This window comes from Propionispira raffinosivorans DSM 20765 (assembly GCF_000381065.1).
In the GTDB taxonomy this organism is placed as follows: domain Bacteria; phylum Bacillota; class Negativicutes; order Selenomonadales; family Selenomonadaceae; genus Propionispira; species Propionispira raffinosivorans.
On sequence record NZ_KB905843.1, the window covers coordinates 57,672 to 115,342 of the forward strand.

A 57,671-nucleotide genomic window follows, 5' to 3' on the forward strand; every position below is an offset into this window, starting at 1 on the left:
TATCACAGTGGGCAAATTTTCCGAACCAAACAACCATGCATCAACAGCCATATTATTTTCTATATCATAATTTTTTTGATGGAACAGCCCCTGTCCAAACGCAACCTCATGTCCACATGGAGCCCATTTTCTTTTTTCTGGCAAACGAAGCATTGCCGTAATGGCATACTCACCAATACCGTACTTAGGCAAATTCAAAGCAATTTCCACACAATCTCCCGGTTCTACTGCTGGAGCTGGCATAACGTTCGACCAAACCAGCTGCCCATCACGATACATTTCCAAGAACAGTTCATATTCGTTTACATTCGTAAATAAACTTTTATTTTGAATTTTTAGCTGCGTTTCCGAAGGGTTTAATAGAATATCTTGATAATTGTATTTTACAGCTTGTAACTTACTCGTTATTTTGCGATCCGCAAAGACAATCCCATTGCCGCAAAAATTATAATCACTTGGACGATCACCATAATCGCCGCCATAGCACAAAGTTTCCTGACCATAACGATCACGATCCCATATCGCCTGATCAACAAAATCCCAAATAAATCCGCCTTGATAAAGTTCTTCCTCATCAGTCAGTTCCGTATACTTATGCATACCACCGTTACTATTTCCCATAGAATGTGTATATTCACAACAAATAAAAGGTTTATCACGATGCTCTTGTAAAAAGCTGCGAATTTCCATTGCTTTAGGATACATTTGGCTTTCCATGTCACTGGTAGCATTATAGCGGCGGTCCCAGCGAATTCCTTCATAATGAACCAATCGCGAAGCATCCCGCTGATGAAAGTACTCTGTCATTTGAAAAATATTTTTACCACCATAAGATTCATTACCACATGACCATATAAGAATCGACACATGGTTTTTATCTCGTTCCAGCATAGCAGCCGCGCGCGCCAATACAGCAGCGGACCATTCTTTATGATCATTTGGCACCGTATTTTCATCCTCTATAGGTTGTCCATTTTTTTGCCAAGACCCATGTGTTTCCAAATTAGTTTCATCAATGACATAAAGTCCATACTTATCGCAAAGTTCATAAAAATGGCTGTTATTCGGATAATGAGATGTACGGACTGCATTGATATTATACTGCTTCATAAGAATGATATCTTTTTCAATCTCTGCCGGATTAATGGCACGACCACGATAACAATCAAATTCATGGCGATTCGTTCCCTTGAATACAATCCGCTTTCCATTGATTTTCATGATATTTCCATCCATTTTAAATTCGCGAAAACCAATATTTTGCGGTATAACTTCCAGCAAATTTCCCGCAGAATCAAAAACACGAAATAATGCCCGGTAAAGGTATGGCTTCTCTGCACTCCAAAGTTGCAGCCCCCTTAATTCTGCAGAAAATTCCCCCTTGTCTTCCAAGATTTTTTCTTGCATTGCCTCTAAGATACATTTTCCCTGTTCATCAAAAAGCTGTAGCTGCAATTTTTTTTCATTCGAGGTATTCCATTGATATTCGACTATCAGCCGACCATCCTGATAGTTATGAAATAATTCAGTATGCACGAACAAATCATCTAAATGTATCGCTGGTTTCGTATAGAGAGCAACCTCACGAAAGATTCCACTGAACCGCCAAAAATCTTGATCTTCCAGCCAGCTGCCACTTGAAAAACGATACACCTGCACCGCTAATTTATTTTCTCCATCCTTTACATAAGGAGTTAAGTCAAAATCTGCTGGCGTAAAGCTATCTTCACTATAGCCTACAAACTCACCATTGAGCCAAACAGCAACTGCTGACTCTACTCCCTGAAAGGATATATAAAGCGTATTCCAATTTTCCGGTTTCGAAAAATATTTTACATAAGAAGCCGTTGGGTTATCAGACTGATGAATTTCTCCGGGTTGTACCAGTTCTTTGCCATCCCAGGGATATGTTGTATTCGTATAATGTGGTTTACCATGGTTCTCCATTTGTATATGCGCTGGCACTCTGATCGTATCCCAAGCACGACAATCAAAATCAGGCAGTTCAAACCCTTGTAGGCGTTGCGAGAGATTTTTCGCATAAGAAAAATACCATAAACCATCCAGTGACTGTTTAAACGATGACTGCCCCAGCGTCAGTTCCATCATATCGGCAAAATAAGAATGATCGCTATGTGCTGGCAGCCTCCTGTCAGCAAAATATTCTGGATCCGTCAGGTTTAATATGTCAAAAGATTTTTTTTTCATTAAAATACACCTCTTATCATTTATATTCCCATTCACTTCATATTGATTATTTATTGATCGTGTCCCAGTTCTGTTCAAGGTCTTTAACAATTTTCGCATGTTCTGTTTCTGTCAGAGTAACTTTCCTTTTATAAATAAAGGTAGCTATAAGCATGAGAACAAAAGGAACAGCGAACATTACAATTTGAAAATTCATTAAGTTGCTAAGCGTAATGCTTGCTGCTGTAGCCTTACCTGTCATTCCTACCCAAATAGCTGTTATCCCGATAACACCACTAGTGATTGCACCAGATAATTTATCAATCAATGGTCTAACGCATAAAACAAGGGCTTCATCGCGATGACCTAGTTTTAATTGACCATATTCAACTGTATCCGTAATGGTCATGAGTACTACTAAAAAGATCAATGGTTGTGGTAAAGAAAATAAACCAGCGGCAATTAATGTTAAGATTACACTTTGTCCAGCAAAAGCATAAAGTATTAATGCAATTAACATAATTATAATAGAATAAATAAATAATTTACGTCTGGTAAATTTCTGAGTTAACGTCGGGAATAAAGCAACTGCCAATAAGCCAATAATGACATTGATTACACCTAAAAAAGAAAACTGCGTAGAATCACCTAACACATAAATAAAATAATATAAATTAAAATTATTTACAATATTTTGACCTAAGCCAAAAATAAGATAGGCACAAGCAATCCATAAGAGCTGATCATTTTTTAATAAGATAGAAAACACGTCTTTGAAAGATGTTTCCGTCTTATTTTCACGAAGTGTAGAGGTTCCCTCTTTTGTGCCAAGTCCAAGGATAATAGCACCTAATGTCGCAATACCACCACCAATGACAGCGAAAGCAAACCACCCATTGGCATCGCCGGCTCCACCATTTGGATTTAAAGAAAAGTGTAAAACAATTGGAATAACGAGAATAGTTACAAGCTGTCCACCAAATACAGAGCCAATTCTGGCAAATGTTGCTGTAATTTCTCGTTCTCTGGAGTCAAAAGAAAGCGCTGGAATCATAGACCAGATAGCTACATCTTTTGCCGAATAAAAAATGTCCATAATTAAATACAAGACTGCAAACAACACTAAATAAAGTATTGGGTTAGATGCTGTTAGTCCCCCTATATCCGTAAACAAAATAGCCAAAGTAATCGCTGCAATAAATGCACCAATTATAACCCAAGGCTTAAATTTTCCCCATCTGGTTTTCGTTTTATCAATCGTATTCCCAATAAACGGATCAATAAAAAGTTCGCCAATACGTAATACAAGAATGATCGTAGTTACAATACCAATCATATATTCGTTATAATTTTGGTTATTTGTATTGAATAAGTTACTAGTCACAAATATCATAAAATATGTACCTATCATGGCATAAAAAAAATCATGTCCAAACGTACCACTGGCATATGCTATACGAGTCCAAAATTTGCTCTTACTGTTTGAATTTGACACTGTAACGCCTCCCGCTATAATCTTACTTTTTCTTAACCTAATTCCTCTTGTTTCTCTTATCTTTGTATCGCATTTATATATTCAATAATCCCATCGACGATTTTATCTAATGAAATTTTACTAGTATTTACAACCAAATCATAATTAGAGCCTACGCCCCATTTTCTACCTGTATAATACTGATAATACCCCGCTCTTTTTTCATTTTCAGCATCTAATTCTTTCAAAGATTTACCATTATAAGTTTCAGTCCCTCTTTTTTCTCTATATGCATCATCCGCACAAACAAAAACAGAAAAATGATTGGGATCCTTCTCTAAAACATAATCAGCACAACGACCTAAGATAACACATGATCCATCTTGAGCCAGTTTTCTAACTACACTCGTTTCAGCTAAGAACAGGCCTCGGCTAGAGTTTCCCATATGACTACCAAAAGAATGAAATGGTATAAAACTTAAAGATAATGGTTGCACTTGATTCTCCAACTCTAACAAATCACTTTCACTCAAATCATTAATCCCTAACTTGGCTGCTGCGATATGAATGATTTGTCTATCATATAGTTTAATATTTAATTTTTCTGCTAATTTGGTTGCTAGCTCACGTCCACCACAACCATACTGCCTACTAACGGTTATCACAACTTTTTCATTCATAAAAAATCACCTCATCTTATTTTTTAGTCAATACCAACAAATTATTTATTGTATCTTTTTTCATTTGCCATAGTAAACGTTTTCTTTTTATTAAGCAAGTTTACCTTATCAAATTAAGCCACCTGGTACAAAACTTCACACTACTTCGACACCAAGCCGAGAATTGATCTACTTTTAAAAAGCAAACGTTTTCTTTGACAGCTTTCATTTTACACTCACCATAATCTAAAATCAACATTATTTTTGTAAAAATGTTTTTTTTCTGAAAATATCGTTATTTAATGCACTCACAACTGCATCATAATCAAACAACCTTTTCACACAAATTAGCCCGCTAAGGCTGCTTTCAGGCTAGGGAATCATTTTCTAAGTGGATATATTCCCGACCTAGTCTCAGAATATATTTTGTATTTAATAATTCTGAAAAACCCTCTGTACATTCTTTCAGTCTATCCATCAAATAACCTTTCTAACAAAAAACAAGAAAAGACCGTCTGCTTCCAAACGACCTTTTCTTATATTATTTAGTTAGCGGAATATGAAGGCCACTTGCGATAAGACACATGGCCATTTGATTTAAACTTACACCTTCATCTTTTGCGCACGCAGCTAAATTTCTATGCAAACTCTTAGGCAATCTTAGATTAAATTTACCACTAAAATCATCGTCATGAACTGGTTCTAGAATATCTATCCCGGCCTCCAAAGCAGTTTCAATCCACCCCTTCTTTGCATCCTCCAGCATATCTAATAATTCGGCTTTTGTTTCGGCCTGCGCAATACATCCTTTTAGATCCGGAATATATCCAACATAGCCGCCCTTAGAAGATGATTCTATAATTTCTTTATAAGGTAATTTCATATAATACTCTATATTTTTTTTCATGCTTTTCACTTCTTTCTATCGTGATATTTATAATAAACTTAATAAGCCAAAGTTTAACAAAGGCTCGCACAGTTTTAGGGTTGTTCCTGATTCGCTGCAAAAATTTTTTATCTGACTCAATAGGACGCCTCCTCGTCATCTAAACAGTACCATATATGATACCATCCTACAAATATTTATTCCATATATAAAAGAACTTCAACGAAAAGAATCTGCGCTATGCCAATTTGGAATTACGCTATCCCAGAGTCGTCCAAGAGTCAGTAACAACACCCCATATTCAGGGGCAATGTTCCAAAACGTGCAACTACTATTCAGACAAAAAAACTTCAAATTTGACTTGGCCATTCATCTACAGTGATCATGCCACACAATCGTTAATCTTTCTATTACAACATAGGAAAATACCTCAAAAAGTGCAGGCTGTCAAATAGGCTGTCAATAATGTAATTGATTCCAGAAAAAAGCACATAAAAAAGGCTCCACGCAAGCCACGCGAAGCCTTGAAATTACTACTGGCAGAGAGGGTGGGATTCGAACCCACGGTACCTTGCGGTACAATTGATTTCGAGTCTCTTAAAATTAGCACTTCGTTATATTTTTATTGATTTTACTGGGTTTATAAAGCAATATTTTCCTAAAAAATTCACACTTCGTTATATTTTCATATAGAAATACCCACTTACTGCACCCTTATTGCACCCTAAAAATCAGCAAAAGCGAAAAGGTAATCTATGCATAATTATATAGATTACCTTTTCGCTTTTTTAGGAGTCAGCCGATCAAATTGCATGTCACTTTTTCCAGTTCCGATATGTACTTTCTCTTTATATAATAACGTCATTGATGTTTGTCGTGTCGTATAGTCATTATTCGTTTTCGGAAAAAATGATTTACAATATCGTAACCCCGCATCCGGAAATTCATCAAGAAACAGAGAAAGAATGTCCGGCAAAAACTCTGCACATTCTTTCAGTCTATCCATGAAAATATCCTTTCTAACATAAAATAAAAAGGTCCCGCTCACGCAGGACCCTTTTAGAACATTTTCTTTCAGCATTACTACCTATTCAAGTTGTGGTAAACGTTCAACCCTTATAGAGCTCCATAAAGCACTGCACCTTGAAACAACACTTTATATCAACACTACGATAAACACTCGACGTTGTTTACCCTTAATTTAATTATAACGGTCTCCACGAAAAATATCAATTAACTTTCACAGGAACTGGAGCTTCTGGTTTTTTATATTGTGACCGAATCGATTAAGACGTTATTACATAAAAACGTAACAAAAACAGCAACTAAGCAATAATTTTCTATAATTGCTGTTTCGTCTTTTTCAAAATTATTGTATCGTATATATTGGCTGTTTTGACCAATTATCATTTTCAATATTAAATTCATAAAAATTAAAACAACGTTGTCCATTTTTTTTAAGTTTATCGCGAATTATGTCAATAACAGAATATCGATCTGAAAATGATGTATTCCTCCCAAAAATAATTGAATTCAGTGCTGAAAAATCATAGCAAATTTTTGCATAGTCTTTCCCCATATTAGGTATTAATAAACGGTATTCTTCTTCATATTGCCAATCTACTGTTTTTTGTAAATAAGGACTTTTCATTAACTCTGGATCTATAGGACTCCCACACAATCTATTCTCAAAAATACTTAAAATATTAAATGCATTATCACCTTGATACAGCTTCTCGCGGTAATCAACTTTCTCAAAATATAAATTTTCGAATGAATTCCCCTTAAAGTGTATGCTTTTTTTCTTCCCATCGGAAATCAAATTATAACATAAACATATCCCTTTTTGTGCATTTGCATAATGTCCCCATAAAGAAGTATTATCATTTCTTTTAGAAAAAGATGCAATCCGAAACTGTGGTCGTGCAGATTCGTCAAATTTTCTAAAAATCATCCAGGAAGCATTATAAATGGCACCTGTAAAGCTTTCGGCTATAGTTTTTTCAAAACAAAACAATTTCCAGTTCTCTTGAATGTATTTTTGTATTATATATACTGCTTCAACGTTTTGCAAAGCATCTTGTGGACGTATAAAGTTATGAATACCCGTTATTTTATTGTCAATAATATCTTCAACCAACTTTTTTGCGCTATGATAAATAGCATTCATGCTTTCAATTTGATCGGTTGCTGCCCCTAAATATTTGTCTACATTGAATGCTATAAACCAATAAATATACGGGTGTAAAAGATATTGAAAGCAAAAAACGATTCCAGCATTCGTATAATAAACCTCTGATTTCCCCATTTCTTCGACTATTTTCTGAATGAGTTCTGATTGAATAAAAAGATTTTCTATATCTAAAAGATCTTTTGGATCACTAAACCTACCAGGATAATTCTTTGTTAGATAATCATTGCAAACTTCTCTAAAATAAAATCGAAATACACCTATCCAATGTTCTTTTACCCCTTTATAAAAAGGGGTAATACTTCCTTCCATTGGATCGTTTAATTCTTCCATAGATGCAAAAAATATTTCCTGTTTTTCAAGTTCCTTATAATCTCCTAAAATACTTTTCATTGGTCGATAACGATATATTAATGATTGATCCACAAAACCCTCTCCATTCTAAAAGTATTGTCTATGCTTATCCACAGATTTTATTATCCAATGATTTTTTTAGTGGACATTTTAAGTGGCTACTGAATAGTTAAAAAGTGACATAAGAAAAGACCGTCTGCTTCCAAACGACCTTTTCTTATATTATTTAGCTAGCGGAATATGGAGGCCACTTGCGATAAGACACATAGCCATTTGATTTAAACTTACACCTTCATCTTTTGCGCACGCAGCTAAATTTCTATGCAAGCTCTTAGGCAATCTTAGATTAAATTTACCACTAAAATCATCATCATGAACTGGTTCTAGAATATCTATCCCGGCCTCCAAAGCAGTTTCAATCCACCCCTTCTTTGCATCCTCCAACATATCTAGTAATTCGGTTTTTGTTTCCGCCTGCGTAATACATCCTTTTAGATCCGGAATATATCCAACATAGCCCCCCTCAGAAGATGCTTCTATAATTTCTTTATAAGGTAATTTCATATAATACTCTATATTTTTTTTCATACTTTTCACTTCTTTCTATCGTGATATTTATAATAAATTTAATAAGCCAAAGTTGAACAAAGGCTCGCACACTTTATCAATCTTTTTCTTCCAATGCTTTTATAACCAACTTCACATAAAATTCTTTTACATACGGCTCTTTATACGGAATCGTCAATATCATCGGGATACCTGGTTTCGTATATGAATGATGGCTAGAACCCCCATTCGGCTGCCTACACTTAAACCCTGCTTTTTTTAAAATCTTTTCCAGTTCTTCAAATCGAACAGCTTTAGGGTTGTTCCTGATTCGCTGCAAAAGTTTTTCTATCTGACTCAATAGCACGCCTCCTCCTTGTCTAAATAGTACCATATATGATACCATTTTGTAAATATTTATTAGGAATTTTTTGGTTTCGGGTCTACTATCGATAAGCGTAAGGCAGTTATCGACCGTTAAGAGTGTGCTCGGCTTTCTAACTGGTTAAAATTCTTGGTACACTCTTAACTATCGATAACTGTGCTTATCGGTCGTAGACCAGTGTCCGAAGGACTGCCGGATTAAGGCTAGGGAATACGGGCGGCGGAAAAGGCAGGAGCCGCCCATCTTCCCCTATGCCGACTCCGGTCTTACAACACATAGTCAGTATCAGCCTCGCCCCAAAAGGCTGACCGATTCAACGCTGCGATGTTGTATCGGCACAATCACAGAAACGAAAGAAAGCCGAGTGCTGTCAGCATTCGGCTACATGAGCGGAAGACGAAGACGGCGGCACGGAATGTGCTTTCGCAGAGTCCGTGCCGCCGCCTTGGTCTGGAGCGCCTATTGTCAATTAGCTCCATTCTAAATAAAAAATACTGCAACACTTTGATTTTTCCCATAAAAAAGCATTCTCAGCCAAAGTTCTTTTAGTCTATCAATTCATGTTCTTTAAGATATTGTTCCCCTTTATCTGTAATATTTGTATTCGCAGGTGTATATCCTGCGCTCATAAGCGGATGAGCAGCAGTTCCACTTGAATATTTCGGATTGAGACCATCAATAAATCCATTGTCTTTTAATTCCATCAATACTTCACTATACTCATTGTTCAGAGCTTTTTTGTTATACACGGATAATAAAACTTGATCTTTTGATAATTCCATAATATCATCTCCTAATTTATGTTTACCATTTAGGTTGTAAACTAAATACAAAGTATTTTGCTATGGTCTCATTTTCGCTTCATTATACATTTTACAAACTTCTGATAAAGATATTTAATACGCACCTGATTTTTCTCATACGCTATAAGCTGCTAATTATTGCGCCCCATACTAACACTTGCACTATATATTCCAGTTTCATAGCCAATATTAATTAGAGTCTATGCTGAAAGTCATTTTGGAACTTTGCAATACACCCTGCCATGTGTTAATAAATGAACCTAATCCCAGTCTAAATTAGCATTTGATGCGTCACCATATTTATTATGCAATTTATCTAATATTTCCTTATCCTCACTTCGCCATTCCAGTGTACTATGCCTTATATGCCAATTCCCAGGATTAAAACTCTGAGATACAGATACGGCTAATTTCTCATATACTGTATCTCCTTTTGGGGGTTCAACAGTCCAACCACTTTCAGTAAGATATGCATAAGTATTTTTAGAATCTGCTGACATTTTTATTCCTCTCCCCTTTTTTATTTATCCTATACTCTTCGGTAATTAAAAAGAGATACCTGTAAAAACATCATAACAAATAATTATTTGAAAAAAAATCTTCAACCTTATATAAACCGCACATCTCATTTCTTGAAGTCAGTAAAGCGACGTGCATCGCCCCGGTACAGCAAGGTAATGTAGACACAAACATAAATTATTTATTTATATCTCCATAAATAATTTATGTTTAAGATTAAGTAAATCTATCATTAGTGTATACCATTTATATTTATTTAACACAATTTTTTCAAACTCAACATATGGAAGAAAACTTATCCTGTCATCTGTTTTTGTAGCCCAATTACTCGTTGCTTTGGAGCATAATACACTGCCTATTCGCTCTTGAAGTATAGTTTTAGGTATCCGAAGTGGTTTCCCATTAAGATCTATATTTTTTAGCTTCTGAGCATCAACCGCAAACTTGTTACATTGGTTAATAAGTTTAGTAAATTCTTCAATGGTTATTGTCCCTACATCTTTTTTGATAATTGTGAACTTTTTATATAATGTTCTACATTCACATTTATCTTTATCAAATGCAACATGTGCCGTCAATAACCAAAAGCAACGATCTATATAGTTTTTAAATAACATATAATCAGTTGACAATACAAAAATACGTTGTTCGATTGGTAATAATTCTATATATTCCTCCAACTTTTCAATTTCGCTATAAATATATTTCCATAGATTCCGATTTTCTTCAGTTTCTTGATTGAAGGAACTAATAAATTTATCGAGTGTTGTTTCATTTATAACTTGTTGAATTTCTTTAGTAATATTTTCCATGATACCCTGCGTTTTTATCTGAAAAGCAATTTTTTCAACTCGAAATTGAGCTTTAGTTTCCACTATCAAATCATAAATAGCAACTGCATCCCATGCAAGCAATGAGCATGCTATTCCCATGGCTACCGTTACCAAAATAGGATTCCATATTAAACCATCTACATAGACAAAAATCATTATTATTGCGACACCTAAAATTAACATTCTGAACAAAAACTGATTAATTAATGCCTGTCTGCGCTGTTCTGCATCCAAAAAAATCACCCATTTCAACTTTCAGTACTATGTATTATAGCATAATGCTTATTAATGATATAGATTTTTAGAAATTTCCGTATAACTTAAATTAAAGTTTTTGACAAAGAAAGTTGTCCGCAAAGCTGTTAGATAACGATGCTTACTTGAATGTTAATATAATCCACAAAAATTTTATATCAACTTAAAAACATTTTTCATTCCGATCAATGTTTCGTAGACCAGTGTCGCAAGGACTGCTGTCTCCGGTCTGAGTATCAGCCTCGCCCCAAAAGGCTGACCGATTAAACGCTGCGATGTTGTATTGGCACTATCACAGATTGAAAGAAAGCCGAGTGCTGTCAGCATTCGGCTACATGAGCTCCAGACGAAGACGGCGGCACGGAATGTGCTTTCGCAGAGTCCGTGCCGCCGCCTTGGTCTGGAGCGCCTATTTATAGAAAGATATCACGCGTCAGCCATGTCTACACCAGTGTACAAAGTTTTCACAATTATTATATATAACGTTATATTCCATTTCACTCGTTCGACTCCAAGCACGACGTATAATCTCATTTTCCGAAAATGCAGCCTTGCTTTTGCGTAAATGTATATCATCCGTCCCCGCAAAATCTTCAAGTGAAATACACCTAACCATGCCTTCATTATATTCAAAGACAAAACCCGCGCCATCATATAGTCCATGATGCGTATAGGCTATTCTTGTTACAAATATATGATCGCCTTTATTTAGCTTTTTCTTGATTTCCACTACACTTTTACCTGTAAAAATTCGTTCCATTTTAGAGACTGGATCCACAGCATCTCTTACGTTTTGAATCGAATCTTCTGCATTGTTTATTTTTTCAAGGACTGCCCCCACATCTTCTGAAACATACCTTTTTACTATTTTTTCAATTATTCGTGGATTTTCCCTACCCCTTGATGGTATGTTTGGCTGACGCGAAACAACACCGTGAGGAGTCGTTACATTTACTAAAGCTCGAAATACATCTAATCCATTCATGATTATTCATATCTCCCTTATGATCTCATTTATCAAAATTGCTATATGGCAATATAATTTTATCATATGTTTACTAAAATACTAGCACTAAAAAAAGTTTACTGCACTGCAATAAACTTTTTTAGAAATTCATCTATTAATTTTTCCGGATCATTGCCTAGATTTCTTTTATCTCACCCGTCATGATGCTTATGGCTCTTTTTAGATTCCTGCAACCTTAATACTTATCTTAATTTTCTTCCTTTTTCAATCTATCAAACAGCCCTGCCCAATATATAATTGGAATACTTGCTTTTGATATTATTTTTTCTCGTTCTGCTTCCGTTCCTGCCTGTTGTAATTCCCTATAGATTTTTTCAAGCTCCTCCGGTTCTATTGAAGATGTTTCTAGGGGTTGTGACACTGGAGGTTTACTAGCTAAAACATTTTTAATAAATATACCTATTTCATCAATAAGACTAAGATGGTCTTTAAAATATTTTATTGTTTCCGGCAAGTTTCTTTTCTGATTCGCTAAAATTTTTTCAATATTCTCGAAACTATCTTCCATCTCTTCATATGTATTAAAAGTTATTGGAGACCGTAAATAGCCTAAGTTTCTAACTAAATCTATTAACAATTGCAAAAAATGTATATACTGATAATCATAATTTGCTACTACGTCAAATTTATTCATGCGCTGTAGTAACATAAGAAATGTAACCAAAGAATCCTCACGAATTCGAGCTAAAAAGGGCTTCATATTGGCAATAAAACTGTCATTAATTTGGGTTGGCTTTTCAATTAAAAAATAGAGTTCTAATAATCCTCTATAATCCACTGGTTGATTTGGTGATTCTGTCACAATAAAGGATATAAAATATATTTTCCAACGATATTCTTTCTTTTTACTAAATAGCTCATTCGACATATCATCTGAAAAAGGTTCTGTTAATAATTTACTTTCAAAATTTTTATAGCCTGCTTCCCATTCCGTTTTTTTCTTGCATAAAATTAACGTTTGCATACTATTTACAATCCATTGATAGGCATCTATCAGCATAGGCTCCCCTGCTTCTAACAAGCGCCAAATAAGAGATTCCGTCTGATCCCGCTGGATCCTCTTGATGGCTATTTGGCTCTCAGTCAAATCTGTTCGAGATTTTTCAGTATATCGAGTGTCTAACTCATAATTGTCTGCCCACAAAAATTTATACGCAATATAAACTTTTATATCCTCATCATCCTGAAAGAGTTTCTCCGTTTTTATAATTTCTTTTGGTTTGGAGTTGTCTTTACCTGCTAAAATGCGTAATATTTCTCCCGTGGGCATCATGGTATCATCATTTTTAATATCAAAACAATATCTTAGATTCTTCCCACAGGCAAAACGACTATAAACTTCTGGCAAAAAATGTTTAATGAAAAAGAACGCTATTATTGTATAGTTATCATCATGAACTCTATTATTGGGTCGACTCAATATGTGATAAATATCTGTCAAAAAACACCCAACTGTCCTAATACTATACAAATCTCTAAATATCACATTTATTTTTTCTGTTAAGTCTATACCTGGAATTTTATCCTTTAGAAAAACCATTGAAGCTGCTTTAAAATATTTCAAATCATTTAATGTTAAAATACCTTTGACAAATTTTTCTTTTTCTTCTTTTTCTTTTATTTCATATTGTACTATTTCATAAAAACCAATTTTTGACAACTTCATTGTATATGGAATATATTTTTCCAAATATTTAGGCTCGCCTGCATCTCCCAAACATTTTTTGAGTCTGACCGGATCATATTGATACAAAATTTTAACGCATTCATTATCACTTGCCAGTTTTTCTGAAATATAAAAAATTTTTATTATTAAATTTTCATCTACGATCCTATCCAGATCTTCATAAACAATAATGATAGTTTTTTCAATTTTTTTTAATTCCTCTTTTAAGCTATCAAATGCTTTGGCATAAGATTCATTTGACTCTGAAAGTAATTCGCCAAAAAATTTTATTTTTGGTTCTTTATCAAAGAAATTTTTTAATCGTTTAGAATACCTTGATATAATTCCATTCTCATATAAAACCCGTTCCATTTCATCGACTATAATCTGCGGTAAAACATCCAAATTGCAAGCTAATACATCAATCGTGATAACTTCATACTTCGCATTGTCTTCAAAAGAATCTTTTAATTTCTCAACAAAAAAAGTCTTTCCATCGCCCCATGCAGCTTCTATCCCAATAATCGGAAAATCTTTGTTTTCGATTTTTTCTTTTATTGTATGTAAATCGCTTTTCCGTTTACCGTATAATTGCGGATTTAAATCTGATTTATTCACAACAAATTGGCAGAAAGTTGTGCAATGCAAGGCAAACTGTATCATTTGCAATATAAGCAACAAGCATGCATCGCTAGGATTTACAAAAAAAAATGCTACATTTCCACCATACAAAACCGCAAAAATTTTATTATAAAATACGCGATTCTTACAAGGACAAAATTGTATTAGCACTAAAATGCAACAAACCATACTTAATATTGCATAAATAGATAAAGGAACCTTCAATCCCCAAAATAGTACTACAAAAACCATCATACTTTGTAAAAAAAGCATTATAACGTTTTTCAATTCTTTTTTCAATTCTTTCTTCAATTCTTTTGTCATAGTATCGCTCCAAATATTGTTATTTTATTCCTCGTTATTATAACATTCTTGATGTCAAATTAGTTGGTAAATTAAGAAATTTCCAGCTAGTAAAGTTCTGTCGACGATCGAATGAATTGCTTCCAAGAACGTTAGCACCTATACATCGGATTAAAATACAATTACCCAGAAAAGTGTACCTATTTATTTTACGACAATATAGTTTATAAAAGAGCAAAAAAAAATACAAAGCATAAACCATACTTTGTATTTTCTGCCTATTAATTTTTCCGGATCATTGCCGAGAGTTCTTTGATCTCGCCCGCCAGGTCGCCTATTTTATCTGCGAAAACGTCCAGCGACTTTTGAAATTTAATCAGCAGGTAGAGCGTAATCACAATTGGAAACCCGACCTGTGCGATTGCAGTCAATATATTGCCGTCCATAGCCATACACCCCCTTTTTGCCCAATCGATCTATATACAGGAAAAGCCCCGCAGTTGCAGGGCTTTTTTGACGTTGACTACACTTAGACAAGTGCCGTAACGGTGACTTCTTTAATTTGCGCTTTGACCGCCGTCTTTAAATCGCCACTTTTATTTGAAAATACATTTTTAGCGATACACGCTGCCATATATTCGTCTGTATTGGCTTTGGTTAGACCGTCTTTCGGATCGGAAAGCGAATACTGCACTTCTTTATCTGACACCGTTTTAAATACCAGTTCCAGAGACTTTGCCATGATGTTTCCTCCTTTCTAGCGAAATAAATGCCGCTTATTTACTAAGGAGTTCATACGATTCGGAAACTTGAATCGCATCTACCGTATGCGACTGCAACGCTGCAGCCATGCTGCCGATTGCATACAAATCTTCATTGACTGCACTGGCTTTAACAGTTCCCAGTGTACGCGTTGACAAAACGGCTTCGCCAGTGGAATTGACACCAGTCTGCACTTTGACTTTTAGCGTTTTGGAATTTCCTGTTGCTGTAATTGCCATAACAAGCCCTCCTTTCTATAACAGAAAAGCCCCGCCTACACAGGAAACGTCTTGTGTAAACGAGGCTTTCTGCGGAATAGATTCTATAACAGGGAGCGCGCCCACTGCATCGTATTGAAAACAAACATGTCTACGCTTTGAACCTATTCCGTAAGTTCTTTTCTTGCAAAATCAACGAGGAAGTTTAAACAGTTACGTGGTTTAGTACAATTTAATACTACAAAATCTACCGACTTTATTCAAGTAGTCAATTTAAATTACTTGTTTTATTTGCAATATTTAACGTTCTGCTGTCAATTACTGCCCGTCAACAATGCATAATCCGTGATACCACGGGCAATTGCTTTGCTAAATTCGGGTCCTGCATCAACCAATAGTTCCTGATCGGCTTCGTTGCTTAAAAAAGCGGTTTCGACAAGGACCGCCGGGCAGGTTGTTTTACGCAGGACAAAAAAGGTCTTATTTTCTTTGACGCCCCGATCCACCGTATGCAATGCATTTAAAATTTGTGTCTGAATGCAGTTTGCCAAGGTGCCGCCGGCTGCCGACAAACTATAACAAAATGTCTCCGTACCTTTCGCCTCCGGATTCGAAAAACCGTTACAATGAATCGCTACAAAAACATCGGCGGCAAAATCCGCAGCACTCTGGACGATTTTCCCCAAATCATCATCCTGCATAAAACGAACTTCACAACCAGCCGCCAATAAAGAATCGGATACCTCATGCATAAACGTGCAGCAAAGCTCTGCTTCCGTTGTCTGGGTGCCGACCACGCCCGGATCAATTCCCGGCGCATGTCCGCCATTTATAAATACTTTCATTTTGGTCACCTCACAACAAAATAGAAAAACAGGTTCGAGAGCGTACTACCCACAAAACTGCATACTGTAAAAATCAGCATCCACTTTATTTCTGTAGTCATTGTAACGGACATCTCCTTTCATTGTGGTTCGTTTGTTCGTTTCACATCGAGCCCTGCGCTGCCCGAACTGGCGGCACAGCCGATGCAACTCGCACGGGGCGGCATCGATTGTGCCACCATTCCGCCAGCGCCCGAGGCTATCCGCCTAGGAGTGGCAAAAAACGCCCCTCCCACGCGGCAACGACCAAGCCGTGCCGACCATAAAATCCGAATTGACTACTAGGAAACATGGTTAAACTTCTCGATTGCCACGGCATTGCAGCTGTCACCCCGCCGCCTTTGGGGAGCCGTCTTGCCACGTGTACATGGCGGACAACCTGACAAACAGGGACGGCAAAAAACGCCGCCCGTCAGGCAGTTCGCCGTGTTCACTCTCCGTCCTCCTCCCCCTCTGCTGCGCATTCACCCCCACCACTGGCAACTCCTGCCGAGGGCAATTATGATGCGACAAAAGAAAAAGGGAGAGGAGGACTCCGGGCACCTGCGGTCGACTATGCCCGCCTGCGGAAGCGGAGTCGCTAAACTAAGCCGCGCGGGCATACTCCCCAAAAGCGGCGGGGTGACCGAGGCGACGATCCGTAGTTCGCTTCGCGCCATTCAAACCTGCAAAAGGTAGGCGCTTGTGATAACGCATCACCCGTGGCTGCATCGAACCAACTTTCTGTATGTGGATTCACGCAGGCAACGGACTGCTCATAAGGCAGCTGTCCGTTGCCTGCGTAATTCCACCGCCCCTACATTATTTCGTAATGCCGAGTGCGACCGCCCCCGCGGTCGCACTCGGCACCCCAAACCTTTTAATACCAATTTTTCTTACGAAGCTCTTCTTTCAATAAATCAAAATCAGTACACAAATTCGTCACTAACATAAGCACCGAATCATGTTCTGCCGCTGGTGACTTCGCCAGATTATCGATACATCTTCCCAGCGTGTCCACATTTTTCTTTACAGTAGAATCCGAATCCACTTAAATCGCCTCCTTTCGGTACAATCTTTGCCGATCCGCCGCCTCTTTTCTCTACTAAAATTTCACCATAGGTACTATACCTAAAAACAGACTTCTATAGCATCAGCATTTGTAAACGCTGAATCCATTCTCATTTTCTTGTCTTTTATATCGCGCCGCTTGTTGATAGGTATGCGAAAACACCCTGTATAAACCAATATCCTCACAATCAACATCTACACAATCGCCTAGCTGCCCGATCAAAGCATCGACCCAATCATCATACGAAAAAAACTCACCCGAAACCTCTGGCATTACATCCACTTCTTGCATCAGCGATTTAACCTCAGCGGGAGGCAAAACCTTGCCAACCTTCACCGTAGGCGAAAGCGGCGCTGCCGATTCGATTATTTTATAAGTGGGCGGCTCATTCCCGCCTGGTGAAGTATACTGTAAAAATTGTCGGTCCACCAGTTCTCGTCTGGCATGAATAAACGTTCCATGACTGACCCCAAGCACCTCACGTATCTCTTTTTCTTTAAGTTTCCCTTCATGCCCTGCTAAAAAATCCAAAAAACGCAAAGCCTGTTTTGATAAACTCATGGTGTCACCTCCGGCGCTGCAGCTTCGACAAAAACAGCATCGTTGTATTCCATATCAATTTGCGCAATATGTATAAAACTCAAAACAGTCTGCATCGATTCCGCCGCTTGTATCGTAAACGGAGTCGCATCCGCCAGCCGAATAATATCCTGTATCTTCTTTGAGTTTTTTAATAATTCCATAAATTCATTCTGCAACGGATCATTTTTCACCGAGGCATTCCATTCTGCCTCCAAATCACATAATTCAGCAAACATATAATGATTCCGTTTAAAAAGCGACGTCATTTTTCCCGCTCGAACATCGATCTGCTGCAAATACATTGGCTGTATCCCTTTTTGGATTAGGCTTTGTCGTTTTTGCTGAATCAACTGCTGTTCATTGGCAAAAATCTTCCAGTCCTCAAACTCTTCCGGCTTGCGTAAAACAGGTATTCCTTTTTTCTTATCATAAATTGCCTTCTCTTCAAGCAAAATATCGTACATTGTATCTAATCCATTAGAATCTCTGTATCTAAGTTCCCGTATTTCACCACTCACCAGTATCTTCATTGAATCTCTCCTCTGTTCGTCAGACTTCCACGGCTGACGATTCTATATTTTGCTGGTCGGTTCCCACTCTGCACTTCATGGATAATATATTCACCATCGACCAGTTCCTTGCGGGCAATAATAAATTGCTCATGATTCAATCCTAAATCACCGCGAATTTTACTTTCCCGAATAACCAGTGGAAAATGCCAACGTGCACTATTTGCATAATGCATTAGGATAAACCAGAAAGCAATCGCTCGTGCGCTGACTGGATTATACAAACACCGCTTATGAAATTCATTAATTTCACTAAGATAATTCATTTCATCTTAGTCGATTGCTGCCCTGGGCATTTGACTGCTTCTTGACATAATCACGCAGCCAGTTCACAGCATCATCTTTATGGATCAACGTATGTCTTCCCGAATGCATCGCCGGAAATCCAGTGATTTTCGTCATTTCACGAAGCCGGTTTATCCCTATACCCGTCAACTCAGCAAACTCTTTAATTGACACCATAATCGTCATGTAACCACTTCCTTTTATCTGACATTAGCAAAATGCGTTTTAATATTCACACTTCGTTATAATTTATTATAGCATGTGTCTAAAGACCTGTAAATACGTTTTGCTATTTACAATTCGCACTTTGTTATATTATAATAGAATTAATAACAAATCGTATTATAAATAATTACGAAGCGTTATATAAGCCTAAACTTTACGAGTAAAAAATCAAGGAGGTGCTTAGATTGGGATTTTCGCAAATGTTAAAAGATCTTCGCAATTCAGCCGGACTGCAACAAAAACAGCTTGCTGAAAAATTAGGTGTCACACAAGCTACAATCAATGGCTATGAATCAGGTAAACGAGAACCAAGAATTGAAATGCTGATAAAGATAGCAGCCCTTTTCAATGTCACGATTGATTTTCTCATTGATGCGCACACAGAAAAACCTTCGGATAGAGCACAGGACCTTCTGAAAAAGATTGATTCTTTATCCGAACAAAATTTTGAAACAGCCGCCCAAGTAATTACCGCCCTCAGCAACGACCCGCGCCAACTTTATCGGGAATTTATGCTGAGTCGTCAAATAGCCGAGACACCCGCTGACTACAAAACCGACAAACAAAAATAAATTGCCTGTCGGCTGAACCTACGAACTACCCCTGCTATTACTGTTTTATTTTGTTTTATTTCCTTTAGTACTTATCTGTCGGAATAGCGACCGCAAACTCCCCTGCAAAGTAGACGGCACTCCCGACCGCAAATAATACGACAATGTTTTTTTATCCACAGCATATAAACAGGATAACCACAGAGTTATCCACAGAAAGGAGTTTATAAAAATGGCAAGACGAGGAAACGGAGAAGGGTCGATTTACTACGATAAAACAAAAAAATGCTGGGTTGCTTCCATCTGCATCGGGGTTGACACCACCACCGGAAAAACAATCCGCCGTCGTGTCTATGCCGATAATAATAAAGACATCATCACCAAGAAAAACGATATGCTGGCAAAATATAAAGACACCTATTACATGGATGCTGACCGGATCACCGTCGGTGACTGGGTGTCAAAATATCTTGACACCTATAAAAAAGGCAGTGTCCGGCAAAACACCTACGAATCCTATCTATATCTAGCCAAACACTACATTGCCCCGCACTTAGGTACGGTAAAACTCGACAAACTGCTACCTATACAAATACAGCATTTTGTCAACGATTTGGCGGCGCAACACTCGCCCCGCACGGCAGAATACGTCCTTGCCATTTTAAAAATGGCGATCCGAAGGGCGGTAGATGAAAACATTCTCGTCAAAGACGTCACTCGCGGCATTAAAAAACCGCGAAAAAAAGCAAAAGAAATTCATCCCCTGACCCCCGAAGATGTGCAAATTCTGATCGATAAAACAAAATCCGACAAAATGAAAATGGCGATCAAAATTCTCTATATGACGGGTATGCGTAGTGAAGAGCTGCTCGGTCTGACTTGGAATAAAATTAACTTCGCCAAACAACAGCTTACCATCAGTCAGGTTATTATTCGCACCAAAGATGGTCCTATTATTGAAGCGCCAAAAACACAAGCCAGTGCCCGCGCTATATCCCTGCCGCCTAAACTTTTGACGGCACTCAAAAACTATAAAAAACTGCAAGCCGCTGAAATACTCAAAAACAAAAACTATCAAAATCAAAACTTCGTAATCTGTCGGCAAAATGGACTGCCCATGATGCCGGTATGTTTCTGCAATATTTTTGGACGCAATGCCAAAAATGCCGATATTGCCATTACCGCCCACGGACTCCGCCATACCCACGCCACCCAACTTTTCAAAGCCGGCTGGAACGCAAAAGATGTCCAGGAACGCCTCGGACATTCTTCCGTCAGCGTAACCCTGGACATCTACACCCATCACGTTCCTCAAAGACAAAACGACATCGCCGCCTACCTAGACCAAATTTGCCCGAACTAGACGAAAGGCACCGCTGCATTTTTGCAGCGGTGCCTTTTTTATCTACACTGGCGTTTAGCTTCCTTCACTATGCATTTTAATTTTTCAATCAGGTCAACATCCTCATTTCCATTCTTCACAAAATCTAATTGTTCAGCTAAATCTCTTTTAAGTTTTCCTAGAGCCTCTTGATTGATATTTTCTTTGCAATACGGATATCCTATCATCGCAGCCTTCAATGCCGCTTGATCAGCATACGGATTATAACCTTTCTTTGACAAATCCGTCCATAAATTATCCGTCCACATTAACTTTTTTCGTATAAAATCCGCTGCAATATTTTTATGATACTTATATAATTCTTCAGTTTTAAATACCTTTAAAAAATTTTTAATATCTTTATCGCGAGTATTTACATGAACATTCAAATCTATCTCCATTAGACTTTTGAACTCTGCTTTAAATTTGAAATAATCATTAAAATTATCACAATAAGGATTCGGATCATCAAATGTAAAGTCTTTATCCCCCTTTAGTGACGAATTACAAAATTTGCAACTTGGCACCAAATTATAAAGCGACATTGAAAAATATGGGTATTTACTTTTAGGGAGAAAATGGTCTAAATCTGCCCGACATTTACCATCTTTGGTAAGTATAGGTGTTATATATTGTCTATTACAATATGGACAAACCCTTATATTTGACAGAAATACAAATGTATATGGTGTCCATTTTGTATCGAATTTTTGATTGTCACAATAGCTTTCTAAGTAAAGTGGTTGAGTCGGTTCGGTACTTGTTCGTTTGGAAAATCTTTCATAGCCAAATAGTTCTAATATTACATCTTGGTATATCTCTTGTTCTAAAGCACTGGACATATGTATAGCATTATATGCAACTGAAATTTCATCATACAGTGTTCTTAATACATTAACATCACCAATTGCCAACAATTCCGCATTGCTCTCACAAATTTGGATAAAGTCATCAAATTCAGTTGACATACCTTGCTGCTTAAATTCATCAAACCATTGCATTTGTTCTGGTGATGCAGATTTTAATTTATTTTTTTTCTTTGTAACTTTCCTTTGAAAAATTTCATCATAATTTGCGCTGTCAAAATTGGGTACTATTTTATTTTGAAAATATTCCAAATGTCTTCGTTGCATTTCGGTACTAATCTCAATTTTAATCATTTCATTTCACCTAAATGTTTATGATTACGAATAATAAATTCCATTACCTTAACTTGTTCAGGCTGCGTAAGATCTTTAAATTTTTCTATAACAACTGTTGAGTTCTGAACATGATCATCAAAACAAGCAGAAAGTTTATCATTTGCAGACTCCCATAAATTCAACAACATATTTTTTATCAATGGCTCGCCTATCAGATCAATTATCTTTTTATTTTTTTCTAAAACACGACGATACGCTGATACATATTCCAAATTCGACAAAGTTTGTATTTCATGCTTTCTATCATCCTCATAGTTGTTTAAGTCCTTATTTATGGACTCTAAATTTTCTCGTAGTGTTTTAATGATTCCATTAGAGTAATCACCTATTATGCCTATATGCTTATTGTCATTTAAGAAAAAAGAGTCATTGTATAAATTATATATATTGGCGGCAAAAGTTTTCTTTTTTATATTCGTATCAATAACAATCTTATCATCAGAACCGGTTAAATAAATAATATGATGATTGGGAATATCAGACAGAAAAATTGGCGAATGTGTTGTAAAAATGATTTGAATTTTCTTTCCCTCAAAAATCGCAGGCATCATATCTAAAATTCTTTCTACAAATTTCTGCTGCCACTTCGGATGTAAGTAAAGATCCGCTTCATCCATTAGAATTAGCATACTGTGTGTCCTGGTCCCTGATTGCCTTTCTTGATCCTGTATTTTCTGTCCCAATTCATAGAATGTTGCATATAAATCAAAAAAAGCAAATTCGCCTGTGCTCATTTCCCATTCAAAAAGCAAATAATCATATATCTGTCCAATACTTACCAGATAATTATTATAAAAAGCCTTTATTTTCGCTACATTTTTTTTACCGTTTAAATTCAATAAAATACCATCATCAAGCATATCTGTTTTAATTTCATCTTCTAACAAAAATTTTATGGTTTTTTTATATGCCATAGCAATTGCAGCTTTATTCGCCGGTGGATTAATCATCTTATTCATCGTAACGTTTACAAATTTCATAATAAAAACAACATCATCTGTAATGTTATTTTTATTATAACTGATTATTTCTTCCCACTTTTCCAATATTTCTTTTATATTTATATAATATTTTTGAGTACTCTGACTGGACAGAGCTGGAACAATACGCCGTAACAAAGAAAAAAGAATACCCTCTATACAAAATCGAGCATCTTCCGCTTGTAGAAAATCAAACTTTTCAGATTGAAAAATATCATTTATCTGTTTTTTTATAACTCTAAATCCACTAAACTTATTTTTGATTAAGTCTTGAATAATATCTCGATAATTCATCTTCTTCACAGCTAATCTAGACAATGTAAATGGTAAGTTCGCTGATTCCAAAGCTCTCATTTGTCTTTGGGTTGATTTATGGAAAAAATTTAATATAGGATCAGACTCATTATTGGTAACACGCATCTCAACTGCGTTGCTCTTCGCTGATTGAAGACTTTGCATTAATGATAAATTGTAAAAATGCCCCTCCGACTTTAGAAAAGACGCCATATAACTAGAACAACTGAAAGTATTTGTATAATTAACCATGCAAATACTTTCACTTAAACTTTTGGTGTTGAAAAAAAATTTATATTTTTCTTGCCTCTTTATTTGTTCTATATTTTCATCCAACTTGCTATACCATATAAAAAATTCACCTGGCATGTTTTTTTCTGTAGCTGGTTGAAAAAAAATAATAATATATGGTATAGCAGAAGCCCCCTCAATTGACTCTATTCTGTAAACATCACTGAGTGCCATAAGCAAGGTAGTTTTACCGCTACCATTTTCACCAACAATCACTGTAACATTAGAAATATTGGGAGTATTTTCTGCAAAAATATTTACAGCCTCATTATTTTCTTCAAAAAATAACTTATTTGCATTATATGAAAATTGAAAATTAGAACTGAAATTAAATGCTTCTGATTTTATTTTCTCATAACCTTTAATCCAAAAAAACACTAACTCCATTGAGGTCACTCCTTAAAATGATTAATTTTGAGTATTTATCTAAGCTCTATATCTTAAATAAATACAATTTTTCAATTTCTGCATTCAGATTGATGAATTTCTCTTTATTCTTGCAAAGCTCTTCAACAATCTTTTTGTTAAGCTCAAAATCTTTTCTTAACCACAATATAGGATGAGATATACAGCTAATATCATTACAAATTATTTTATCTGCACAATTGTAATACCCAAAAGCCATTTGATAGAACTCTTGAATTGCCTTTATATTTTCCTCATCCGAATATATTAAATAATAGTTTTCTAAAAGCTGATTTAAATAAGAATAATCAATACTCTCAAAACAAAAACTTGTGTTTAGATAATATTTTCGTCCTTGTTCAAAACACTGACGATAAACTGCCGCTAGATGATGAGCCCCATCATAATTATGTATACAAACCTCATTATTCCACGTTTGAATAGAAGCATTCCAGCGAACTACTCTTTCATTTAAATGCTTTGTATTATTTTGAAAATCTAATTCCGTCTCAAACATAACCGGTCCATCTATATCCAACGACATAGAAAAATCTTGTAAATTTCTTCTTTTTATTTCAGTTGTCTTCGCATCTGAGATTTTATCCACCGTTAATATATCTAACTTTATGTCTATGATGTCACTTGTTGTAATAATATCTTGAAATTTCGAATATTTTCTTACATAACGGATTAATTCATTATAAAAGAAAAGAGTGGATTGATTCCAGTTTATGCAACAATCCTTGTATGGGTAGTTTGTAATGTCTTCATATAGCTGTTTAATGTGATTCCTGGCTGTTTGCTTAGGAGTATTCACGCATTTCAAAATATCTTTTAAAACCTTTAAAGCCTTAATATTAACATCTCCTTAATCCCTTAGGATTTTATTTTATGAAAATATCAACTAAGACAAGCTTTTTAATCACTCGCCCTCATTGCCTCTTTTTAAAAACAAATGCAAAAAAGGCTCCGTGCAAGCCACACGAAGCCTTATAAAATACTACTGGCAGAGAGGGTGGGATTCGAACCCACGGTACCTTGCGGTACGTCTGATTTCGAGTCAGAGACCTTCGACCACTCGGACACCTCTCCATAACCATGTTCTTAATCAACGGTAATAGTATACCATAAATGGTAATAAATAAAAACCACTGATAAAAAACTGTTTCATCATAACATGAAACTTTATGAAATTTTTCTGCATACATAACAAAAAACAGAATGAATAAAAATTACATTCTCTTATGATGCATTACCGCTACTGCACCCCAGTTGCACCCTAACTGTAAAATAATTACTTAAAAGCATAATTTTATGCAGTCAAAATATCAGCAATATCAAGGCTTCGCGGCACTTTCTCTAAAAAACACAATTTCTGCTAGATTGATTTCGAGTCAATCACCTTCGACCACTCGGACACCTCTCCGTAAGTGTTCTATAGAGAACATAAAATATTATATCATAGAATGCTTAAAAATAAAATACATAAAGCTAGTTTTTTCAAAAAAATCCTTTTTAACAAAAAATACAAGATGAATTGTTACGTAAAATATTACAGAACAATTCATCTTGCTTTTTTTTCTTGTTTATTCGTTTTCCTACGCTGGCGAAAAAATGTTTTCATTATTGCAGAACATTCATCACTTAAAACGCCTGCTGTAACCTGCAATTGATGATTCAATGCAGCATTATCGACAATATTAAATACCGATTCTGCTGCGCCAGCTTTATAGTCCAAACCACCATAAACAATACGATCAATTCGGCTCATAACAAGTGCACCTGCACACATTGGACAAGGTTCTATCGTGACATATAATGTCGTTCCCGTTAAACGCCAACGTTTCAGCTGCTTGCAAGCTTCTTGAATCACAATCATTTCTGCATGTGCCGTTGCATCATGCCAAGATTCACGCATATTATGCCCAGAAAAAATTATGCCGCCATTTCTATCCACCAAAATCGCGCCTATTGGTACTTCGCCCAAATCGAATGCTTTCTGTGCTTCTGCCAAAGCAAGTCTCATATATGTTTCATCTTGATTCATCTTGTCATTCCACACTCCACTACTTGTATGAGTGCATTATACACTACCACTAAAAAAGCGTCAAACTCGAGGCATCCTGCCCAACTCCAATGTATATGCTGCCGAGGGTTGTTCTTCTACTGACTTTTCCATTGTATGTTTCAATATGTTTCGGAAAGCTGATTGTTTCTTTTTCTTCGGGTTGTCAAAAGATTGACTTTGTTGATCATACTTATTTTTCAGATCGTATTGATGAATTTTTTGAACCCTAATAATTTCCGATACTTTTGGTAACATGACGTCTCCCCCTTAAACTACTTGAATTAACATCCTTGTTACTAATATTATCGGCATTATTTGTAAAAACTTAATAGTTTCTGTAAAAATAATAGGACTTTTTCCTTATTGCTATAATTGAATTAATGAATATTAGCTTTCAAATTGTTATAATGTCGTTTAAGTACGAAGATTTTAAACTTTATATTATGAGCAATAACAAGTTAATTTTGTACTGCTTTTTTCAAATTGCGCATGTCATTTTGTTCATAAATTAGCAATTGACTGAACGTCAATTGGAAGCACAGTGCCAGTGCCCCTATCAAAAGAAGGATGACCATCAAGATAATGCCCGTCCAACCATAATTTTTCAAAAAAGCACCGCCTGCAGCCCCGATCGCACTACCGCCTACGTAATAGAAAAACATATACAAAGACAATGCAGAGGCTTTTATCTTAAAAGATGCTATTTTTCCTGCCCAACTGCAAGCGGCAGAGTGGCTGCCAAAAAAACCAAAAGTTAAAATTGCCAAGCCAAAAATTTTAATAATAAGGCTTGTTGCCAGCGTCAAAGTCACCCCAACGATCATAATCATAAGTCCAAAGCATAATATGCGCCCATTGCCATATTGATCTGACATACGCCCCAGAACCGCAGAACCAATTGTGCCAAAAACATACATCAGAAAAATAAATCCAATTAATGTTTGACTTAAATTGTAAGGAGCTGCCATAAAAATATACGTAATATAATTATAAATACAAGTAAAAGCACCAAAGATCAAAAATGCTATACCATAAATCCCCCAAAGCTTGGTGTTGGTAAAAGTTTCTTTTATATTGTCCAAAATAGGAACAGACTGTCTTCCAGCCGCTGGTTTGTTTTTAGATGCCGGCAAAGCAAAATAAAACAGCACACTAATCAGCACATAAATTAGCCCCACGCTGCCAATCCCAACTCGCCAAGAAACATAATCGGTGAGCACACTAATTACCAAACGCCCCACCAAGCCACCGATTGTAATCCCCGCGACATAAAAACCTACAACCCGACCAATCACAGCTGGTTCGAACTCTTCATTGATATAGACCAAAGCTAAAGCCGGATACCCCGCCAGTAAAAAACCCTGTAATGCCCTAATTTCCAAAATAAGCTGAAAATCCGGACTGACTGAAACACCAATTGCCAATAACGATGATATCAGTAAAGCAACCGTCATTGTATATTTACGATTTAAATTTTTGGCAAAACCGGCAATCAGCAGCATCGACACTGCCATTCCCATTGTGGCGAAAGACATTGCAAGACCTGCCGTCATCGGCGTCAACTTAAAGTTTTCTGCCAAAACCGGAATAATCGGCTGCACAAAACACTCGACGCCAAAAGCAACAAAGCTCCCTAAAAACAGACTCGCAATTGCCCGCCAATATTTTACTGTACCTTTTTGTATATATTCATTCACTATAATCATCCTCTTATATAGCAACTCTTTCTTTATCTTTATACTACGCGCCCTCTATCTATGTGTCCAATACACCGTTTAGATACAAATGATAACTTTAGTGCATTATATTAAATATTTATACTGATAGTTCTTGCAATGATCTATGTTTATCGGTTATGTTAATTTAAGTCATGCGCAATAAACATAATTATTATAATTAAATAACATAAATATAAAATATATATTAAAGCTAAATAATTACTAATAGTTATTATTATATTTACTTTAAGCTATAATTCGCGTAAATATAAGTTTTCAATAATAAATATCTATATAAATAATAAAAAATAGTCATGGAATTTATTGAATCTTTCTATTATAATAAAATTCAAACAATACTTTTTATGCATCATAAATTCAAACGGTAGTAACTACTAAATACAATTTAGGAGGATTCCTGTGGAATTAAATCAATTAGAGTACTTCAAAGTATTGGCACGTATCAATCACTTCACGCAGGCAGCTGAAAGTATATCCGTATCACAGCCTGCACTCAGCCGTTCCATTGCGAAATTGGAAAAGGAACTTGGTGTCCCGCTTTTTAATCGTGTCGGTAAAAAAATCAAATTAACACAATATGGCCAGACTTTTTTAATTCACGTTGAACGAGCTTTGCAAGAAATTGCCAACGGCAAGCAGGCTCTGGTTAATTTGTCAGAACCTGATCAAGGTGTAGTAAGTTTATCTTTTTTACATTCTTTAGGCAGTTATTTAGTACCTGTCCTTTTAAGTAATTTTAAAAAGAAATACCCTAAAATTCAGTTTAATTTAAATCAAAACAACTCAGCTTTACTGACCAAAGAGTTAATCGATGGTGATACCGATCTTTGTCTTTGCTCAACATTAATGACAACGGAAACTCTAGGCTGGGTTTCACTTTGTTCCGAGGAACTTTTTGTTATTGTCCCCTCGAAGCATCCCCTGGCTAAACGAAAAAGTATTCGTCTTGAAGAAATCGTCCATGAACCATTTATCACCTTCAAACCGATGTATGGACTCCGTTTGCTTGGTGATCAATTCTTTGAAACAGCATCGATTCGTCCAAAAATTACATTTGAAGGCGATGAAATCATGACCGTGGCCAGCCTGGTTGCTGCTAATCTTGGCGTTGCCCTTATCCCTCATATACCCGGCCTCGAATATCTAGAAATCGTCTTTATTCCCGTATCAGCACCGCTTTGCACGCGACCTTTAGGGATTGCCTGGAATACAAATAAGTATCTTTCTCCGGCAGCAAGAAAGTTTCAACAATTCATTATTGATGCCTTTGCGAATCAGGAATCTGTGCCGCTGGCACCTTATATCAAAGAATTTTAAAACAAAGAATCACAAAGAAATCCCCTGAACTATGTTTTGCTGAAAAACATAGTTCAGGGGATTTCTTTATATTTTCTTTGGTAGTTTTTTCAGCATGATTCTGGCTAAAATGATTCCCATTAAACCGGTAACAATTTGCGGCCAGCTCATCATGAAGGATAAAATGGCCGCTGTCTTTTCCGGCAGGTGCAGCATGTGAATAACCCACAAAGAACCTACATACAAAATAGCCATTTTTATAAAAGGAGCCAGCCAGACAAATTTTCCCTGCCAAAATTTCCGGCAATAAAGAACATAAACGATATTGCCAACCGCCACAATTGGAATCATAAAAACAATCGCCAGCTGCCCCTGCATAAATGCCACAAACGGCAATAAAATAGCAATGATACTAGTTGGCATCACCCCTGTATAACAGACAGCCAGAATAAGTGTCATATTGAGTAAACTGCCAATCAAAAACATCGTAATTGGACCCGGCAAGGGCAATATCACACGAATATTTTGAATAATCAATGCAATTGCCAAAAAAAGCGCGGCGTATACAAATAATTTTCCTGTATTTTTTGCCTCCATCTAAAAACCTCTTTTCCCCCTAAACAACTACTCCTATTATAGCAAAAAAGACAGCTATGCAAAACCAGCTGCCTCTCAAAAAATAAATCTATGAAATTATCATTCTCTCATTCTGTTAATTCTTTATCTGTGACTTCAACATCAGGTGCAGGCACGGCTTTCTTATCCACTTCCGCGGTTTTGTCAGCAAGTAAGATTGCTCTAATTTTACTTTCAATCTCATCGGCTAACTGTGGATCTTCCATCATCGTTTTCTTCACATTTTCCCTGCCCTGACCAACTCTTTTATCCTGGTAGGAATACCAGCTTCCACTTTTGTTGATGACTTCCATCTCTGTCCCAAGATCAACAATAATACCTTCACGCGAAATACCATGCCCATACATAATATCAAATTCCGCTTCTTTAAAAGGTGGCGCGACTTTATTTTTCACAACTTTCACCCGTGTTCTAGTGCCAACGATCACATTATCCTGTTTTATCGGTTCTTTTTTTCGCACATCCAACCGAATCGAAGAATAAAATTTTAAAGCCCGTCCGCCTGTCGTAACTTCCGGACTACCAAACATAACTCCCACTTTTTCACGGATCTGATTGATAAAAATAACCGTCGTCTGCGATTTACTGACAATACCAGTCAGTTTCCGCAAGGCCTGTGACATCAATCTTGCATGCAACCCCACGTGAGAGTCGCCCATTTCGCCCTCAAGCTCTGCTTTCGGCACAAGAGCGGCTACTGAGTCAATTACAATAATATCAACTGCAGCGCTGCATACAAGCGCATCTACAATATCCAAGGCTTGTTCTCCATAATCAGGCTGCGAAATCAGAAGGTTATCTATATCTACCCCTAAATTACGTGCATAACTGGGATCTAGTGCATGTTCTGCATCAATAAATGCTGCCACGCCGCCTAACTTTTGGGCTGCTGCTATAATATGCAAAGCCACTGTCGTTTTTCCCGAAGACTCCGGTCCAAAAACTTCAATACAGCGCCCACGCGGAATCCCGCCCACACCAAGTGCAACATCGAGCGGTAATACGCCAGTCGGTATTACTTCTATATTCATTTTTGCTGCCGCATCACCAAGTTTCATGATGGAACCTTCACCAAAATCTTTACGGATCTGCTTTAAGGCAGAAGCCAAAGAGGCTTCTTTATTGCCAGTTTTATCGATTGATTTATCTGCCATTGCCATCGCTCCAGACATTCACTTCATTTCTCTTAAACATATCACAAAACAAGTGTTCTGTAAAGAAATATAAAAGAAAAGCAACCCTAAATATAGATTAAACCAATATAATTCTAAAATTTGTGTTATAGTAGAAGATATTGACTATTTTCGTAAAAAAGAGACGTCGCTTGCACGTTTGTATAAAATAAACAGATTTACGAGAACGAGAAGGAAGTAATAACACAATGAGTATTTTAACAGTTGAAAATATGAGCCATGCCTTTGGTGAAAGAACCATCTTCAGTGATGTATCCTTTCGACTATTGAAAGGCGAACACATCGCCTTAGTCGGTGCCAACGGCGAAGGTAAATCGACCTTTATGAAGATCATCACCAACCAATTGCTGCCAGATGCAGGAAACATTGAATGGAGCAATAAAATCAGCGTTGGCTATATGGATCAGCATGTCGACTTGAAAAACGGTAATACCGTTGAAACCGTACTAAAAGGTGCCTTTTCCTATTTATTTGATCTTGAAACGCAAATTGCCGACTTATATAATGACTTTGGCAATTTAAGCGAAGAAGAAGGTAATAAGACCTTGCAAAAAATTGCCGGTATGCAGGATATCTTAGATGAAAATGATTTTTACGGTATTGATTCAAAAATCCAAGCTACGGCAGCCGGTCTTGGCATCCGCGAATTTTTAGATGTCGATGCATCAAATTTAAGCGGTGGACAAAGAACCAAAGTCTTACTGGCAAAATTACTTTTAGAAAAACCGGATGTCTTACTCCTAGATGAACCAACCAATCATTTGGATGAAGAACATATCGAATGGCTTAAAAGTTATTTGATCCACTATGAAAATGCTTTTCTCTTAATTTCCCATGACAGTGAATTTGTCAATGATGTCATCAATGTCGTCTATCATCTGGAACACAAAAAGCTAACCAGATACGTTGGCAACTATGTGCATTTCCTTAAACTATATGAAATCCAAAAAGAACAACGCCTGATCGAATACAAAGAACAGCAAAACGAAATTTCCAAGCTTGAAAATTTTGTTCGAAAAAATAAGGCCCGTGCTTCCACCGCCAAACAGGCAAAATCCAGAGAAAAGAAATTAGAGAAAATAGACCGCATTGAAATAAAAAGCGAAAATATGAAACCTCAATTTCAGTTCAAAAAAGCTCGCCGCTCTGACAGCATGATCTTCCAATCCAAAAATCTAGTGATTGGTTATCAAAAACCACTGAGCAAATCCCTCAATTTAAAAATGCAAAGAGAACAAAAAATAGCTATAGTCGGTGCTAATGGCTTGGGTAAATCTACCTTGCTGAAAAGTCTGCTCGGTTTATTAGAACCAATTGATGGAAATATTGACTTGGGTGATTACCAGTCTATCGGCTATTTCGAACAGGAATTAGCCGAAGAAAATACGAGCATCGTCCTCGATGATGTCTGGTTAAAATTTCCTGAAGCAACCCGCAGCGAAGTACGACGCAACTTAGCTCAATGCGGACTGAGTCATCAGCATATTGAAAGCCCTATCAACCGCCTAAGCGGTGGTGAACAAGCCAAAGTAAGATTATGTAAACTTATTAATAAGCCAACCAATATACTCGTTTTAGATGAACCAACCAATCATCTCGACGTTTATGCAAAAGACGAATTAAAACGTGCCCTAAAAGCCTATGAAGGCAGCATGATTTTAGTATGTCATGAACCAGAATTTTATAAAGACATCGTAACCGATGTATGGAATTGCGAAGACTGGGCAATCTAAAGGATCCCCTGTTTTCACCAAACGGAAACGAAATACAAAAAAGCCCGCAAACGCATTAACGATTTCACGTGAAATCCAATACGTTCGCGGGCCTTTTTATATCAAATTACAATTAATATTGCCATTCTTTAACTGTACGCAAGCCTTCCATAAAGCTTTTACCACTTCGCAAAGAGGTATTTTTTATATCCGTTGTGACAACTTGCATCACTGGCACTCTTGCCAAACGCCCGTCACTGCCTACATTATTACTGTCACCATAGGAACCTAATGAATTGATCACATAATACTGATCATCCATATGTCCAAGATAAAGCATCACGTGTCCGTCCATATGAAGTGTAGCCCCCGGCAACGTTGAATCCAGAACCGACTGCACATTTTGTGGTGTAACGCTTTGGACCTTACCGACTGCAACCTCCTGCGTATCCGCATCACGCGGCATCATAAAGCCAAAAGAGCGATAAATATCCATAACAAAGCTCGAACAGTCCACACTATTTTCCAGGCCACCCCAGCCATATGGCTGTCCATAAAATTTAAAAGCCTGTTTAATGATATTCGCACGTGTATAAGATAAATTTCCTAAATGCACCTGATCATCAGCAGAAACTGTTTTTTTGATAAAAACTGCTTTCCCATCACTCTGCCGTTGTGGTAATTTTACAATATAATTATTCTTATCTTTACCAACAACAGGTAAATGTGATCCCATTTCCAGCAATAAAGCCTCAGACTTCGTTTGTAGATTGAGTTCAGCCGCCGTCACTACCAAAAAATGATCCGGATTTTGCCATTTCAGCCACTCTTTATAACTCGTTTCGGCAATATTATCAGCCCAAACCCAGCCTCGATAATTATTACTTTGGACAAAATTCCATTTTTGATCGGTACTCTTATATAATATAGCTACTGCCTCACCCGGATTGATAATCGTAGCTTGCAAGGAATCAAACTCCTGATCATCCGCATCATCAAAAATCCCCTCAGTTGCAGGATATAAACGTAAAGAAGAACGTCTAACCGCTAATCCCCATTTTACGGGATTATCAACGGCTGCGGCTCCTAGATTCATGTTACTCAATATTTGATTTTTAAAGGAACCCGAAATGGACTGCCCGTTCACATACCCTGTCGGAAAATCATTTTCCTGTAACATGGCTTGCAGCGTCGTGCCTTTAACAGATTTCGGATAATTTTTTAAATCATAATTCGTGGTCGGTTGTTTACGAAGCATCTCTTTATTATATTTTGTAATGTCATTATTGTTCATAATAACGGCATCACCATTTTTTAAATTTTTGCGCCAAAAATCCACATTATTAACATCCGCTGAACTTGCCAGTACAGAAACTGAACTCACTGCGTAATATATGAAAACCATGGCACAGGAAACTATAAACCTGTTTTTCAAACTAAAATTCCCTTTTAAAAACTGCATGGACGAATCAATTCCTTTCATTTTACTTTCTAACAGGATAACAAAATGATTTTTGAAACTCCTTTGACTAAAAAATTACTGATACGGAGGATTACAAATTTATTTAGTGATCAATTCTTTTACCGTAATTTGCGGATGACGATAACGTCGACGGCCAGACGTACGTTTGCCGAACTCAATACATTGTACTGGGCAAACATGCAGGCACGCCAGACATTCCTGGCAATTGTTCAACCACTGAACCTTACCCGACTCCAATTGAATATTTCCCACTGGACAGATTTTCTTACAAAGTCCACACACCGTACAAGAATCAGCGCAGGAGAATTTTTTATACGAATTCGGCAGTTGATTTTTTTGCCAATAACGTGAAATCGCCGTCCAAAGACTTTTGATATGTTCCCCGTCGAAATGATGTTCTCGCTTAGAAATCATAGCGATGATGCGATCGAGTTTACGATCCGCTTTTGCCAACAATTTATCTTGTTTATCAATAGAAGGCAATGCAGATAATGGAAGATAAATGGATAACATTTGCACAAGAAACCCCGCCGAAAGCTGCTGATCTTTTTTCCCTAAAATATGCTTAACCCGACTCAAAGCGCTGCTAAACGCTGAACTTCCGCATGTCACAACAGCAAATACATAGGCTGCACTGGGTATTTCTAATCGTTCAACAAACTCCCTCACCAATGGTGGAACACTAAAATAATGCAGGGGAAAGACCAAGCCAATCTGATCGCCATCTACTAAAATTTTATTTTGATCGCCAAGTGAGGCCATTGCCACTAGCTTACAATCCCCTATTCCTTCACTGATTTTCTTAGCAGCATGGAGCGAATTTCCGGTAGCCGAATAATAATAAATCGTTGTTTTCATCTGAAAATCAAAACCTCCCTGAATGAATCTTATTTAAAAACTGCCTAAAACAAGATCCCCCTCTATGAGCGCACTTTGCTATTTAAAAGGATAACAAAATGATTTGTAAAACGCTTTTTTGTATATTATGAACCGTTTTTTCACAATTATACATATATTGCTTGAACATTTATTCTATTATTTTATTTCGCTAAAGACAATAAAATAACCTGCCCCAGTCAAGTTCGATCACTTGCCTGCTAAAAGAAAAATACCTCTCTTTGCGAGAGGCATTCTTCTGTAGACATCCGTAAACTATCTTCGTACCGGACCCCATGTTAAAGATTCCAAAAGCATTCGTACACCATCGGAAAACCCTTGGTCATAAAAGATATCTTCGGCAATACTTTCCTGCAGTCCAAGTTTATACCAACTCTCCCTTATTTTTGTCATAGTTTCTTGCGGTAAATTTGCTTCTAATTCTTCCTCTAATTGATTGATCGCCTTCTGCGCCCAATAATAATCTGCCGATATGTCCTCCAAGTTTTTCAAATTTCCTTCTTCGTGCTTCAACAATAACTCCTGCGTTGCCATTTCAAAAACTTGCATAATACCCTCTCCTTTATTTATTTCATTTGTGATTTTATATTTATAATTATATCACTAATAAAATAAAAATCAATATAATATAATAATATACTTGTATTTTTATTTCGTTTGTGATAATTTCTTTTAAGGGGTGACAATATGTATAATCGAATAAAAAAAATCCGTCAATCACTAAAATTAAATCAAGCAGAATTTTCAAAGTTACTTGGTATGGGACAATCTACATTAGGTATGCTAGAAGTTGGTAAGCGAGAAATTCTCGACCGTCATATAAAAACCATTTGTTCTATATTTAATGTAAATGAAACTTGGCTGCGTACTGGTATCGGTGAAATGTTTATTGAACCTGACGACTCTGCTATAGAACATCTGGCAAAGACCTATAATCTGGATAAATTTGACCAGCAGCTGCTTCTTACATATTTGGAACTCCCCAAAAGCGACCGTGCTATTTTAAAGAAATATATTCTTAATTTATCTGCAAAAATTTCCGCACCAACGTTCAGCACGAATTAAGATATCCCATCAAATAAAATAGTAACAGATGACCTATCCAATCGGGAAATTTAAAATATTATAAACGAAATATTAAGCTAGAGTAAACTTAGTAACAACTGCATTGCAGCTTACAATAAATTCAAGGAAGAAGTGTTGATATGGATTCAAATTTATTAGCAAAAAGCAATCTATCCCCTGAACAATTAGTATTATTACAAAGCGAGTTTGACAAAAAGAACAAATCAAAAACAATCGCTTATTTATTATGGTTTTTTACCGGAGCTTTTGGCGGTCATCGCTTTTATGCTGGGGATACCATTCGAGGAATATGTATGTTATTAACACTTGGCGGTATCGGAATTTGGGCACTTATTGATGTGTTTTTTATCGGCAGTCGCATTGAAGAAAAAAACAATGGCCTAGAATCAAATATTTTACAAGATGTTTTAGCTATTGCCGCTTCTAAAAAAGAAGCATTGTCCGAAGCAGTCCAGTAAAATTAACCATCTATCTCTATTGCAATTATTTATTATGTAAATTCATTAAGACTATCAATAAAGCAACGATCCACGCAAAGCTTTATGGCCTTGCTAGCCGGGTTATTGTGATAAAATTATTAATAATGTAATTCAACTTTATACAGTGCCTAAATAAAGAGACGACTAGAATAAAATCTAGTCGTCTCTTTATTTAAATTGATCTAATTCTTCCCACCCTAAAAACAGCATTTACTGAAACGACAGAGTGATATTAATAATTTTCATAAGTTATTAACATGTTCTTCATAGTTTCTTGATATTTAAATTGTAAAATAAAACCAAACATAATAAGAGAAGGTGTTCTGTTTGAAAAAATTCTGGTTGGGAATTTTAATCAGCCTTGCAGCAGCAGGGATTTTTTTATCACCAGGCTATGCAGCGAATCATTCTAATGAAACAGTCGTTAATCAACATACTACAATGGTTATGGATGATAGTATGGAAATGTCTCATGAACATACTTTTGATGCAAGTACGTCGGAAGGAAATACTATGTCCGGAGAAGATATCCATAAAAGCCATGGTTCAGAAAATACAGGTGAAGAACCAGTCGTTAATCAGCATACTACGATGGTTATGGATGATGGTATGGAAATGTCTCATGAACATGCTTCCGATGCAAGTATGTCGGAAGGAAATACTATGTCCAGAGAAAATATCCATAAAAGCCACGATTCTGAAAATGCAGGTGAAGAACCCGTCGTTAATCAACATTCTACAATGGTTATGGACGATGATATGGAGATGTCTCATGAACATGCTTCCGATGCAAGTACGTCGGAAGGAAATACTATGTCCGGAGAAGATATCCATAAAAGCCACGGTTCTGAAAATGCAGGTGAAGAACCAAATCACCATAAACATGATGACCGGACAACAGGAAAAGCAGGTGTCGGTCCTAATTGGCCATTTATCTATACCTTTTTGTTGTTTAATACTATCGTTGTTATTTCTGCTGGCGTAATGAAATTCAGAAACAAGGAGGTGTTGGGAAATGGACGAAAAATTTAATTATGTATTAAAAAGAATTTTTAAAAGTCGCTGGTATCCTGGAATCTTGCAATGGCCTACAGCTATCGTATTTTGCGTTATTATCTTTCAAATGCTCTTTGGAAGTTCTTCCCCGCATGATAATTTTGGTACTGCAATGACCTGGATTTTTTGGTGGTCTATTATTCCGCTAACCTTCTTGATTGTAGGACGTGTTTGGTGTGCAATTTGTCCTTTTGCTATGTTAAGTGATTTTGTGCAAAAATTTGTAGGCAATCATCGTCCCGTACCTCGTTTTTTAAAAAAATATGGCATATGGATTATTGATTTTATATATGTGCTAATTACCTGGAGTGATCATGTTTTTGGTATGGTAGAATATCCCCGCGGCTCTGGCGTTATAATGCTCTTAATTACTACAGGCGTAATTTTTTCTGGAGCTTTTTTTGAGCGTCGAACTTGGTGCCGTTATCTTTGTTTTTTAGGTGGACTGTCAGGTAATTATTCACGTAGTGCAGCTTTAGAACTTCGGAGTTCTCCTGAAAAATGTAAAACGTGTAATGTAGCAGCTTGCTATAAAGGTGGAGAACAAGCTCCCGGATGTCCAATGTTTGAATTTCCTAAAACAATGGACAGCAATGCTTCCTGTAATTTTTGTGGAGACTGTATAAAAAATTGTCCCAATGATTCTATCAAGGTTTCCCTTCGTATGCCAACAAAAGAACTTTGGTTTATTCAACGCCCTAAAGTTGCAGAAGCTTTCTTAGCGGTAATTATTATGGGAATCGTTTTTGTTCAAAACATTACAATGCTTGACGTCTGGGCTGAAGCACAACATTATTTGGAAATATTTTTAGGCACGGATAATTATGCGATAACATTTACCGTAATTTTTGCTATTGCTATGGCGATTCCTGTTTTGTTGCTTTATATTACAAGCTGGATTAGTTCTCGTATAAACTCTGCTTCGACATATATAAATTTTGCTCGTTTTGGCTATGCATTAATCCCCTTGGATTTTGCCGGACATATGGCACATAATTTATTTCATTTGCTCGCCGAAGGAAAATCTGTTTTATATGCTGGTATGGCAATGTTTGGAATACATGTACAGCCAAGTTCAACAGCATTACTATCTGCGAATACAATAGAAATCATGCAATTTACATTGTTGTTCTTAGGTGCGATAGGGTCTGCGTATACAGCATATCGTATTTCTGGATTTAATTACGGACCACAAAGCAATGACCCTAAAAAACAAGCGATATACTCATATATTCCTTATGTGATATTAATTATTCTATTGACCTTGTTAAATGTATATATTTTCCTACTGCCAATGTCACATCGTGCCTAACTGGTCACAGCTTCTTGATCCACTCTAAAAAAACCACCGCCGAAGCACCCTCAGCACAGGTAAGTGCCACATTAGGAATAAATGATAAAATCCGCAATCTTTATAGTTAAAGGTTGCGGATTTTTATCATTTAAAACTCTTCGTAACTGGCTGGATTTTGGTTAGCAAGACGTCCATTTTCTTGATTTAATATCGAAATCATCATCATATCTTGTTCACTTAGGGTAAAATCAAAAAGAGCTAAATTTTCAAGTTGGCGTTTTGGAGAGGAAGACTTCGGTATAGGAATTGATCCGAGTTGTATGTGCCATCGAAGAATGATTTGTGATATGGATTTATGATGTGTTTCTGCAATTCTTAAAAGTTCCTTATTTTCCATCAGTAGAGTATTTTTGCGGCCTAAGGGACTCCATGATTCAGTAACAATTCCGTGTTTTTGATTATATATAAGTTGTTCTTTTTGCGAGAAAAAAGGGTGTAATTCAATCTGATTGATGCTCGGTATTACGCCAGTTTCTTGAATCAATCGTTCAATATGTTCTGGCAAAAAGTTACAAACTCCAATAGATCGGATTAACCCCCATTTTTTTGCATCGATTAACGCTTGCCACGCTTCTACATATAAATTTTTAATCGGGTTTGGCCAATGAATTAAATAAAGATCATAATAATCTAAATTTGCTCGATATAAAGATTCTTGGATCGTGGTAATGGCTTCATTATATGAATGATGTCTTCCTGGTAATTTGGAAGTAATCAATAGCTGCTCTCGTGGAATGAATGAACGTCGCACAGCTTCACCAACTACTCCTTCATTTTCATAATTAAAAGCTGAATCTAATAAACGATAGCCAATATTTATGGCGCTTAGTATTGCCTGTACCCCTGCAGCCCCATTTAACGTATAGGTGCCAAAACCAACACGTGGTAATGCTAAACCATCGTTTAAGATGACTTCGGGAATTGTATTTTTCAAAATTCATCCACCTCAATGTTTTGTTTTAGATATATTATATACCGACTGCTCTAGAATGTCATTGTATTAGTAAATATTATTAGGTATTTATATTGCATTTTACTTATCGAAAATTTAGAGCAGGCAACGTGATGGATAATATTTTGAAATAAATTCTATCTATTTTTTGCTATTATGCAACAAACTGCATGTTGATGTGCCAATCCAGCTGAGTTACAGTCTATAATTTGCTCATCATAATATAGAATTTGCCAATCTGCATAGAACTTAGCCACATCACCTGATAAATAAAAGAATTCATTTTTCTCCCAGTCTGGTGCAATCTTAATAAAAGGCTTTTCTACAAAAACTAAATGTGCATTAATTCCTCCGACAGCCGTATGTTTCTTATAGTTTTCAAAATGATCTTTTCTTTGATCAAGCGGTAAAAATTGCAAACTTCCACTTGAATAAATAATATTATATGTTTTTTTCAATTCGTAGTTAATCATATTTTCATGCAAAATATGAACATTACAGCCATTTTCTTCACTATGTTTCCGTATTTTTTCTATACCAGGTTCAGATATCTCTAACGCATCAACTTGAAACCCATTCTTTGCAAAATATACTGCATCACGACCTTCGCCGCTTCCAATGTCTAGCAAACTTCTATTTGGTATATCATCAACTAATTTTATAATTTGTTTTGCTAGTAAAGACGGTTCCTTTCCCCAATAGTACGTTTCTTTTTGATATTGATTATCATAAGGGCTTATCTTTTCTAACAGGATCTCACCAGCTAACAAATAATCTATAGATACTTCTAACACTTGAGCCAACAAAGGTAATAGCCCTGTATCAGGCAATGAATCACCATTTTCCCACTTAGAAATTGCTTGTGGCGTAACATTTAAAAAAGAGCTCATTTTTTCTTGTGTATAATTTTTATTTTTTCTCAATAGCACAATTCTTTTTCCAAATTCTATATTATTTAACATAAACATCATCCTTAATCTTAGTTAACAGTACTGTCAAAAATAATTCTATGCCTAAATATATTGAATGTCCAACAAACATTATTTGAAGTTTCTACATAAAAATCAACCAGTAGTTGTTTTGGCTTTTCCCTTTGAAATGCTCATGAACACCACTAACACTTGACAAAGAACCAAAAAAAGCCCCCCATCTCTGGGAGGCATTGATTTCATTTGGTGTGATTGGGGGGAGTCGAACCCTCGACCTATTGCTTAGGAGGCAACCGCTCTATCCGTCTGAGCTACAACCACACACTAAGATATAGTATAACAAAGCAATGATTCTTTGTCAAAATTTCTCTATTCTACACTGTAGCGTGAAACCCAGTCTTTATGGGATACGATGTATTTTTTTAGTTCTTTTATGCCAACATCTTCGTTACTATCAGGTACAATGGAATTAAATCTGCCATCGATTCCGTCCGTTTCAACAATCCAGCCTTTGGTTTCATTCCAGTAATTATAGGTCACAACTTTGCTTGTTTCGTTGGTTAAATTGTAGACTTTTTTACGGAATTTTATTTCCGTCACTTTGCCACTCGTATTACGTTCTTCCCATACCCAAAGGGTTGCCGTATTACCGCGCACACGGATTGTGGTAGTATCCGCCCAGCATACAGTGGAACCATCTGCTGCATCGGATTTCCATAAGGTTAACCAGCGGTCACTTGCTTTGCTCTGCTTGGTTTCATTTTTGTTAAATACCTGATCGACAATCAGACAATAAAAATCTTCATCAAAAGAGCGGGAATTTATCTCTTTCACGATAGGTGTACTGGTATCTTTCGACCATAATACATTCCCATTCACATCATAAAAAATCTCCTGTACATATTCTACCGTACGCTCCTGTGGATTTATATGAAGTCTAGCTAAACTGTAGCTGAGTCTTGCTGGATCTGGAATAATAGCTTGAATTCCATAATTCGCAATTGTTTCTGCCGCACCAGCATAATCATAACCGGTTTTGGTCCAGGCTTCAATTTGAGTTGCGATATTATTTTTTTGCGCGGTGACCACAACTCGTTCTGGTGCAAAATATTTACTGTATTTGCTATCCGATGAAATCCACTGCCACTCTGTTTCCGCACTTGCTATCTGGATATTTGCTATAAGAAATGTAAACAGCAAAAACAACAGCATGATTTTTGAATGTTTCAACATATCATCTCTCCTCATATTGGCTGGATCAATAAAAATCACAGCTTATTTAAATTACGAACTCTTTTCTATTATACTATATCAGTGCATTTTCTTCTCTAAAAATCCGTAAAAATTATTTTCTTGCTAAAATCAACAGGAAAATTCACCCGTCTATTGTTTTCTGAGTTTTTGCACTATACAATATAGAAAAGGAGTGACTGGTTCATGGACGAAAAAAAATATCGACGGATTCTGGCAGTTTCAGATATCCACGGGCAAAAAAAACATTTTCTCAAAGTTTTAGAACAGTCTCAATACGACCCCTCACAAGATTTATTGATTATCGCAGGCGATTCTTTAGACCGCGGTGAAGATAATATTGGGAGTTTTGAACTCTGTCAGAATTTACACAAAAACGGTGCTATTTTCCTGAAAGGCAATCATGAACAAATGCTGGAAGAAAATCTACAAAAAATGCTAGCAGATACGAACTGGAAAAAACGTCCACCAGAAGAACTTTTGATTTGGTTCACCTATAATGGCGGTTCAAAAACGCTGAATGAAATCAAAGATTTTTCGGTGACAAAATTAACCAAACTTTTTTTCTACATCCGTGCCATGCCGACACATTTTGTAATAGATGATTATATTTTTACTCATGCCGGTATCAATCCAGCGAAAGAACTGGCTGAAAATACAACCAAAGATTTTGTTTGGGGACTTCGTGATTTTTACGCGCACCCGGCTTATGTAGGCAAAACAGTCATCTTCGGACACACACCTACATTTTATCTACCGGATGCCCCCAAGCGTATCAGTGATTCACTCATCTGGCATGATCCGATTCATCATGACAAGATTGATATTGACTGTGGTTGTGTCTTTGGTGGACGTCTGGCTTGCCTGGAGCTTCCTTCCTTGCAGGAATATTATTGTTCATAACCTAACTAAGCCCTAAAAAAAACGAAAACCTCAATTGCTGGAGGTTTTCGTTTTTTTAGTTAGAAATCAATTTTATCTAAGATACCGGACAAATAGGCGAGCACGACGCCATAATTGGACATCGGCACATTCTGGGAACGAGCCTTTTCCGCACGGGATAAGACATATTTGCGATTGAACATGCAAGCTCCGCATTGAATTACAAGATCATAGCCCGATAAATCATCAGGAAAATCTGTACCGCTCACAACTGTTATATTAAGTTTTTCACCAATTTTGGCACGCAGCAATCTTGGCAATTTTTCGCGGCCAATATCTTCTTTAAGCGGTGCATGCGTGCAGGCTTCGGCAATCAATACATGAGAAGCTTCCGTCAAGGAATCAATGGATTTTGCACTTTCCGTGAAAAATTTGATATCCCCTTTATAATTAGCAAAAAGTACCGAAAATGAAGTCAATTTACTTTCTTTCGGCTTTTTATCATACACTGTTTTAAAGACTTGTGAATCGGTAATGATGAGATTAGGCGGATTTTTCATTGCTGCTAAGGCTTCATCGAGTTTATCTGTTGTTGCACTCATAACAAGACATTTTTTATCGAGCAAGTCACGTAAGGTTTGCACCTGTGGCAAAATCAAGCGGCCTTTTGGTGCCTGAATATCCTGCGGCATCACAAGAAGAACCGTATCGCCAGTTTTGGCAAGATCACCAGTAATGCTTTTAATTTCATAATCTTCCGGCAGGAGACGAATAATTTCTTCCCGGATTTTTGCTATCCCCTGTTTTTCTTTTGCACTGACAACAATCGGGTCCAGCCCACTGTTTTTCTTAATGACTTTTTTGAGTTCATCAATACGATCGGCAAGAATATCCGCCTTGTTGATAATCGCCACGACTGGTGTTTTCACATGTTTAAAATGAGCAATCCATTGCAGTTCTTCGACAAGATCAACATCGCTGAATAAGACAAGTGCAATATCGGTTTTTTCACGAGCTAGTTTCGTTTTTTCGACACGCATTGTGCCGAGATCTCCACTATCATCAAAACCAGCTGTATCGATAAAAACGCATGGACCAATTCCATATATTTCCATAGATTTATAAACAGGATCTGTTGTCGTTCCTGCCACTTCGGACACAAGGGCAATATTTTGATTGGTAAGAGCATTGACGAGTGAAGACTTGCCACTATTACGTTTGCCGAAAAGCCCGATATGAAGGCGATTTGCTCTTGGTGTATCTGTTAAGCTCATAGATTTTCCTCCAAATATATAAAGGGGTGCTATAAAACAGACGCCGTAAAAACAATCTATATTGTTTTACTGTGTTATGTTTTATAACGACCCCTTTGTCATTTATTCTTTTGTATATAAAATGCGTTTAAAATCTGAAATCACGTTTCCCATCATGTAGTTCCTGCAAATGTTCCTGTGCGGTTACACGCACTTTTGGATTCGGGATATTGGAAATCTGGGCTTTGATGGCGATTTCTCCTTTACGCTGTGTATCTTCTGATGCATAATCTTCCAAATATTCTTTGAGCGTCATCAAAGCATTTGGCAGGCAGCAGTTCGCAATCTGACCTGATTTTACCAATTTCATGAAACGGTCACCCGTGCGGCCTTCACGGTAACAAGCCGTACAAAAGCTTGGTATATAATTAAGATCGAGTAGCCAGTTCACGACCTGATCAAGGGTACGTGTATCGTTGACGTCAAACTGCGCTGAATTGTCATCTTCAGCTTCTTTATGATCATAACCACCAACACTGGTACTAGATGCACCACTGATTTGTGAAATCCCCAAATCTAAGACACGTTCACGAGATTTTTGTGATTCACGGGTCGAAACAATCATCCCTGTATATGGTACAGCAATTCGAATAATAGCAACAATTTTAGCAAAAACATCGTCATCAATTGCATTCGTGAATGTTGCCGGATCAATATCGTCAGCCGGACGAATCCTCGGTACACTGATCGTATGAGGGCCAACGCCCATTCTGGCTTCAAGATGTTCCGCATGCATCAAAAGACCGGTAAAGTCATAACGATACATATTGAGACCAAAAAGTACGCCGATACCGACATCGTCGATGCCGCCTTCCATCGCCCGATCCATTGCTTCTGTATGATACGCATAATTATGTTTCGGACCAGTCGGATGAAGTGTTTCATAATTTTCTTTATGATACGTTTCCTGAAATAAGATATAGGTACCAATCTGTGCTTCTTTCAATTTGCGATAATTTTCTACCGTTGTTGCGGCAATATTGATATTTACTCGGCGAATTGCCCCATTTTTGTGTTTAATATTATAAATTGTTTTAATACTGTCAAGTACATATTCCATCGGATTGTTGACAGGGTCTTCGCCTGTTTCAATAACCAGACGTTTATGCCCCATATCCTGCAAAGCAATAACTTCTTTTTCAATTTCAGCCTGCGTCAGTTTTTTGCGGCTAATCGTTTTGTTTTTATGATGATATGGACAATATACACAGCCATTTACACAGTAGTTGGAAAGGTATAACGGCGCAAACATAACGATGCGATTGCCGTATAGTTTTTGTTTTAATTTTTTTGCCAGCGTAAACATTTTTTCATTGAGATCTTCCTGGTCACATTCTAATAAAATAGATGCTTCACGATGACTGATGCCTTTACCAGCAGATGCCTTCTCAATGATTTGCTCAATTAATTCACGATTGCCTTTATTGGCTTTTGCATAGTCTAAAGTTTCTAAAATTTCTTCGTGGTCAATAAATTCTGTTGCTTCGCCAGATTTTGGATCATACATAGCTTACTCTCTCCTTTTGTGTCATTCCGCAGTCGACGGCATTTTGGCATAAATCGTCTTCGTACTTACATTTGGCAGCATACCCAGTTTGCCTGATAATGCACTGATTTCGTCCTGCGGTGCATCCATAACAATACTGATAACCGAAATATTTCGCTTGTGGTAAGGAATCCCCATACGCCCCACAATATATGTACCATATTCTTCTAAAATAGAATTCATTTTACTAACAGAATCTCGGTTTCCCACCATAATTCCAATCAGTGCCACACGTGTTTCCTCCATATAAGAACTCCTCCGTTCAGACATAAAAAAATCCTGTGCAGCCAAGGCACAGGAATAGTATATACACCAAAATTTAGACAATAAATCAAGTGTCACTATAACTCGCCTTCTCATTCAGGACGAACCTTCATGAAAATCAGCACGATTACTTTTATCCAAAATTCGGTTTGTTGTCAGGTAATAGAATCTATCCCTAAGCAACGCACCCGCTATTAAAAATAAGTATAGCACCGTTTTAGCGAAAAAACCATACTTATTTAGCTAGCTGCTTAACCTTATAACCCTTATCCGTATATCGTTTGGTACAATCTCCATACGACATTGACGGCGGTACATAACAACGATACTTTGCGCACCAAAAATATTTTTTCTAGCTTTTTTCTTTAATTGATTGAGACTCAACGTCAAACCAATGCCGCGTCCGGTTGCAGAAGCTACAGACCGACAACATAACGGGAACTTCCACCAGCACACCAACAACAGTAGCCAGTGTCGCACCTGACGTCAAACCGAATAAGGAAATAGTAACCGCAACCGCTAATTCAAAAAAGTTGCTAGCTCCGATGAGGGCCGCTGGTGAAGCGATATTATGTGGTACTTTAAAATACCGGGCCAAACCATAAGTTAACGAGGAATTAAAATAGACCTGAATAATAATTGGGATGGCAATCAGAATAATACTAAACCAATTATTGGTAATGACTTCCCCTTGGAAAGCAAAAATAATAATGAGTGTTGCTAGCAAAGCAATAATAGTTACTGGTTTTAAAGGCATCAATATGGTGTCATTAAACCACTTCTCACCATGGGATGGAATCAATATCCGTCTAGTAACATAACCCGCAACTAATGGAATGACAATATAGAGCAGCACCGACATAAACAATACATCTTTAGGTACGACAATGTCAGAAACCCCTAATAAGAGCATAACAATTGGTGCAAATAGAACCAGCATAAGCAGATCATTGACAGCTACCTGCACCAATGTGTATGCAGGATCACCGTCCGTCAAATAGCTCCACACAAATACCATGGCTGTGCAAGGTGCCGCAGCTAGAATAATAGTGCCAGCTAGATATTCATTGGCCATTTGCTCACCAATCATACCAACAAAAAGATATTTGAAAAAGAACCACCCCAGTAGTGCCATGCTGAATGGTTTTACTAACCAGTTGACAAACAAGGTGATGAATAGTCCTTTCGGTCTATCGCCAACTTTAAGAATGGCTGAAAAATCGATTTTCAACATCATGGGATAAATCATCAGCCAAATTAAAACAGCAATAGGTAAATTCACGTGACTGATTTCCATTTTGCTCAGTGAATCAACCACCCCAGGTAATAACTTGCCAAAACCAATACCAATAACAATACATAATGCCACCCATAAGCTTAAATACCTTTCAAAAAAGTCCAACCGTTTTTCTGTAGACATTGAAATAGACCTCCTTCTAATTTTAAAAATCCTTTATTAGTATTAGGAAAAGAAACTGCTCGCTGCTACACACTATGATCTCTTTATTTAAAAAGAATGATATGTTTAGTATTTTTTAGTTGTCAGCAATTCTAACAATTTTTTCACAACTGCCGCCTCTCTCTTTGTACTTTTTCAGTCGCGCCACATCTTTTTGGCATTGTGGAATTTTGTCCAATTCCTTTTTCAAAAGCTTATTTACAAATGAATATTCCTCAAGTATTTTTTCATTAACTCGATAGTATACCCACTGTGCTTGTTTTGTGCCGGTAATCAATTTTGCATTTTTTAATTTGGTTAAATGCCTTGAAGCATTAGACTGGTTAAGTTTTAATATTTCTTCCAAATCACACACGCATAAAGTTTCTTTGTATAATACGTTCAAAATTCGAATTCTTGTTTCATCTGCCAAGGCTTTAAGCACTTCTACAATAACCACTATTTCCACCTCTTCATGTAATATTTTTTGTCCATCATCTTCCCCACCCCAAGAAAAATGAACAATCTCCAGTATATGATACTATGCCAAGTATACCCATACGTATCAATAAAATTTCAATAGCAACATAAACTCCTTAAAAAGTAGTCTCTGTTTTATATTCTTTATTAATTTTTCTTTTTCTTTACTACAAAAACAATATTACTATATTCGATTTTAATCATATACTTTTCATGTTAAAGAGTCAATAAAAAAAGATGTTTCTCGTCACACTGAGAAACATCTTTTTCAAGAGATTTAAGCGTATTATCTATCTTGTATTTCGTCGTAAACTATAAAATCATCAAGCGGGCTGACCAATATCTGCTGGCAAGTAGAGACATTGATTCATCGCATCGTGCGGAAGTTTCATTGTTTTGTCGTCTATATCATATAACTGACGCAGTATTTCTAAGGTAAAAACTTCTTTGACATTACCATCGGCTATGATATTTCCCTGCTTGAGAGCTAATAGGCGATCACTAAAACGTGCTGCTTGATTTAGATCCTGCATGGTAATTAGAATCGTGAGTCCTAACTGATTTTTGAGACGTTTGAGCAAAGTCATCACTTCAAGTTGTTCATAAATATCAAGGCCAAGAATTGGTTCCTCGATTAAAAGGACCTCCGGTTTATGCGTAAGTGCCATTGCAATGGATACACACTGCCGCTGTCCCGCTGTTAATTTTGACAGGCGCAGCATCGCGAGATTTTCGATATTCACGAAGGCAAGCACTTCTTCTACCACAGCGACATCCGCTGGATTTTCCCGAAATAGGAGTTTGCGATATTTAAGCTGTCCATAAAACATCCAGTCATACACGGTCATATCTTCAGAAACTTTTGGAGACTGTGTTAAAAAAGCAATTTTTTTGGCAGCCTCCCATGGTTTCAAGATTCGAATATCTTGTGTTTCCAACAAAACGGCTCCCGTCAAAGGTTTCAAAACTCGTCCTAAAATTTGTAATAAAGTGGATTTTTCTGAATCAGCTGCACCTATCAATGAAATAATTTCCGGTTTTTCAACGGAAAAATCCATATAATCGGATATTCTGTAATTTTTATATTGCAACCGCAATCTTTCTGCTTGTAAAATCATCACTGACTCATCCCCTTTTCGCTCAAACATCTTAAACTATACCTATGTACAATGGATGTTATTCTTCTTATTCCCCATTGTATCGATATTCATTATCATTGTCAACCAATTCTTTTTCAAGCTTTTCTATATTCTATTTTGTCTATCTAAAATATATGCTATAGTATTACATGATATATTCAAAGAGTATGGAGGATTTTCTATGTCATATACAAATTTCCAGGTAGGCGAAAAATTCCCGCTGCCCATCAGCACACCCGGTGAAGGCGGTCTTTTTCAATATGATATCAATGGACTTATGTTTATTTTAAAACTTAATAAAACAGATATAATTGCGGTGGAAGCATTTCGAACCGGCAAAATGGAACTTGCTCTGTTCGCCGAAAATGATATACTTTTTTTTCTTTATAAAATTGATGGGATTTTTAAAGACGATTGGGGCGACTGTCCTTATAGTGTAAAGTTTCAAAAAGCAGCAATGCGACCTGATTTCAATAAGCCTCAGGAAGCGGAAATTCATCTTTATTTAGTAGATAATCGTCTTGATGTATTATTAGCTATGCGAACAATCAAATTAAATGACGAATTCCAAACGAAGCTGCGGACCGCTACACAAGAACAGCTGAACAAGCCATTCAGTAAGGATGAATATATGACGTCCGTGCAAAACGTCTGGAGAAAATATACCTCAGCCCAAATGCGGGAAAAAGCAATTGCTGTTCAAGACGTAGCCTTCGCACTGCCAACAAAAACGCCCCCACTGCATTAAGCAGCAAAAATAAACGCCCTTGATCCGAATAACGAATCAAAGGCGTTTATGTGTTTCATGGTTTAGTGGTCGGTTTATTTGAAATAGGAGGAGGAAATTCTATTGTAAAGCGACAAATCAATCGTTGGAATCATTGCTACCAAGGCTCATGGAATGAGCTGGGCTCAGAGAAGCATTTTCGCCTTCGGAACCATTGCTGGCATTACTTTGATTACTGCCAGTACTCATCACATGAGCTACACTTGTTGGTGCATTTGGTCCATCAATTGGATCTGTTGCATTGCTTTGGTTGCTGCCTGTACTCATTACATGTGCCAAACTAATTGTTCCCTGATCGGAAGCGGCTGCCTGTACTGCCTGATTGCCAAAGCCTAAACCAAAAACTGCTGCTGCCATAAGGCCGCTTACTACTAATTTATTTAAATTCTTATTCATTATATTTACTCCCTTTATTTCCATATGTATATGGAATCTTTTTATATTTTAAGCTGCTGTCGAAAAATCATCTACAACATTCGATGTTTTGATGCATCGTCCGTATTTTTTATCGGCAACTTCTCTGCGATAGCTTATGTTCTATATATTACAGGAGATGTGTGAAGATGTTGTGAAGAACTTTTGAAGATATTATGTCTTTTTCAATACAATTGTGAAGATCATTCATAATATATGACAACTATATATAACAAGTGGAATAATTAATACAGTTTATCTTTCAAGAAGGGACTATCGTTCCTAAATTAGATGACTAGCAAAAGAATTCTATGTTACAATATTTCTTATAAGAAATTCATCTTGAGGAGTGAACAGGAATGAAATTTGATTATCATATGCATTTTGAATATGGATCCTATGACCTTGACTGGGTTCAGGGATTTTTTACAAGTGCCGCAGCACGTGGCATTGATGAAATCGGGATTTCAGAACACAGCCATGGGTTTAGTGATTTTAAGGATCTATATTATGAAGATCTTATACTCAATGATTCGTTTGTTGGTTCCTTTCAACAAAAATGGCTGAAAGAAAATAAGTTTAAATACAGTCTCGATGATTATTTCACATTTATGGATACACTGAAACAGAAAGGCTATCGAGTAAAAACTGGCATTGAAGTCTGCAATTTTCAAAACCAGGCAAAGGTAAAGGACATACTGGATCGCTACCCGTTTGATTACATCATCGGTTCTGTACATTTTTTACGCGGCTGGGCTTATGATTCATCTGCCATCAAAGCTGAATGGGAAAACCATGCGCTGTCCGATATCTACACCTGGTATGCTGAAGAAGTTGAAACCTTATGCGCCTCTGGTCTGTATGATGTATTAGGGCACCCATTTAATATACGACTTTTTAAGTTTCTGCCTGAATTTGATGTTACCCCAATCTTAGAACGTGTAGCCTTGGCACTAAGTCAAGCAAATATGGCCATTGATATCAATACGGGTACATTTTATCGTTATCCAATTGCTGAAATTTCTCCTTATCCAGATTTTCTCAAAATAGCAAAAGAGTATGATTTACCAATCATCACGTCGTCAGATGCACATAAGCCAGAAGACTGCGGACGCTACATTGAGGATGCAATTGTCTATGCCAAGCAGTATGGATATGATTCTTGTTTACAATTTACACAGAGACAGCGAACCAGCATAAAATTCGATTAAAAAAATACCGCAGTGGCAAAATAATTTGCTGCTACGGTATTTTTGTCTATATACTACAATTAAATACATTATATCCAACCTATCAGTCTGCCAGAAATGGGATATAGGGTACCCCGTTCCTGACGATTGCCAAATGCATTCTATATATATGAATTACATCTCGATCAGATTTCAATCAATGTATATTTTCTCGTTCCCAAACCAATTTTTTCGGCATGATCAAGACAAACCGTCCAATTTGTATTCGGACTTATATTATGAAAATGATCATGTTTTTTTGCTTCTTCAGGATTTTGCTGAATCTGTTCTTCCAGTAAAGACCGACCGAGCACAGGCGCAGCATTTACAAGATCCGCACAAGCTTCGTCGAGTGCAACCGGATCAAAAGAAGCCGCCATGCCGATATTTGGTACAACAGCTGCATCATTTTCTGCATGACAATCGCAAAACGGTGATACATCGACAATTAAACTGATATGAAAATGTGGCCTGCCATGCAAAATAGCAGCAGCATATTCTGCCATTTTTTTATTTACCATATCACATGAAGCATCCCACGCTGGTGTAATCGCATTAAAATGACAGGCTCCAATACAACGGCCGCAGCCAACGCATTTGTCCAAATCGATTTTTGCTTTTTTATTTGTAATAACAGGTGCATCATGGGCGCATATTTTACGGCACGCACCACAGCCCACACAACGTTTTTCAATCACTTTCGGTTTACCATCACTGTGCATTTCCATTTTTCCAGCACGAGATCCGCCACCCATACCGATATTTTTAATTGCCCCGCCAAAGCCAGTTAGTTCGTGACCTTTAAAATGAGACAGTGTAATAATGATGTCCGCATCCATCAGAGCTGTACCTATTTTAGCTTCTTTGATATATTGACCATTTGGCACTGGTACATAGGCTTCATCCGTACCTTTTAGTCCGTCGGCGATAATGATCTGACAGCCTGTAGTAAACGGATTAAAGCCATTTTCATATGCAGCATCCATATGTTCCAGCGCATCTTTACGTCGTCCCACATAAAGAGTATTACAGTCCGTCAGGAAAACTTTACCGCCCAAATTTTTGACCGCATCAACCACAACTTTAGCATAATTCGGCCTTAAATACGATAAATTACCCGGTTCACCAAAATGAATTTTAATGGCTGTGAATTTTTGCTTAAAGTCGATTTGCTCAATACCGGCTTTCTTGATTAACTTATCCAATTTTTGTAATAAATTCATACCTGATGCAGCTCTCATATTTGTAAAATATACATTTGATTTTTCCATTATTTTCTCCTTTGAATGTGTTTTAGTCGAATTTTAAAACGCGAAGGATTTACGAAACATTCGCAGTGATAAATTTAGTTGTGGTGGAAGCCGCAGTTTCGCAAGTATCCTTGTTATGGACCGCTTCCGTACCAGCTTCTACCGCCTTTGTATAATACCAGATCTTATGGTTGATTTTTTCCATGCAGTCTTGAAGTTCCGACATTTGTTCCTGAACTTCCTTTTGATGACGTAAAAACATTGTAAGTCGTTGCTGCAAAGTAGCATCGCCTTCTCTACACCAATTGATAAATTCGCGAATATTTTTCACAGGCATTCCTGTCCGTTTCAAACATGTAATAAGATTCAACCATTCAAAATCACTTTCTTTAAAATCACGATTTCCGGCTGAAGTACGATCAACAAAAGGCAAGAGTCCTTCTTTGTCATAATAACGCAGTGTATACGCTGTCAAACCACTTCTTTTCGCAGCTTCAGAAATAGTACACCCCACAATGCATGCCTCCTTATAGTTTACTATCTAAATTATACAGATTAGAGTTAACTCTAAGTCAAGCTTTTTTTCTATTGTACTCTATATAAAAATAAGAATCAAACCGTCCCCATTATTTTTTTATTTTTCCAGGCTCCACTATGCCAGCGATAAACAAAAATAACGGCTCGTACACATTCATCGGCTGCCATGCCGATCCAGATTCCGACCAGCCCCATCCCCATGACAATACCAAAGAAATAGGCAAGACCAACAGCCGTACTCCACATGCTAATGATCCCCACAACCACTGGCATTTTTATATCACCAGTTGCCTGGAGTGCCCGGACCATCGTGATGTTAATTGAACGTCCAATTTCCAGAAAAATATCGACAAAGAGAATCTGCTTACCTAGTGCTAATATTTCTGGATCTTTCGTGAAAATTCCCAGTACATAATCACTGGAAAAATATAAGATAATAATCATACCTACAGCAATCGTCACTGCAATCCGCACCGTATACCAAACACGCTGTTTAACCTCATCATATTTCCCGGCTCCAATCAGATAACCAACGACCACTTGCATTGCCGCTGAAATTGCCAAAGAGTATACATAGGCAAACATCAATAAGATATAGACATATACCTTGGTATTGATAACCACTAACCCAAAAACATTGACCATTTTCATGATGGTGGTCTGTGACAATTGATACGATAAAGCTTCTCCACCCGTCGGAATGCCAATACTGAGGATTTTTTTGATCGACTCCCAAGGAAAGGGCTTTAAATATTTCCAAGAAATTTCCACGTCCAAATTTTTTCGGAACAAATAATAGATGATGATTAAACCCAAAACTTTACTGATGTTGGTCGAAATAGCAACCCCCATAACACCTAAAGCTGGGACACTGCCAAAACCATATATCAATAAATAATTGCCGCAAATATTAAAGATATTCATAATACTCGAAACAATCATCGTCGTTTTCATTAAAGAATAACTGCGAAAACATGCTATAAATGAAAAATACAACGCTTGAAAAACGATACCACCGGCGTAAATTGTAAAAAAAGTACTTGTTTCGGGCATAATTGATTCCGGTACCTGCAGCCAATGAAACATCGGTTCCTGAAATGTAATGAGTAAAATACTTGCGACTAAACCAAAAACACCATTCATCACTAACGATACCGTAAATATTTCTGAAATTTTCTTATGATTTTTCGAACCTAAATACTGCGTTAATAAAATGGTAGTTGCCATACACATTACCGTCAATAAAATAATAATGACATTCATGATCTGATTACCATTGCCAACAGCAGCTACAGATGGTTGTGAATATTGGCTGATCATAAATTGATCAATATTCCCTACCATTAACTGTAAAAATACTTCAATAAAAATAGGCCAGCTCATTTTAACAATGGACTGCTTATTTAAATTCATCTGCATATAAACCTCCTCCTAAAACTCCCTATAAATAGAGCTGCAGGGTTTGTTTAAAATGTATGAGGGGTGCAAGTTCCCGGTGAACTCGTACCCCTCATACATTTTAAACGATTCTTTCTATGAATTTTCCCTGCTGCTAAATACCCTTTTCCAAAAGTTCTTTAATCCCCAGCATAACGCCATGATCTCGATTGCTTTTCGCCGCAAAATTGGCTACTTCCTTAATTTGCGGATGCGCATTGTCCATCGCAAAACTATAATATACCGAAGACATCATTTCAAGATCATTCAGGTAATCTCCAAAAGCTGCACATTCCTTTGGTGAGATCCCCAACATTTTCTGGACTTGCTGAATTGCAATTCCTTTATTAATTCCATAGTTCATTACATCCACCCATAAATCGCTGCTCACCGCAATTTGTAATTGCTCCCTATACTCAGAAAAGTGCGGATAGGTATTAAATTCAGAACCTTGTTCACTGAAATCACAGAAGGATACTTTGATGACTTCATCTTGAATCTGTGAAAAATCTTTCACAATCTGAAATTTCGTATAATATTTTTCAAGTTCAGCCATAAAAGGTTCATAGTCTGCTGTAACATAAGCACCTTTTTTACCACAAACAACTGGATACGACTGCGGGATTGTTTTGGCAATCCTCAATAAATTTTTAACCGTTGCATTTGGCATAACACTGGAAAACAATTCAATTTCTCGATGAGCAACATACGTACCATTTTCTGCAAAGAATATAAATTCATCTTTATATTTTTCAAATTGACTAAGTAAAGCATAATACTGCCGACCACTAGCTGGGGCAAAAAGAATTTTTCTTTCTTTAATCATTTCCATTACTTCGTCAAATTCATCTGGCAATTTCCCATTTTCATCAAGCAATGTTCCATCCATATCTGTCATAATTAATTTTATCATGATTGCTCCTCACAAGGGACACGCTTGTTCGTACGCCCTTTTCCGTTCTATTATTCATCTGCGTTTCTAATTATAACAGATTCTCGATTCACACTCAATTGAAAAGACGACAAAACGGGAATAAATCAGCCATTAAGGTGGTTGATCGATTCCCGTTTCTCAGTTAAACCTGACCTGTACGACCATGATATAGACACCATGGCTCTTCTGCCATGTAATCACCTTCATGGTAATAAGCCGCTCTGGCACGACAGCCGCCGCAAGCCACTTTATATTCACAAGACCCGCAGCCACCTTTATATTGAAGCGTCCGCAGCTCTTTAAGGACAACATTATTTTCCCAAATTTCATCAAACGGAGTTTCTCTGACATCGCCAAGCGGTATGTTGAGATACGCACACGGCTGAACTTTGCCACGAGGACTAATAATGCAATACGACGTCCCTGCCAAACAACCGCGTTTGAAACGGAGATCCATCCCCATTTGTTTCGCAATACGCATAAACTGTGGTGCACAAGTCGGTTTAAGCTCAATCTTCACTTCTTTTTGTTTATTCATAATCCGTGTCAGCACATCTTCATAATCATGTGCCCGCAAGGATTCTGCTTCAATCGTTTTCGCACGTCCCGTTGGTACCAAAAAGAAAAAATGATGAGCGACGGCGCCTTCGGCTACAGCAAAATCAGTCATGGCTTCGAGTTCATGCTGATTCCAATCCATAACCGTTGTATGTATCTGAAACGGCAGACCTACCTGACGGCAATTACGCATGCCTTGGACTGCACCTTCCCAAGCGTTCGGAAATTTACGGAACGTATTATGTTTGTCTTTATCGAGGGAATCTAACGATATCCCCATCCCCATCGCTCCGGCATCTTTTAACTTTTGTGCCAGCTCAACCGTAAGCAGAGTTCCATTCGTACCAAATACAGAGCGAAGCCCCAATGATTTTGCATGCGCCACGAGTTCAACAATATCCGTACGCAGCAACGGTTCACCACCACTAAAAATCATAATTTTAAAACCGGCTTTGGCGATCTGATCCAAAAGTGTCTTTGCTTCACTGGTATTCAGTTCTTCTTCTGCCTTACAGCCTGCATCACGATAACAATGATCACAATACATATTACAAGCATTTGTTGTATTCCAGGAAATAATCATAATCTATTCTCCTCGCTCTCCAAAACATAGTCAAATTTATTTCGTAAGACCAATTTCTTGGTCGGTTAAATAACAAGACGGATCGGATTCCCAAAAATCACCGGTTCTTGCTTCAGCGCGAGTTCGAAAATTCCCATTGCAATTAGCCAAATATTTACACTTACTGCAACGCCCCTTTAACAGTGGTTTACGGTCTTTAAGTCCCGCCATAATTTCATTGGATACATCCGACCAAATATCACCAAATTTGCGATTCCGCACATTGCCAAACGTATGATGCTGCGTAAATTGATCTGGATGAACATAACCCATTGGATCAACTTCCCCAAAAGCAATACCAGAGCGATTACCACCGTTCAT

The 57,671-nt window shown here is 37.0% G+C and carries 62 protein-coding genes and 2 tRNA genes (2 of these 64 cut by a window edge); 11 read left to right on the plus strand and 53 right to left on the minus strand.

Annotated elements, in window-relative coordinates; translation table 11 throughout:
- The 24 genes from F606_RS0105230 to F606_RS20635 form a co-directional block, all read right to left on the minus strand.
- Positions 1-2,208: the 5' portion of a beta-galactosidase, LacZ type gene (locus F606_RS0105230; protein ID WP_019552827.1), read on the minus strand. It extends 936 nt beyond the left edge of the window; 2,208 of the gene's 3,144 nt are visible here — the first part of the coding sequence; it begins with the start codon at positions 2,206-2,208; its stop codon lies beyond the left edge, outside the window.
- A gap of 46 nt (positions 2,209-2,254) precedes the next feature.
- Entirely contained in the window at positions 2,255-3,682 is a 1,428-nt protein-coding gene (locus F606_RS0105235) for a glycoside-pentoside-hexuronide (GPH):cation symporter (protein ID WP_019552828.1), read from the minus strand.
- Between the two features lie 56 nt (positions 3,683-3,738).
- Positions 3,739-4,341, minus strand: a complete 603-nt coding sequence (locus F606_RS0105240) for a cytidylate kinase-like family protein (protein WP_019552829.1) — start codon at positions 4,339-4,341, stop codon at positions 3,739-3,741.
- 520 nt (positions 4,342-4,861) lie between these two features.
- Positions 4,862-5,227, minus strand: a complete 366-nt coding sequence (locus F606_RS0105245) for a toxin-antitoxin system HicB family antitoxin (protein ID WP_019552830.1) — start codon at positions 5,225-5,227, stop codon at positions 4,862-4,864.
- A 751-nt stretch (positions 5,228-5,978) separates the two neighbouring features.
- Positions 5,979-6,212 (minus strand): hypothetical protein, encoded by a 234-nt coding sequence (locus tag F606_RS0105250; RefSeq protein ID WP_154651106.1) that lies wholly within the window; start codon positions 6,210-6,212, stop codon positions 5,979-5,981.
- A 363-nt stretch (positions 6,213-6,575) separates the two neighbouring features.
- Positions 6,576-7,823: a DUF2971 domain-containing protein gene (locus F606_RS0105255; protein ID WP_019552832.1), complete on the minus strand. Its 1,248-nt coding sequence runs from the start codon at positions 7,821-7,823 to the stop codon at positions 6,576-6,578.
- A gap of 150 nt (positions 7,824-7,973) precedes the next feature.
- Positions 7,974-8,339, minus strand: a complete 366-nt coding sequence (locus F606_RS0105260) for a type II toxin-antitoxin system HicB family antitoxin (protein WP_019552833.1) — start codon at positions 8,337-8,339, stop codon at positions 7,974-7,976.
- 76 nt (positions 8,340-8,415) lie between these two features.
- Positions 8,416-8,658, minus strand: coding sequence for a type II toxin-antitoxin system HicA family toxin (locus F606_RS0105265; protein WP_019552834.1), 243 nt, complete (start codon positions 8,656-8,658; stop codon positions 8,416-8,418).
- A 569-nt stretch (positions 8,659-9,227) separates the two neighbouring features.
- Positions 9,228-9,464 carry a YjcQ family protein gene (locus F606_RS0105270; RefSeq protein WP_019552835.1) on the minus strand — a complete coding sequence of 79 codons (237 nt, stop codon included), beginning with the start codon at positions 9,462-9,464 and terminating at the stop codon, positions 9,228-9,230.
- Between the two features lie 281 nt (positions 9,465-9,745).
- A complete protein-coding gene (locus tag F606_RS0105275; RefSeq protein ID WP_019552836.1) occupies positions 9,746-9,985 on the minus strand; it encodes a hypothetical protein in 240 nt (79 codons plus the stop codon).
- Between the two features lie 204 nt (positions 9,986-10,189).
- On the minus strand, positions 10,190-11,071 hold the full coding sequence (locus F606_RS0105280) for a hypothetical protein (RefSeq protein WP_019552837.1): 882 nt from the start codon (positions 11,069-11,071) through the stop codon (positions 10,190-10,192).
- Between the two features lie 174 nt (positions 11,072-11,245).
- Positions 11,246-11,419, minus strand: coding sequence for a hypothetical protein (locus F606_RS23120; protein ID WP_019552838.1), 174 nt, complete (start codon positions 11,417-11,419; stop codon positions 11,246-11,248).
- 106 nt (positions 11,420-11,525) lie between these two features.
- Positions 11,526-12,077, minus strand: a complete 552-nt coding sequence (locus F606_RS22200) for a lecithin retinol acyltransferase family protein (RefSeq protein WP_019552839.1) — start codon at positions 12,075-12,077, stop codon at positions 11,526-11,528.
- Positions 12,078-12,306: 229 nt separating this feature from the next.
- Positions 12,307-14,730: a P-loop NTPase fold protein gene (locus F606_RS0105295; RefSeq protein ID WP_019552840.1), complete on the minus strand. Its 2,424-nt coding sequence runs from the start codon at positions 14,728-14,730 to the stop codon at positions 12,307-12,309.
- Positions 14,731-14,990: 260 nt separating this feature from the next.
- Positions 14,991-15,155, minus strand: a complete 165-nt coding sequence (locus F606_RS22645; RefSeq protein WP_019552841.1) for a YvrJ family protein — start codon at positions 15,153-15,155, stop codon at positions 14,991-14,993.
- A gap of 83 nt (positions 15,156-15,238) precedes the next feature.
- Complete coding sequence (locus tag F606_RS0105305) at positions 15,239-15,451, minus strand: DUF2922 domain-containing protein (protein ID WP_019552842.1); 213 nt, start codon at positions 15,449-15,451, stop codon at positions 15,239-15,241.
- A 34-nt stretch (positions 15,452-15,485) separates the two neighbouring features.
- A complete protein-coding gene (locus F606_RS20630) occupies positions 15,486-15,710 on the minus strand; it encodes a DUF1659 domain-containing protein (RefSeq protein WP_019552843.1) in 225 nt (74 codons plus the stop codon).
- 293 nt (positions 15,711-16,003) lie between these two features.
- A complete protein-coding gene (locus F606_RS0105315; protein ID WP_019552844.1) occupies positions 16,004-16,534 on the minus strand; it encodes an N-acetylmuramoyl-L-alanine amidase family protein in 531 nt (176 codons plus the stop codon).
- A gap of 238 nt (positions 16,535-16,772) precedes the next feature.
- On the minus strand, positions 16,773-16,934 hold the full coding sequence (locus tag F606_RS23445) for a hypothetical protein (protein WP_154651107.1): 162 nt from the start codon (positions 16,932-16,934) through the stop codon (positions 16,773-16,775).
- Positions 16,935-17,432: 498 nt separating this feature from the next.
- Positions 17,433-17,603, minus strand: a complete 171-nt coding sequence (locus tag F606_RS23130) for a hypothetical protein (protein WP_019552846.1) — start codon at positions 17,601-17,603, stop codon at positions 17,433-17,435.
- Between the two features lie 102 nt (positions 17,604-17,705).
- Positions 17,706-18,185: a hypothetical protein gene (locus tag F606_RS0105335; RefSeq protein WP_019552847.1), complete on the minus strand. Its 480-nt coding sequence runs from the start codon at positions 18,183-18,185 to the stop codon at positions 17,706-17,708.
- The gene (locus tag F606_RS0105340; RefSeq protein ID WP_019552848.1) at positions 18,182-18,736 is read right to left on the minus strand and encodes a hypothetical protein; all 555 of its coding nucleotides are present in this window, start codon (positions 18,734-18,736) and stop codon (positions 18,182-18,184) included. The genes F606_RS0105335 and F606_RS0105340 overlap by 4 nt, the downstream gene beginning before the upstream one ends.
- Positions 18,733-19,041, minus strand: coding sequence for a hypothetical protein (locus F606_RS0105345; RefSeq protein ID WP_019552849.1), 309 nt, complete (start codon positions 19,039-19,041; stop codon positions 18,733-18,735). Before F606_RS0105345 ends, F606_RS0105340 begins: the two co-directional genes overlap by 4 nt.
- 1 nt (position 19,042) lies before the next feature.
- Positions 19,043-19,246, minus strand: a complete 204-nt coding sequence (locus F606_RS20635) for a helix-turn-helix domain-containing protein (RefSeq protein WP_019552850.1) — start codon at positions 19,244-19,246, stop codon at positions 19,043-19,045.
- Positions 19,247-19,470: 224 nt separating this feature from the next.
- On the opposite strand from F606_RS20635, the gene F606_RS22205 reads away from it, so the two are divergent.
- Both F606_RS22205 and F606_RS0105360 read left to right on the plus strand, forming a co-directional pair.
- The gene (locus F606_RS22205; RefSeq protein ID WP_019552851.1) at positions 19,471-19,857 is read left to right on the plus strand and encodes a type II toxin-antitoxin system RelB family anti-toxin; all 387 of its coding nucleotides are present in this window, start codon (positions 19,471-19,473) and stop codon (positions 19,855-19,857) included.
- 211 nt (positions 19,858-20,068) lie between these two features.
- Positions 20,069-21,199, plus strand: a complete 1,131-nt coding sequence (locus F606_RS0105360) for a tyrosine-type recombinase/integrase (RefSeq protein ID WP_019552852.1) — start codon at positions 20,069-20,071, stop codon at positions 21,197-21,199.
- Positions 21,200-21,237: 38 nt separating this feature from the next.
- Here the strand turns inward: F606_RS0105360 and F606_RS22210 are convergent, their stop codons facing one another.
- From F606_RS22210 to F606_RS0105395, 7 genes are all read right to left on the minus strand, one after another.
- Positions 21,238-22,377, minus strand: coding sequence for an HNH endonuclease (locus F606_RS22210; protein ID WP_019552853.1), 1,140 nt, complete (start codon positions 22,375-22,377; stop codon positions 21,238-21,240).
- Complete coding sequence (locus tag F606_RS0105370; protein ID WP_019552854.1) at positions 22,374-24,371, minus strand: AAA family ATPase; 1,998 nt, start codon at positions 24,369-24,371, stop codon at positions 22,374-22,376. Before F606_RS0105370 ends, F606_RS22210 begins: the two co-directional genes overlap by 4 nt.
- A gap of 46 nt (positions 24,372-24,417) precedes the next feature.
- The gene (locus F606_RS0105375; RefSeq protein WP_019552855.1) at positions 24,418-25,206 is read right to left on the minus strand and encodes a DUF6685 family protein; all 789 of its coding nucleotides are present in this window, start codon (positions 25,204-25,206) and stop codon (positions 24,418-24,420) included.
- Between the two features lie 187 nt (positions 25,207-25,393).
- Positions 25,394-25,481: transfer RNA gene (locus F606_RS0105380), tRNA-Ser, on the minus strand.
- A 472-nt stretch (positions 25,482-25,953) separates the two neighbouring features.
- Positions 25,954-26,436: a tRNA adenosine(34) deaminase TadA gene (gene tadA, locus F606_RS0105385; RefSeq protein ID WP_019552856.1), complete on the minus strand. Its 483-nt coding sequence runs from the start codon at positions 26,434-26,436 to the stop codon at positions 25,954-25,956.
- Between the two features lie 60 nt (positions 26,437-26,496).
- A complete protein-coding gene (locus F606_RS0105390; RefSeq protein WP_019552857.1) occupies positions 26,497-26,712 on the minus strand; it encodes a hypothetical protein in 216 nt (71 codons plus the stop codon).
- Between the two features lie 203 nt (positions 26,713-26,915).
- Entirely contained in the window at positions 26,916-28,154 is a 1,239-nt protein-coding gene (locus tag F606_RS0105395; protein WP_019552858.1) for an MFS transporter, read from the minus strand.
- A gap of 441 nt (positions 28,155-28,595) precedes the next feature.
- Here F606_RS0105395 and F606_RS0105400 point away from each other — a divergent pair, with 441 nt between their 5' ends.
- Positions 28,596-29,513: a LysR family transcriptional regulator gene (locus F606_RS0105400; protein ID WP_019552859.1), complete on the plus strand. Its 918-nt coding sequence runs from the start codon at positions 28,596-28,598 to the stop codon at positions 29,511-29,513.
- 66 nt (positions 29,514-29,579) lie between these two features.
- Here F606_RS0105400 and F606_RS0105405 read toward each other — a convergent pair whose 3' ends face one another.
- Both F606_RS0105405 and recA read right to left on the minus strand, forming a co-directional pair.
- On the minus strand, positions 29,580-30,089 hold the full coding sequence (locus tag F606_RS0105405) for a hypothetical protein (RefSeq protein ID WP_019552860.1): 510 nt from the start codon (positions 30,087-30,089) through the stop codon (positions 29,580-29,582).
- A 107-nt stretch (positions 30,090-30,196) separates the two neighbouring features.
- Entirely contained in the window at positions 30,197-31,282 is a 1,086-nt protein-coding gene (gene recA, locus F606_RS0105410; protein ID WP_033368216.1) for a recombinase RecA, read from the minus strand.
- Between the two features lie 227 nt (positions 31,283-31,509).
- Here recA and F606_RS0105415 point away from each other — a divergent pair, with 227 nt between their 5' ends.
- Positions 31,510-33,054 carry an ABC-F family ATP-binding cassette domain-containing protein gene (locus F606_RS0105415; RefSeq protein ID WP_019552862.1) on the plus strand — a complete coding sequence of 515 codons (1,545 nt, stop codon included), beginning with the start codon at positions 31,510-31,512 and terminating at the stop codon, positions 33,052-33,054.
- A 112-nt stretch (positions 33,055-33,166) separates the two neighbouring features.
- On the opposite strand, the gene F606_RS22215 is transcribed toward F606_RS0105415, so the two are convergent.
- From F606_RS22215 to F606_RS0105430, 3 genes are all read right to left on the minus strand, one after another.
- Positions 33,167-34,417: an SH3 domain-containing protein gene (locus F606_RS22215; RefSeq protein WP_211210035.1), complete on the minus strand. Its 1,251-nt coding sequence runs from the start codon at positions 34,415-34,417 to the stop codon at positions 33,167-33,169.
- Positions 34,418-34,594: 177 nt separating this feature from the next.
- Entirely contained in the window at positions 34,595-35,374 is a 780-nt protein-coding gene (locus F606_RS0105425; protein WP_019552864.1) for an EFR1 family ferrodoxin, read from the minus strand.
- A 294-nt stretch (positions 35,375-35,668) separates the two neighbouring features.
- A complete protein-coding gene (locus tag F606_RS0105430; protein WP_019552865.1) occupies positions 35,669-35,962 on the minus strand; it encodes a hypothetical protein in 294 nt (97 codons plus the stop codon).
- 138 nt (positions 35,963-36,100) lie between these two features.
- Between F606_RS0105430 and F606_RS20655 the strand changes: the two genes are divergently transcribed.
- The 4 genes from F606_RS20655 (at position 36,101) to F606_RS0105450 (ending at position 39,346) form a co-directional block, all read left to right on the plus strand.
- Positions 36,101-36,478: a helix-turn-helix domain-containing protein gene (locus F606_RS20655; protein WP_019552866.1), complete on the plus strand. Its 378-nt coding sequence runs from the start codon at positions 36,101-36,103 to the stop codon at positions 36,476-36,478.
- Positions 36,479-36,618: 140 nt separating this feature from the next.
- Positions 36,619-36,957 carry a TM2 domain-containing protein gene (locus F606_RS0105440; RefSeq protein WP_019552867.1) on the plus strand — a complete coding sequence of 113 codons (339 nt, stop codon included), beginning with the start codon at positions 36,619-36,621 and terminating at the stop codon, positions 36,955-36,957.
- A 348-nt stretch (positions 36,958-37,305) separates the two neighbouring features.
- Complete coding sequence (locus tag F606_RS0105445; RefSeq protein WP_019552868.1) at positions 37,306-38,010, plus strand: hypothetical protein; 705 nt, start codon at positions 37,306-37,308, stop codon at positions 38,008-38,010.
- Positions 37,994-39,346 (plus strand): 4Fe-4S binding protein, encoded by a 1,353-nt coding sequence (locus F606_RS0105450; RefSeq protein ID WP_019552869.1) that lies wholly within the window; start codon positions 37,994-37,996, stop codon positions 39,344-39,346. Before F606_RS0105445 ends, F606_RS0105450 begins: the two co-directional genes overlap by 17 nt.
- Positions 39,347-39,476: 130 nt before the next feature.
- Here the strand turns inward: F606_RS0105450 and F606_RS0105455 are convergent, their stop codons facing one another.
- The 4 genes from F606_RS0105455 to F606_RS0105470 all read right to left on the minus strand — a co-directional run bounded on the left by F606_RS0105455 (position 39,477) and on the right by F606_RS0105470 (position 42,502).
- Complete coding sequence (locus F606_RS0105455; protein WP_019552870.1) at positions 39,477-40,322, minus strand: aldo/keto reductase; 846 nt, start codon at positions 40,320-40,322, stop codon at positions 39,477-39,479.
- 155 nt (positions 40,323-40,477) lie between these two features.
- Complete coding sequence (locus F606_RS0105460; protein ID WP_019552871.1) at positions 40,478-41,302, minus strand: helix-turn-helix domain-containing protein; 825 nt, start codon at positions 41,300-41,302, stop codon at positions 40,478-40,480.
- 211 nt (positions 41,303-41,513) lie between these two features.
- Positions 41,514-41,590 (minus strand) — tRNA-Arg (locus tag F606_RS0105465).
- Between the two features lie 48 nt (positions 41,591-41,638).
- Positions 41,639-42,502: a hypothetical protein gene (locus tag F606_RS0105470; RefSeq protein ID WP_019552872.1), complete on the minus strand. Its 864-nt coding sequence runs from the start codon at positions 42,500-42,502 to the stop codon at positions 41,639-41,641.
- 204 nt (positions 42,503-42,706) lie between these two features.
- On the opposite strand from F606_RS0105470, the gene F606_RS22220 reads away from it, so the two are divergent.
- Positions 42,707-43,423 (plus strand): metallophosphoesterase, encoded by a 717-nt coding sequence (locus tag F606_RS22220; protein ID WP_019552873.1) that lies wholly within the window; start codon positions 42,707-42,709, stop codon positions 43,421-43,423.
- Between the two features lie 59 nt (positions 43,424-43,482).
- On the opposite strand, the gene hydF is transcribed toward F606_RS22220, so the two are convergent.
- The 6 genes from hydF to F606_RS20665 all read right to left on the minus strand — a co-directional run bounded on the left by hydF (position 43,483) and on the right by F606_RS20665 (position 49,561).
- Positions 43,483-44,676, minus strand: coding sequence for a [FeFe] hydrogenase H-cluster maturation GTPase HydF (gene hydF, locus F606_RS0105480; protein WP_019552874.1), 1,194 nt, complete (start codon positions 44,674-44,676; stop codon positions 43,483-43,485).
- Between the two features lie 127 nt (positions 44,677-44,803).
- The gene (gene hydG, locus F606_RS0105485; RefSeq protein ID WP_019552875.1) at positions 44,804-46,222 is read right to left on the minus strand and encodes a [FeFe] hydrogenase H-cluster radical SAM maturase HydG; all 1,419 of its coding nucleotides are present in this window, start codon (positions 46,220-46,222) and stop codon (positions 44,804-44,806) included.
- Between the two features lie 21 nt (positions 46,223-46,243).
- The gene (locus F606_RS0105490; RefSeq protein WP_019552876.1) at positions 46,244-46,507 is read right to left on the minus strand and encodes a TM1266 family iron-only hydrogenase system putative regulator; all 264 of its coding nucleotides are present in this window, start codon (positions 46,505-46,507) and stop codon (positions 46,244-46,246) included.
- 370 nt (positions 46,508-46,877) lie between these two features.
- Positions 46,878-47,945 (minus strand): ACR3 family arsenite efflux transporter, encoded by a 1,068-nt coding sequence (gene arsB / locus F606_RS0105495; RefSeq protein ID WP_019552877.1) that lies wholly within the window; start codon positions 47,943-47,945, stop codon positions 46,878-46,880.
- Positions 47,946-48,060: 115 nt separating this feature from the next.
- Positions 48,061-48,432: an ArsR/SmtB family transcription factor gene (locus tag F606_RS0105500; RefSeq protein WP_245542085.1), complete on the minus strand. Its 372-nt coding sequence runs from the start codon at positions 48,430-48,432 to the stop codon at positions 48,061-48,063.
- Between the two features lie 334 nt (positions 48,433-48,766).
- The gene (locus F606_RS20665) at positions 48,767-49,561 is read right to left on the minus strand and encodes an ABC transporter ATP-binding protein (RefSeq protein ID WP_019552879.1); all 795 of its coding nucleotides are present in this window, start codon (positions 49,559-49,561) and stop codon (positions 48,767-48,769) included.
- Between the two features lie 202 nt (positions 49,562-49,763).
- Between F606_RS20665 and F606_RS0105510 the strand changes: the two genes are divergently transcribed.
- Positions 49,764-50,330 (plus strand): hypothetical protein, encoded by a 567-nt coding sequence (locus F606_RS0105510; protein ID WP_019552880.1) that lies wholly within the window; start codon positions 49,764-49,766, stop codon positions 50,328-50,330.
- A gap of 117 nt (positions 50,331-50,447) precedes the next feature.
- Here the strand turns inward: F606_RS0105510 and F606_RS0105515 are convergent, their stop codons facing one another.
- Complete coding sequence (locus F606_RS0105515; protein WP_019552881.1) at positions 50,448-50,765, minus strand: hypothetical protein; 318 nt, start codon at positions 50,763-50,765, stop codon at positions 50,448-50,450.
- Between the two features lie 377 nt (positions 50,766-51,142).
- On the opposite strand from F606_RS0105515, the gene F606_RS0105520 reads away from it, so the two are divergent.
- Positions 51,143-51,994, plus strand: a complete 852-nt coding sequence (locus F606_RS0105520) for a histidinol-phosphatase (RefSeq protein ID WP_019552882.1) — start codon at positions 51,143-51,145, stop codon at positions 51,992-51,994.
- Between the two features lie 164 nt (positions 51,995-52,158).
- On the opposite strand, the gene F606_RS0105525 is transcribed toward F606_RS0105520, so the two are convergent.
- The 6 genes from F606_RS0105525 to nirJ1 form a co-directional block, all read right to left on the minus strand.
- Positions 52,159-53,283: a DUF362 domain-containing protein gene (locus F606_RS0105525; RefSeq protein ID WP_019552883.1), complete on the minus strand. Its 1,125-nt coding sequence runs from the start codon at positions 53,281-53,283 to the stop codon at positions 52,159-52,161.
- Positions 53,284-53,332: 49 nt separating this feature from the next.
- A complete protein-coding gene (locus F606_RS0105530) occupies positions 53,333-53,776 on the minus strand; it encodes a MerR family transcriptional regulator (protein ID WP_019552884.1) in 444 nt (147 codons plus the stop codon).
- Positions 53,777-53,874: 98 nt separating this feature from the next.
- Positions 53,875-55,218, minus strand: coding sequence for an MATE family efflux transporter (locus F606_RS0105535; RefSeq protein ID WP_019552885.1), 1,344 nt, complete (start codon positions 55,216-55,218; stop codon positions 53,875-53,877).
- Positions 55,219-55,351: 133 nt separating this feature from the next.
- Entirely contained in the window at positions 55,352-56,149 is a 798-nt protein-coding gene (locus F606_RS0105540) for an HAD family hydrolase (protein WP_019552886.1), read from the minus strand.
- 163 nt (positions 56,150-56,312) lie between these two features.
- Complete coding sequence (gene nirJ2, locus F606_RS0105545) at positions 56,313-57,311, minus strand: putative heme d1 biosynthesis radical SAM protein NirJ2 (RefSeq protein WP_019552887.1); 999 nt, start codon at positions 57,309-57,311, stop codon at positions 56,313-56,315.
- 36 nt (positions 57,312-57,347) lie between these two features.
- On the minus strand, positions 57,348-57,671 hold the final stretch of the coding sequence (nirJ1, locus tag F606_RS0105550; RefSeq protein WP_019552888.1) for a putative heme d1 biosynthesis radical SAM protein NirJ1. It continues 858 nt past the right edge of the window; the window shows 324 of its 1,182 coding nt (coding positions 859-1,182); the start codon falls outside the window, past its right edge; its stop codon occupies positions 57,348-57,350.

Coding starts and splice junctions, on each gene's coding strand:
- F606_RS0105525 (WP_019552883.1), bottom strand. CDS start 53,283: ATGGAAAAATCAAATGTATATTTTACAAATATGAGAGCTGCATCAGGT.
- recA (WP_033368216.1), bottom strand. CDS start 31,282: ATGGCAGATAAATCAATCGATAAAACTGGCAATAAAGAAGCCTCTTTG.
- F606_RS0105535 (WP_019552885.1), bottom strand. CDS start 55,218: ATGCAGATGAATTTAAATAAGCAGTCCATTGTTAAAATGAGCTGGCCT.
- hydG (WP_019552875.1), bottom strand. CDS start 46,222: ATGTATGATCCAAAATCTGGCGAAGCAACAGAATTTATTGACCACGAA.
- nirJ2 (WP_019552887.1), bottom strand. CDS start 57,311: ATGATTATTTCCTGGAATACAACAAATGCTTGTAATATGTATTGTGAT.
- F606_RS0105315 (WP_019552844.1), bottom strand. CDS start 16,534: ATGAAAGTATTTATAAATGGCGGACATGCGCCGGGAATTGATCCGGGC.
- F606_RS23120 (WP_019552838.1), bottom strand. CDS start 11,419: ATGCTGACAGCACTCGGCTTTCTTTCAATCTGTGATAGTGCCAATACA.
- arsB (WP_019552877.1), bottom strand. CDS start 47,945: ATGTCTACAGAAAAACGGTTGGACTTTTTTGAAAGGTATTTAAGCTTA.
- F606_RS0105470 (WP_019552872.1), bottom strand. CDS start 42,502: ATGTTGAAACATTCAAAAATCATGCTGTTGTTTTTGCTGTTTACATTT.
- F606_RS0105540 (WP_019552886.1), bottom strand. CDS start 56,149: ATGATAAAATTAATTATGACAGATATGGATGGAACATTGCTTGATGAA.
- F606_RS0105260 (WP_019552833.1), bottom strand. CDS start 8,339: ATGAAAAAAAATATAGAGTATTATATGAAATTACCTTATAAAGAAATT.
- F606_RS20630 (WP_019552843.1), bottom strand. CDS start 15,710: ATGGCAATTACAGCAACAGGAAATTCCAAAACGCTAAAAGTCAAAGTG.
- F606_RS0105370 (WP_019552854.1), bottom strand. CDS start 24,371: ATGGAGTTAGTGTTTTTTTGGATTAAAGGTTATGAGAAAATAAAATCA.
- F606_RS0105340 (WP_019552848.1), bottom strand. CDS start 18,736: ATGAAGATACTGGTGAGTGGTGAAATACGGGAACTTAGATACAGAGAT.
- F606_RS0105360 (WP_019552852.1), top strand. CDS start 20,069: ATGGCAAGACGAGGAAACGGAGAAGGGTCGATTTACTACGATAAAACA.
- F606_RS22645 (WP_019552841.1), bottom strand. CDS start 15,155: ATGGACGGCAATATATTGACTGCAATCGCACAGGTCGGGTTTCCAATT.
- F606_RS0105405 (WP_019552860.1), bottom strand. CDS start 30,089: ATGGAGGCAAAAAATACAGGAAAATTATTTGTATACGCCGCGCTTTTT.
- F606_RS0105460 (WP_019552871.1), bottom strand. CDS start 41,302: ATGTTAAATAATATAGAATTTGGAAAAAGAATTGTGCTATTGAGAAAA.
- F606_RS22220 (WP_019552873.1), top strand. CDS start 42,707: ATGGACGAAAAAAAATATCGACGGATTCTGGCAGTTTCAGATATCCAC.
- tadA (WP_019552856.1), bottom strand. CDS start 26,436: ATGAATCAAGATGAAACATATATGAGACTTGCTTTGGCAGAAGCACAG.
- F606_RS0105520 (WP_019552882.1), top strand. CDS start 51,143: ATGAAATTTGATTATCATATGCATTTTGAATATGGATCCTATGACCTT.
- F606_RS20665 (WP_019552879.1), bottom strand. CDS start 49,561: ATGATTTTACAAGCAGAAAGATTGCGGTTGCAATATAAAAATTACAGA.
- F606_RS0105440 (WP_019552867.1), top strand. CDS start 36,619: ATGGATTCAAATTTATTAGCAAAAAGCAATCTATCCCCTGAACAATTA.
- F606_RS0105250 (WP_154651106.1), bottom strand. CDS start 6,212: ATGGATAGACTGAAAGAATGTGCAGAGTTTTTGCCGGACATTCTTTCT.
- F606_RS0105390 (WP_019552857.1), bottom strand. CDS start 26,712: ATGTTACCAAAAGTATCGGAAATTATTAGGGTTCAAAAAATTCATCAA.
- F606_RS0105345 (WP_019552849.1), bottom strand. CDS start 19,041: ATGAATTATCTTAGTGAAATTAATGAATTTCATAAGCGGTGTTTGTAT.
- F606_RS0105450 (WP_019552869.1), top strand. CDS start 37,994: ATGGACGAAAAATTTAATTATGTATTAAAAAGAATTTTTAAAAGTCGC.
- F606_RS0105415 (WP_019552862.1), top strand. CDS start 31,510: ATGAGTATTTTAACAGTTGAAAATATGAGCCATGCCTTTGGTGAAAGA.
- F606_RS0105490 (WP_019552876.1), bottom strand. CDS start 46,507: ATGGAGGAAACACGTGTGGCACTGATTGGAATTATGGTGGGAAACCGA.
- hydF (WP_019552874.1), bottom strand. CDS start 44,676: ATGAGCTTAACAGATACACCAAGAGCAAATCGCCTTCATATCGGGCTT.
- F606_RS0105275 (WP_019552836.1), bottom strand. CDS start 9,985: ATGTCAGCAGATTCTAAAAATACTTATGCATATCTTACTGAAAGTGGT.
- F606_RS0105240 (WP_019552829.1), bottom strand. CDS start 4,341: ATGAATGAAAAAGTTGTGATAACCGTTAGTAGGCAGTATGGTTGTGGT.
- F606_RS0105425 (WP_019552864.1), bottom strand. CDS start 35,374: ATGAAAACAACGATTTATTATTATTCGGCTACCGGAAATTCGCTCCAT.
- F606_RS0105510 (WP_019552880.1), top strand. CDS start 49,764: ATGTCATATACAAATTTCCAGGTAGGCGAAAAATTCCCGCTGCCCATC.
- F606_RS20635 (WP_019552850.1), bottom strand. CDS start 19,246: ATGACGATTATGGTGTCAATTAAAGAGTTTGCTGAGTTGACGGGTATA.
- F606_RS0105295 (WP_019552840.1), bottom strand. CDS start 14,730: ATGACAAAAGAATTGAAGAAAGAATTGAAAAAAGAATTGAAAAACGTT.
- F606_RS0105245 (WP_019552830.1), bottom strand. CDS start 5,227: ATGAAAAAAAATATAGAGTATTATATGAAATTACCTTATAAAGAAATT.
- F606_RS0105515 (WP_019552881.1), bottom strand. CDS start 50,765: ATGAATAAGAATTTAAATAAATTAGTAGTAAGCGGCCTTATGGCAGCA.
- F606_RS0105335 (WP_019552847.1), bottom strand. CDS start 18,185: ATGAGTTTATCAAAACAGGCTTTGCGTTTTTTGGATTTTTTAGCAGGG.
- F606_RS0105305 (WP_019552842.1), bottom strand. CDS start 15,451: ATGGCAAAGTCTCTGGAACTGGTATTTAAAACGGTGTCAGATAAAGAA.
- F606_RS22210 (WP_019552853.1), bottom strand. CDS start 22,377: ATGATTAAAATTGAGATTAGTACCGAAATGCAACGAAGACATTTGGAA.
- F606_RS20655 (WP_019552866.1), top strand. CDS start 36,101: ATGTATAATCGAATAAAAAAAATCCGTCAATCACTAAAATTAAATCAA.
- F606_RS22200 (WP_019552839.1), bottom strand. CDS start 12,077: ATGAATGGATTAGATGTATTTCGAGCTTTAGTAAATGTAACGACTCCT.
- F606_RS0105430 (WP_019552865.1), bottom strand. CDS start 35,962: ATGCAAGTTTTTGAAATGGCAACGCAGGAGTTATTGTTGAAGCACGAA.
- F606_RS0105270 (WP_019552835.1), bottom strand. CDS start 9,464: ATGGAATTATCAAAAGATCAAGTTTTATTATCCGTGTATAACAAAAAA.